At 50.6% G+C, this 57,671-nt stretch carries 49 protein-coding genes and 1 pseudogene; 19 read left to right on the plus strand and 31 right to left on the minus strand.

Annotated features, from left to right (window positions below; translation table 11 throughout):
• The 5 genes from GC101_RS12935 to ilvB form a co-directional block, all read right to left on the minus strand.
• Positions 1-5,504 (minus strand): SpaA isopeptide-forming pilin-related protein (locus GC101_RS12935; protein WP_281365857.1); only part of this gene is annotated, 5,504 nt, incomplete at its 3' end.
• A 357-nt stretch (positions 5,505-5,861) separates the two neighbouring features.
• Positions 5,862-7,403 (minus strand): 2-isopropylmalate synthase, encoded by a 1,542-nt coding sequence (locus GC101_RS12940; RefSeq protein WP_039301498.1) that lies wholly within the window; start codon positions 7,401-7,403, stop codon positions 5,862-5,864.
• A gap of 105 nt (positions 7,404-7,508) precedes the next feature.
• Positions 7,509-8,501 carry a ketol-acid reductoisomerase gene (gene ilvC / locus GC101_RS12945; RefSeq protein ID WP_039301500.1) on the minus strand — a complete coding sequence of 331 codons (993 nt, stop codon included), beginning with the start codon at positions 8,499-8,501 and terminating at the stop codon, positions 7,509-7,511.
• 182 nt (positions 8,502-8,683) lie between these two features.
• A complete protein-coding gene (ilvN, locus tag GC101_RS12950) occupies positions 8,684-9,163 on the minus strand; it encodes an acetolactate synthase small subunit (RefSeq protein WP_039301592.1) in 480 nt (159 codons plus the stop codon).
• 5 nt (positions 9,164-9,168) lie between these two features.
• Positions 9,169-10,920 carry a biosynthetic-type acetolactate synthase large subunit gene (gene ilvB / locus GC101_RS12955; RefSeq protein WP_039301503.1) on the minus strand — a complete coding sequence of 584 codons (1,752 nt, stop codon included), beginning with the start codon at positions 10,918-10,920 and terminating at the stop codon, positions 9,169-9,171.
• A gap of 621 nt (positions 10,921-11,541) precedes the next feature.
• Here ilvB and GC101_RS12960 point away from each other — a divergent pair.
• Complete coding sequence (locus GC101_RS12960; RefSeq protein WP_039301506.1) at positions 11,542-11,988, plus strand: GNAT family N-acetyltransferase; 447 nt, start codon at positions 11,542-11,544, stop codon at positions 11,986-11,988.
• A 22-nt stretch (positions 11,989-12,010) separates the two neighbouring features.
• Here GC101_RS12960 and GC101_RS12965 read toward each other — a convergent pair whose 3' ends face one another.
• From GC101_RS12965 to GC101_RS12985, 5 genes are all read right to left on the minus strand, one after another.
• On the minus strand, positions 12,011-12,364 hold the full coding sequence (locus tag GC101_RS12965) for a hypothetical protein (RefSeq protein WP_171717611.1): 354 nt from the start codon (positions 12,362-12,364) through the stop codon (positions 12,011-12,013).
• A 175-nt stretch (positions 12,365-12,539) separates the two neighbouring features.
• On the minus strand, positions 12,540-13,490 hold the full coding sequence (locus GC101_RS12970; protein WP_171717612.1) for an ABC transporter permease: 951 nt from the start codon (positions 13,488-13,490) through the stop codon (positions 12,540-12,542).
• Positions 13,491-14,567: an ABC transporter permease gene (locus GC101_RS12975; RefSeq protein ID WP_039301514.1), complete on the minus strand. Its 1,077-nt coding sequence runs from the start codon at positions 14,565-14,567 to the stop codon at positions 13,491-13,493.
• A complete protein-coding gene (locus GC101_RS12980) occupies positions 14,560-16,098 on the minus strand; it encodes an ABC transporter ATP-binding protein (RefSeq protein WP_171717613.1) in 1,539 nt (512 codons plus the stop codon). Before GC101_RS12980 ends, GC101_RS12975 begins: the two co-directional genes overlap by 8 nt.
• Before the next feature lie 178 nt (positions 16,099-16,276).
• Positions 16,277-17,356: a BMP family lipoprotein gene (locus GC101_RS12985; protein ID WP_171717614.1), complete on the minus strand. Its 1,080-nt coding sequence runs from the start codon at positions 17,354-17,356 to the stop codon at positions 16,277-16,279.
• Positions 17,357-17,661: 305 nt separating this feature from the next.
• On the opposite strand from GC101_RS12985, the gene GC101_RS12990 reads away from it, so the two are divergent.
• The gene (locus GC101_RS12990) at positions 17,662-18,204 is read left to right on the plus strand and encodes an acyl-CoA thioesterase (RefSeq protein WP_171717615.1); all 543 of its coding nucleotides are present in this window, start codon (positions 17,662-17,664) and stop codon (positions 18,202-18,204) included.
• A 118-nt stretch (positions 18,205-18,322) separates the two neighbouring features.
• On the opposite strand, the gene rplT is transcribed toward GC101_RS12990, so the two are convergent.
• From rplT to GC101_RS13010, 4 genes are all read right to left on the minus strand, one after another.
• Complete coding sequence (rplT, locus tag GC101_RS12995) at positions 18,323-18,682, minus strand: 50S ribosomal protein L20 (RefSeq protein ID WP_036649386.1); 360 nt, start codon at positions 18,680-18,682, stop codon at positions 18,323-18,325.
• Between the two features lie 31 nt (positions 18,683-18,713).
• Positions 18,714-18,914: a 50S ribosomal protein L35 gene (gene rpmI, locus GC101_RS13000; RefSeq protein ID WP_036696104.1), complete on the minus strand. Its 201-nt coding sequence runs from the start codon at positions 18,912-18,914 to the stop codon at positions 18,714-18,716.
• Between the two features lie 57 nt (positions 18,915-18,971).
• The gene (gene infC, locus GC101_RS13005; protein WP_039301536.1) at positions 18,972-19,469 is read right to left on the minus strand and encodes a translation initiation factor IF-3; all 498 of its coding nucleotides are present in this window, start codon (positions 19,467-19,469) and stop codon (positions 18,972-18,974) included.
• Positions 19,470-19,756: 287 nt separating this feature from the next.
• Positions 19,757-20,995: a glycosyltransferase family 2 protein gene (locus GC101_RS13010; RefSeq protein WP_042134481.1), complete on the minus strand. Its 1,239-nt coding sequence runs from the start codon at positions 20,993-20,995 to the stop codon at positions 19,757-19,759.
• 409 nt (positions 20,996-21,404) lie between these two features.
• On the opposite strand from GC101_RS13010, the gene GC101_RS13015 reads away from it, so the two are divergent.
• The gene (locus tag GC101_RS13015; RefSeq protein WP_171717616.1) at positions 21,405-21,932 is read left to right on the plus strand and encodes a phosphatase PAP2 family protein; all 528 of its coding nucleotides are present in this window, start codon (positions 21,405-21,407) and stop codon (positions 21,930-21,932) included.
• A 55-nt stretch (positions 21,933-21,987) separates the two neighbouring features.
• On the plus strand, positions 21,988-23,103 hold the full coding sequence (locus tag GC101_RS13020) for an MGDG synthase family glycosyltransferase (protein WP_171717617.1): 1,116 nt from the start codon (positions 21,988-21,990) through the stop codon (positions 23,101-23,103).
• 133 nt (positions 23,104-23,236) lie between these two features.
• On the opposite strand, the gene trmB is transcribed toward GC101_RS13020, so the two are convergent.
• Entirely contained in the window at positions 23,237-23,953 is a 717-nt protein-coding gene (gene trmB / locus GC101_RS13025) for a tRNA (guanosine(46)-N7)-methyltransferase TrmB (protein ID WP_042134479.1), read from the minus strand.
• A 230-nt stretch (positions 23,954-24,183) separates the two neighbouring features.
• The gene (locus GC101_RS13030) at positions 24,184-24,366 is read right to left on the minus strand and encodes a hypothetical protein (protein ID WP_039301551.1); all 183 of its coding nucleotides are present in this window, start codon (positions 24,364-24,366) and stop codon (positions 24,184-24,186) included.
• 244 nt (positions 24,367-24,610) lie between these two features.
• On the opposite strand from GC101_RS13030, the gene mnmL reads away from it, so the two are divergent.
• The 5 genes from mnmL to GC101_RS13055 all read left to right on the plus strand — a co-directional run bounded on the left by mnmL (position 24,611) and on the right by GC101_RS13055 (position 28,930).
• On the plus strand, positions 24,611-25,567 hold the full coding sequence (gene mnmL, locus GC101_RS13035; RefSeq protein WP_171717618.1) for a tRNA modification radical SAM protein MnmL/YtqA: 957 nt from the start codon (positions 24,611-24,613) through the stop codon (positions 25,565-25,567).
• On the plus strand, positions 25,567-26,172 hold the full coding sequence (gene mnmM, locus GC101_RS13040) for a tRNA 5-(aminomethyl)-2-thiouridylate-methyltransferase MnmM (RefSeq protein WP_171717619.1): 606 nt from the start codon (positions 25,567-25,569) through the stop codon (positions 26,170-26,172). Before mnmL ends, mnmM begins: the two co-directional genes overlap by 1 nt.
• On the plus strand, positions 26,173-26,598 hold the full coding sequence (locus tag GC101_RS13045; protein ID WP_042134477.1) for a VOC family protein: 426 nt from the start codon (positions 26,173-26,175) through the stop codon (positions 26,596-26,598).
• Positions 26,599-26,910: 312 nt separating this feature from the next.
• Positions 26,911-27,879 carry a type I phosphomannose isomerase catalytic subunit gene (locus tag GC101_RS13050; RefSeq protein WP_171717620.1) on the plus strand — a complete coding sequence of 323 codons (969 nt, stop codon included), beginning with the start codon at positions 26,911-26,913 and terminating at the stop codon, positions 27,877-27,879.
• An 88-nt stretch (positions 27,880-27,967) separates the two neighbouring features.
• Positions 27,968-28,930: an alpha/beta fold hydrolase gene (locus GC101_RS13055; protein WP_171717621.1), complete on the plus strand. Its 963-nt coding sequence runs from the start codon at positions 27,968-27,970 to the stop codon at positions 28,928-28,930.
• A 667-nt stretch (positions 28,931-29,597) separates the two neighbouring features.
• On the opposite strand, the gene GC101_RS13060 is transcribed toward GC101_RS13055, so the two are convergent.
• From GC101_RS13060 to recQ, 6 genes are all read right to left on the minus strand, one after another.
• Complete coding sequence (locus tag GC101_RS13060; protein ID WP_171717622.1) at positions 29,598-30,461, minus strand: P-loop NTPase family protein; 864 nt, start codon at positions 30,459-30,461, stop codon at positions 29,598-29,600.
• Positions 30,462-30,783: 322 nt separating this feature from the next.
• Entirely contained in the window at positions 30,784-31,125 is a 342-nt protein-coding gene (locus GC101_RS13065) for a histidine phosphatase family protein (RefSeq protein WP_171717623.1), read from the minus strand.
• A 155-nt stretch (positions 31,126-31,280) separates the two neighbouring features.
• Positions 31,281-31,757 carry a nucleotidyltransferase family protein gene (locus tag GC101_RS13070; protein ID WP_343049688.1) on the minus strand — a complete coding sequence of 159 codons (477 nt, stop codon included), beginning with the start codon at positions 31,755-31,757 and terminating at the stop codon, positions 31,281-31,283.
• A 103-nt stretch (positions 31,758-31,860) separates the two neighbouring features.
• Positions 31,861-32,394 carry a GNAT family N-acetyltransferase gene (locus tag GC101_RS13075; RefSeq protein ID WP_171717625.1) on the minus strand — a complete coding sequence of 178 codons (534 nt, stop codon included), beginning with the start codon at positions 32,392-32,394 and terminating at the stop codon, positions 31,861-31,863.
• Positions 32,395-32,838: 444 nt separating this feature from the next.
• Positions 32,839-34,857, minus strand: coding sequence for a B12-binding domain-containing radical SAM protein (locus GC101_RS13080; RefSeq protein WP_171717626.1), 2,019 nt, complete (start codon positions 34,855-34,857; stop codon positions 32,839-32,841).
• A gap of 15 nt (positions 34,858-34,872) precedes the next feature.
• A complete protein-coding gene (gene recQ, locus GC101_RS13085) occupies positions 34,873-36,699 on the minus strand; it encodes a DNA helicase RecQ (protein ID WP_171717627.1) in 1,827 nt (608 codons plus the stop codon).
• Between the two features lie 187 nt (positions 36,700-36,886).
• Between recQ and GC101_RS13090 the strand changes: the two genes are divergently transcribed.
• The 5 genes from GC101_RS13090 (at position 36,887) to GC101_RS13110 (ending at position 42,171) form a co-directional block, all read left to right on the plus strand.
• The gene (locus GC101_RS13090; protein WP_246354318.1) at positions 36,887-38,536 is read left to right on the plus strand and encodes a spore germination protein; all 1,650 of its coding nucleotides are present in this window, start codon (positions 36,887-36,889) and stop codon (positions 38,534-38,536) included.
• Positions 38,484-39,581: an endospore germination permease gene (locus GC101_RS13095; protein ID WP_171717628.1), complete on the plus strand. Its 1,098-nt coding sequence runs from the start codon at positions 38,484-38,486 to the stop codon at positions 39,579-39,581. Before GC101_RS13090 ends, GC101_RS13095 begins: the two co-directional genes overlap by 53 nt.
• On the plus strand, positions 39,578-40,804 hold the full coding sequence (locus GC101_RS13100; RefSeq protein WP_171717629.1) for a Ger(x)C family spore germination protein: 1,227 nt from the start codon (positions 39,578-39,580) through the stop codon (positions 40,802-40,804). The genes GC101_RS13095 and GC101_RS13100 overlap by 4 nt, the downstream gene beginning before the upstream one ends.
• 46 nt (positions 40,805-40,850) lie before the next feature.
• Entirely contained in the window at positions 40,851-41,036 is a 186-nt protein-coding gene (locus GC101_RS13105; RefSeq protein WP_171717630.1) for a CLC_0170 family protein, read from the plus strand.
• A gap of 82 nt (positions 41,037-41,118) precedes the next feature.
• Positions 41,119-42,171, plus strand: coding sequence for an RluA family pseudouridine synthase (locus tag GC101_RS13110; RefSeq protein WP_171717631.1), 1,053 nt, complete (start codon positions 41,119-41,121; stop codon positions 42,169-42,171).
• Positions 42,172-42,631: 460 nt separating this feature from the next.
• Here the strand turns inward: GC101_RS13110 and GC101_RS13115 are convergent, their stop codons facing one another.
• The 5 genes from GC101_RS13115 to GC101_RS13135 all read right to left on the minus strand — a co-directional run bounded on the left by GC101_RS13115 (position 42,632) and on the right by GC101_RS13135 (position 47,032).
• Positions 42,632-43,837, minus strand: coding sequence for a threonine synthase (locus GC101_RS13115; RefSeq protein ID WP_171717632.1), 1,206 nt, complete (start codon positions 43,835-43,837; stop codon positions 42,632-42,634).
• A 191-nt stretch (positions 43,838-44,028) separates the two neighbouring features.
• The gene (locus GC101_RS13120; RefSeq protein WP_171717633.1) at positions 44,029-44,910 is read right to left on the minus strand and encodes a transporter substrate-binding domain-containing protein; all 882 of its coding nucleotides are present in this window, start codon (positions 44,908-44,910) and stop codon (positions 44,029-44,031) included.
• A 29-nt stretch (positions 44,911-44,939) separates the two neighbouring features.
• Positions 44,940-45,686 (minus strand): amino acid ABC transporter ATP-binding protein, encoded by a 747-nt coding sequence (locus GC101_RS13125; RefSeq protein ID WP_281365858.1) that lies wholly within the window; start codon positions 45,684-45,686, stop codon positions 44,940-44,942.
• Between the two features lie 22 nt (positions 45,687-45,708).
• Positions 45,709-46,386 carry an amino acid ABC transporter permease gene (locus tag GC101_RS13130; protein ID WP_171717634.1) on the minus strand — a complete coding sequence of 226 codons (678 nt, stop codon included), beginning with the start codon at positions 46,384-46,386 and terminating at the stop codon, positions 45,709-45,711.
• On the minus strand, positions 46,367-47,032 hold the full coding sequence (locus tag GC101_RS13135; protein ID WP_042219065.1) for an amino acid ABC transporter permease: 666 nt from the start codon (positions 47,030-47,032) through the stop codon (positions 46,367-46,369). Before GC101_RS13135 ends, GC101_RS13130 begins: the two co-directional genes overlap by 20 nt.
• Before the next feature lie 284 nt (positions 47,033-47,316).
• Between GC101_RS13135 and GC101_RS13140 the strand changes: the two genes are divergently transcribed.
• The 4 genes and pseudogenes from GC101_RS13140 to GC101_RS13155 form a co-directional block, all read left to right on the plus strand.
• Positions 47,317-47,841, plus strand: coding sequence for a hypothetical protein (locus GC101_RS13140; RefSeq protein WP_340988647.1), 525 nt, complete (start codon positions 47,317-47,319; stop codon positions 47,839-47,841).
• A gap of 24 nt (positions 47,842-47,865) precedes the next feature.
• Complete coding sequence (locus tag GC101_RS13145; RefSeq protein WP_171717636.1) at positions 47,866-48,261, plus strand: hypothetical protein; 396 nt, start codon at positions 47,866-47,868, stop codon at positions 48,259-48,261.
• 60 nt (positions 48,262-48,321) lie between these two features.
• On the plus strand, positions 48,322-48,891 hold the full coding sequence (locus tag GC101_RS13150; protein ID WP_042140838.1) for a TetR-like C-terminal domain-containing protein: 570 nt from the start codon (positions 48,322-48,324) through the stop codon (positions 48,889-48,891).
• A gap of 182 nt (positions 48,892-49,073) precedes the next feature.
• Positions 49,074-50,663 (plus strand): annotated as a pseudogene (locus tag GC101_RS13155) (oleate hydratase); the annotation flags it as partial.
• A gap of 97 nt (positions 50,664-50,760) precedes the next feature.
• Here GC101_RS13155 and GC101_RS13160 read toward each other — a convergent pair.
• Together GC101_RS13160 and GC101_RS13165 are read right to left on the minus strand one after the other, a co-directional pair.
• Positions 50,761-51,483, minus strand: a complete 723-nt coding sequence (locus GC101_RS13160) for a DsbA family oxidoreductase (RefSeq protein WP_171717638.1) — start codon at positions 51,481-51,483, stop codon at positions 50,761-50,763.
• Between the two features lie 517 nt (positions 51,484-52,000).
• Positions 52,001-53,284, minus strand: a complete 1,284-nt coding sequence (locus GC101_RS13165; protein ID WP_171717639.1) for a glycosyltransferase family 4 protein — start codon at positions 53,282-53,284, stop codon at positions 52,001-52,003.
• Positions 53,285-53,554: 270 nt separating this feature from the next.
• Here GC101_RS13165 and GC101_RS13170 point away from each other — a divergent pair, with 270 nt between their 5' ends.
• Complete coding sequence (locus GC101_RS13170; protein WP_171717640.1) at positions 53,555-54,487, plus strand: glycosyltransferase family 2 protein; 933 nt, start codon at positions 53,555-53,557, stop codon at positions 54,485-54,487.
• A 532-nt stretch (positions 54,488-55,019) separates the two neighbouring features.
• On the opposite strand, the gene GC101_RS13175 is transcribed toward GC101_RS13170, so the two are convergent.
• Entirely contained in the window at positions 55,020-56,735 is a 1,716-nt protein-coding gene (locus GC101_RS13175) for an SGNH/GDSL hydrolase family protein (protein WP_171717662.1), read from the minus strand.
• A gap of 163 nt (positions 56,736-56,898) precedes the next feature.
• A complete protein-coding gene (locus tag GC101_RS13180) occupies positions 56,899-57,471 on the minus strand; it encodes a TetR/AcrR family transcriptional regulator (protein WP_039299874.1) in 573 nt (190 codons plus the stop codon).
• Between the last annotated feature and the right edge of the window lie 200 nt (positions 57,472-57,671).

Below are 57,671 nucleotides of genomic sequence, written 5' to 3' on the forward strand. Positions count from 1 at the left end.
CCGTCTACCTTAACTAGCTTGAGCGAACCTAAGGTTTCCTGGTTTGTAATTGGAGCCAGTACCTGCTGGGCTTTCACAGTGATTGTGACATCCTTCGGCGTTGAATCCAATTCATACCCGGCTGGTGCCTTTGTTTCCTCCAACGTGTACGTACCCAGCTTCAAATCATCGAATACAATTTCACCGTTCGCATTGGTAGTTTTCGTTGCTACAACAGTCTTGCTGGAATTCGTGAGCTTGAACTCTGCTCCGGCAAGCTTTTTCGTGGCGTCAGCAGCGTCTACCTTGATGAGCTTTAGCGAACCCAGGGTTTCCACATTCTTAATCGGAGCCAGCACCTGCTGGGCCTTCCCGCTGATTGTGATGTTACGCACTGTCCCATCCAGATCATATCCCGCTGGAGCCTTTGTTTCCTCCAGAGTATACGTTCCAAGCTTCAAATCATCGAATACAATTTCACCATTCGCATTGGTAGTCTTCGTTGCTACCACAATCTTGCTGGAATTCGTGAGCTTGAACTCTGCTCCGGCAAGCTTTTTCGTGTCATCAGCGCCGTCCACCTTGACTAGCTTGAGCGAACCCAGGGTCTCCTGGTTCTTAATCGGGTCCAGTACCTTCTGTACATTGGAATCAATCGTAATATTCTGTGGTGTTCCATCCAAGTCATATCCGGCTGGAGCCGTCGTCTCCTCCAGGGTATAGACTCCGACCTTCAAATTATCGAATACAATTTCACCGCTGGCATTGGTAGTCTTTGTTCCTACCACAACCTTGCTGGAATTCGTGAGCTTGAATACAGCTCCTTCAAGCTTCTTCGTCCCGTCAGTTGCATCGACCTTAACGAACTTAATTGAGCCGATGGTTTCTATATTCGCAATCGGGGTCAGAACAAGCTGATCCTTCGAAGTAATCTTGACATTGCGTACCCTTGCATCCAAATCATATCCGTAGGGGGCCTTGGTTTCCACCAGGGTATAGTCCCCAAGATTCAGATCTGTGAATTCAATTTCACCATCGTTATTCGTAACACGCGTTACCGCCACATTTGTGCTGGTATTCGTGAGTCTGAACTCTGCTCCGGCAAGCTTCTTATTCACATTATTATAATCTACCTTACTTATCTTGAGTGAGCCCAAGGTTTTGGTGTTCTTAATTGGGTCCAGCACCAGCTGATCCTTTAAATCAATCTTGATAGTACGCACTGTTCCATCTAAATCATATCCATCCGGAGCCTTGACTTCCTCCAGTGTGTACGTTGCAAGCTTCAAATCATCGAATACAATTTCACCATTGGCATTGGTAGTCCCTGCCGCAACCACAGTATTGCTGGAATTGTATAATTCGAACTTTGCTCCTGCAAGCTTCTTCGTTCCGTCCGCTGCATCCACCTTTATAAGCTTGAGTGAGCCTGTGGTTGCTTTATTGGGGATCGACGGCAGAATCTGCTGTACTTTCGAATCAATCTTGACATTACGCACCGTTCCATCCAATTCATACCCGGTTGGAGCTTCGGTCTCCTTCAGTGTATAATCTCCGAGCTTCAAATTATTGAATACTATTTCACCATTAGCACTGGTAGTCGCCGTTGCCACCATAGCATCGCTGGAATCGTACAGCTCGAACTTCGCTCCGGCAAGCTTCTTCGTTCCGTCCGCCGCATCTACCTTAACAAGCTTGAGCGAACCCAAGGTTTCTTTATTCGTAATTGGAGCCAGCACCTGCTGTACTTTCGAACTAATCGTGATGTTGCGCACCGTGGAATCCAAATCATATCCGGCCGGAGCCTTGGTTTCCTCCAGTGTATATGCTCCAACCTTCAGATTATCGAATATAATTTCACCACTGGCGTTAGTAGTTGCCGCTGCCACCATGGCATTGCTGGAATTGTACAACTCGAACTTCGCTCCGGCAAGCTTCTTCGTACTGTCAGCTGCATCTACCTTAACGAGCTTGAGCGAGCCCAGAGTTGCTGTGTTCTTGATCGGTTCCAGAACCTTCTGCACATCCGAGTCGATCGTAACGCTCTGCTTTGTTGAATCCAGTTCATATCCGGCCGGAGCAGCAGTTTCCTGATAGGAGTAGGTTCCGAACTTCAAATTACTGAATACAATTTCCCCGCTGGCATTGGTAGTAGATGTTGCCACTAGAGTATTGCTGGAATTGTATAACTCAAACTTTGCTCCTGCAAGCTTCTTCGTTTCATCATCTTTATCTACCTTTATTAGTTTAAGCGAACCTTGAAGTGCTTCATTAGTAACCGTCACAGCATTTTGTTGAGCCGGATCAATAGTTACGGGAACACTATTACCATTAAGCTTATATCCAGCCGGTGCTTTAGTTTCTTTGTATGTGTAGCTTCCTCCCATTAATTTCGTAAAAATCACTACGCCGTTTGCATCGGCAGTTCCCGTTTCGACCAATTTATTTGCTGCATCATACAGTTCAAACTCTGCACCTGCAAGTTTTTTGGACGAATCATCCTGGGCAACCTTAGTCAGCTTGAGCGAGCCGTTATAATCATTCGTAACGGTCAGCAGAACAGGTGTAGAAGAATTAATGGTTACCGTCCGTGCTGTAGTAGTATCCAGTGCATATCCGGTAGGTGCCTTTGTTTCCTTTAGAACATATTTACCGGCCCGCAAATTAGTGAACTCCAGATTACCAGCTGAATCACTGGTTGCTTTTACTGTATCCTTCAGTTCTGTACCTACAATGCGACCCAGGGAGAACTCAGCACCCTGAAGATTTTTAGTTTGGTCTGCATTTGTTTTCAGCACCTTAAGCGAGCCTTTCACACCGCTGCCCGTACCTCCGGTATCAACGATGGTGAAGCTTTGGGTGAATGAAGAAGGTTTATTTACCAGTTGGGACCCCAATCCACTGAACGACACAGCATTGGTTACAGGTACGGTCCCTACTGCCGTAATGACTGACTTATAGGTGAGAATGTATGGTTTATTAATGGTGTTCGTAAATGCCAGCTTGAATGTATCCTTGCCGGTACTGTCCGTGATGAAATCCAGCGTATAATCCTTGTCACGCTCAAGCTTGTTAGCCGTTACATTTACAGTCCCGTTTGCAGGGTTAACAGTGGTCTCAACAAGCTGGAAGCTTTCAGGCAGCAGTACCTGATTACTACTCGGAGTATCCACGACTTGAACATTGCTCACGTTTGACTGGTTTGCATTAATCGTTACTGTCCAGTTAATGATAGTTTGATCAGAACTATCCCGGGATCCGGTTTTTGTTACATATTGTCCGCCATTCGTTACACTTGCACTGCCGGATAATACTTCCGAGACTGGCTTATCGCCCGAGTTATTCAAAATGGCGTTATTAGTAACGCTAGACAGGTTAATATCACCGTCTTTGAACTCCGTTTTAAAAACTACATAGAAAGCATAATCCAGGCTGTCTTTGAATTTAACCTTGAGCAATTTATCTGTTACAGTAACTGTGTAGTCTGTACCCTCAACCAAAGCAGGATTTACAGAGTAATGTGCTCCATCAGCACCATAATTCATCTTATTAACGATCACAGTACCCGCAACTACCTGCTGACCCGCCGGAAGCGTATCAACCAGCTCCGCACCTGCAGCGAGCACTCTTTTATTATAGTTCGCTCCAACTGTCCAGGTGATTTTCTTACTGGCTATATCATACTTTCCTGTCTTAAATCCATTCTTTATAACTTTACCGTCTGGAGTGAATGTTGAACTTGATGTCTGAGCACTGCTTGATGTTTTTTCATTCCACACAATGGATGCAGTATTAATGAAATATTTTGAAGCAGTGATCAACGAGTAATAATCAAATTTAGTACTGTACGTAATCGTGTAAGCCTTAGTAATTGGCTTTAAAAATTTAATCTCAAAACCCTCATTCACCTTAAATTCACCAGAGCCTAAATTGGTGATCTCATAATCTGTACCTTCAACAAGCGCAGGCGAAATATCCGGTTTCCCGATCAGTTGCAATCCTGCGTTAGTAAATTTATCGGTAAGTACCAGGTTTGTCATAGTTCTGCTGTCTTCATTAACCTTAATAGTCCATTTCACGGTCTTGTTCAAGTAGTCTACATCCGTACCGTTATTTACAGCCTGCTTGTTCAAAATACGTTGGGTAGTCGAAGTACTCGTTTGAACAGTTTGCCCGTTATATGTCGCCTTATTTACGATACTCTCACCAGAGTATACCCGCTCAGCTACCTTTGTCTTATAGACAATCCGGTAGGCAGATTGAATATCATGGTTGAACTGAAGCTTAAATCCGGCTGTATCTGATACGTCAGGTAGTTGTGTCAGCGTATAATCTGTATCTGCGATCAACGTTCCGTCATCTGTTCCAGATCCATTTTGATCCAGCTTGACCTTATAGATAATCATTGAACCATCAACATAGTCTTGGGTTATGTTGAAATAATCAGTCAGCACAGCATTATTCGACGTTATGGATTTTTCATTATAATTGAACCTAATCTCCCAAGTAATGGTCTCATCCGATGAATTATAACCGCTTGTAAACTTTTCCAGCGTTTTGCCCAAGTTAATATTAACCTCTGCAGAGGCAGTTTGAGGTGAGCCATTAGCAGTCAGTGTAGCTGTATTATTAAACTTTGTTTGCTCTGTAGTACTTATGTTCTTGGTAGTAAACTTTATCCGGTAGGCTTCATTTATTGAATTATTGAATTTGAGATCCAATTTGGTCAGATCACTTGCGGTCGTGTCATAGAGTGCAGAACTGACCTGCCCGCCAAGGGTTAAGTTTCCTTTAACATCCACCGTCAAGGCATATACAGCAATAGAAGCCGGGTCCAGCTCCAAGCCTGTCTGCATGGGGTCAGTAATTACAGCATTATCAAGTTTGTTCAAAAGCGTATTTACATCAACCGTCCAGTCAATACTGCTGGCATTATATTTTTGCGGCATGGGTGTTCCGGTTTTGGTGATAGCTTTGCCGTTACTGGGTTGAACCTGAAGTGTAATTGAGTTATCGGCATTTCCCGCTATCGGAAAATGGAGTACCTGCGTTGTGCTGCCGGTAACTGTAGTTAAGCTTAGGGTGGATTCAACCCAAAAAGTGCCTTTTATATCCAATAGCCCTTCAATATTTTCATTAAAAACAAATACGACTTTATTATCTGCACCTACAGTATAAGTACCAATTCCATTAGCGAATTCACTATTAACCAGCGTACCGGAGTACGTTTGATTAATTTTTAATTGGGAAGGAAGGGTATACGTGTATGTAGCGCCTTTGTCATACTTTGCATCCGGAAGCTCATAAGTCAAATTCAGCCTAACCATAGAATCCAGCTTGTACACACTATCCGTAACCTGCATCCCATTTTCGTAAACCGAGAGTGTTACAGTTTTAACAATATCTTCGGTAATTTCTGTGTTCACTGCATCCGCATTTACATTGGTGAAGAAACCCATTGCATTAGCGAATGATGTTATAAACAATATTATTCCGAGCCCCAGTGCCCATTTTTTCTTTTTCATTAATCTCAAGACCTCTCCCTCTTTCATATGTATAATTTGTTCTTACTTCAGTCGCGGAATGATCAGATAAGACATTAGAGCAGTGACATGAACAATTTCTGAACAGCTAAGTAATTTCCCCATTTCTCACTCCAATTTCCTAAAAACCGCTTAGTATTGACAAAGAAAGTGCCAAAAGGCGTGATTATGACAAGATAAATTGTAACTAAAGTCACTGATAAATCACTGACAAACCGCTGATAAACTCACAAATCCCCCTAAGAAAAACAAAAAAGCCATTGGGCCAGCAGAATGTTCTGCTGGCCCAATGGCCTAAACTCAGGTTTTAATTTAGTGGAAAGCTTCTATATATACCGTTTACAGGCTGGCTTGGTCGGCCGGGAGCAGCGTCTTACGCTTCTCAATAAGCTTGTTCAGTGCATCCAGATAGGCTCTGGCACTCGCTTCCAGGATATCGGTACTGAGTCCGCGGCCCTGCGCTGCGATCTCGCCTTGGGACAGCACAACATGAACCTCACCCTGTGCGTCTTTACCTCTGCTGACTGCCTTAATCGAATAGTCGCCCAAGGTGACTTCCTCACCAGTAGCCTGATCAATGGCGTTATAGATCGCGTCTACGGAACCATTACCCTCGGCAACTGCCACAATCGGCTGCGGCTCCTGCCCGTTAATAATAACTTTGGCCGTTGGCGTAGCTTCATTACCATAAGTCACATATATTGTCTGCAGGCTGAAGGTCTCCGGTGTATCGATCAGCTTCTCTTCCAGAAGAGCCAGAATATCCTCATCCGAGACTTCCTTCTTCTTGTCCGCCAGATCCTTGAACTTGGCAAAAGCGGCATTCAGCTCTTCCTCCGGGACGTCATAGCCCAGATCACTGAGCTTGTCGCGGAAGGCATGGCGTCCGGAGTGCTTGCCGAGCACCAGCTTGCTCTCTTTGAGTCCGATCGTTTCAGGCGTCATGATCTCGTAGGTGGTCTTCTCCTTCAGCATGCCATCCTGATGAATACCGGATTCATGCGCGAAGGCGTTGGCCCCGACGATGGCTTTATTCCCGGGCACTACCATCCCGGTCAGCTTGCTGACCAAGCGGCTGGTACGGGATATTTCCGACAGGACCAGTGAAGTTTTGGCGTCAAAAAATTCGCTGCGGGTCTCCAGCGCCAGCGCTACCTCTTCAATAGCTGTATTTCCTGCCCGTTCGCCAATGCCGTTAATGGTGCCTTCGATCTGATCCGCACCATTCTGAATGGCAGCAAGCGTATTGGCGGTAGCCATCCCCAGATCATTATGACAATGTGCACTGAGCTGTACCCGTTCGATATCCGGCACCGTATCCTTCAGGAATTTGAAAATCGCTCCGTATTCCGAAGGATTCAAATAGCCCACAGTATCAGGGATGTTCACCACATTGGCTCCTTCACGGATCGCCATCGACACCATTTCAGCCATGAAGTCACGTTCTGTCCGGCCGGCATCTTCCAAAGAGAACTCCAGCTTAGGGAAATATTTCTTGGCATAACGGATAGCCGACTGCGCAGTTTCCAGTACCTGTGCTTTATCCATACGGAGCTTGTGCTGGCGGTGAATCGGTGATGTAGCAAGGAAAATATGAATACAAGGATCCTGTGCTCCCTGCAGCGCTTCCTTAACCGCATCGATATCACTCTCTCTGGAACGGGAGAGGCCAATCAAAGTGACGTTCTTCACGGCTCTGGCCACTGCGTTAACCGCAGCCAGATCTCCGGGCGATGCCGCAGGGAATCCGGCTTCCATCCGGTCAATTCCCAGCTTCTCCAGCTGATAGGCGATTTCCACCTTCTCGCGCGTGTTGAGGTTCACACCCGGTGACTGCTCTCCGTCACGCAGCGTCGTGTCGAACACATATATTTTCCGCATGCTGAGCACCTCCTGCAAATTGTCCATAAATCCCCAAATGCGGCTCGCAAAATTACGGCCGCATCTGAGAATCACCTATGGTTCATGTAGTCTTAAGTATATGTCCTATTTCTTAATCCAGTGCATCATTTCACGCAGCTGGCTTCCTACCACTTCTACCGGATGAGCGGCTTCGTTGCGGCGGGTAGCTGTCAGGAAGGCACGGCCGGATTGGTTCTCAAGGATAAAGTCGCGGGCGAATTTACCTTGTTGAATATCGGACAGCACTTCTTTCATTGCTTTTTTGGTTTCATCCGTGATGATCCGTGGTCCGGTTACATAATCACCGTATTCAGCTGTGTTACTGATGGAATCGCGCATAGTGGCAAGTCCGCCTTCATACACCAGGTCCACGATCAATTTCATTTCATGCAGACACTCGAAGTAAGCCATCTCAGGAGCATAACCGGCTTCTGTCAGTGTTTCGAATCCGGCTTTGATCAGTGCAGATACACCGCCGCAGAGTACAGCTTGTTCACCGAACAAATCTGTTTCTGTTTCTTCGCGGAAGGAAGTTTCGATAACTCCTGCACGGGTACAGCCGATACCTTTGGCATATGCAAGTCCGATCGCCTTGGCATTACCGGTTGCGTCCTGTTCAATGGCGATCAGGCCGGGAACTCCGAAGCCTTCAACATAAGTACGGCGAACCATGTGGCCCGGGGACTTAGGTGCTACCAGCAGCACGTCTGCATCCTTAGGAGCAACGATTTGACCAAAATGTACGTTAAAGCCGTGGGAGAACATCAGAGCCGCGCCGTTCTTCAGGTTCGGTTCAATTTCATTCTTATATACGGATGCCTGTGTTTCGTCCGGCATGAGAATCTGCACTACATCTGCACGGGATACTGCTTCTGCTACAGACAATACTTCAAAACCGTCATTCTTGGCAGTTTCAAAAGATTTGCCTTCACGCAGGCCGATGACAACCTGAAGTCCACTGTCACGCAAGTTCTGTGCCTGAGCATGCCCTTGGCTTCCGTACCCGATTACTGCAATTGTCTTTCCTTTTAATACGCTAAGTTCTGCATCCTGTTCATAGTACGTTGTAACTGCCATTGTCAATATCCTCCTTTAATTTGGACCCATCGTAAAGAGCGGGTGCTTCAAGAGCGCGGTGCTTCCTTAACTATGCATTGGCGTGCTCCTCAAGCCCCCGCTCTTTCGCGGGAAAGCCTAACCATATCTTAATAAATTAATGCAAGCAAGCAGTAATTCGTTAAAGCTGTAAATTGTGACGATCACGCATTACCGCGGATCATCGCCGTTACACCTGTTCGTGACAGTTCCTTAATGCCATAAGGCTTCAGCAGCTCAATCATAGCATCAATTTTCTGGGTCTCTCCAACTACCTGTACTAGTAAGCTTGTTGTTCCGATATCCACTACCGAGGCCCGGAAGGTTTCGACAACACCCATAATCTCAGGCCGTTCAGCCGGATCAGCCTTGACCTTAATCAACGCCAGCTCACGGGCAACCATGGGCTTGGAGCCAAGATCAATAACCTTGATGACATCGATCAGCTTGTAGAGCTGCTTCTCAATCTGCTCAAGCGTATGCTGGTCTCCAAGAGTAACGATAACCATCCGGGACAGCCCAATCTCTTCAGACTGGCCTACAGTTATACTCTCAATATTGAACCCCCGGCGGCCGAATAGTCCGGATACCCGCTGCAGCACACCTGGCTGGTCATTTACAAGCACGGAAATCGTATGTCTCATCACCGCTATTCATCCCCCATCAGCATTTGATCAATGGTTGACCCTTGGGTTACCATCGGGTAGACATTCTCGTCTTTAGGGACAACGAATTCTACCAGGACGGGTCCAGGTGTTTCCAGGGCTTCTTTCCACGCAGCTCCGGCTTCCTCTTTATTCGTAGCCCGCAGACCCTTAACTCCGTAAGCTTCAGCCAATTTCACAAAATCCGGACTGCCGGCAAGATCGGTATAGCTGTAACGCTTCTCATAGATGAGATTCTGCCATTGCCGGACCATTCCCAGTACCTGATTGTTGATTACAACGATTTTGACCGGAATCTTATTAATCGCACAAATTGCAAGTTCCTGTGAACACATCTGCATGCCGCCGTCACCATTAATGGAGACTACCAGCCGCTCCGGATGTGCCATTTGCGCTCCGATTGCCGCAGGGAAGCCGAAGCCCATTGTACCAAGACCACCCGAAGTAATCCATGCGCGCGGGTGATTGAATTTGTAATATTGTGCAGCCCACATCTGGTGCTGTCCTACGTCAGTAGTAACAATTGCCTCGCCTTTAGTGGTGTCATTAATCATTTGAATTACCCATTGCGGTTTCAGCTCTGACTCTGAATCTTTATAACGCAGCGGCTGATCCAGCTTCCACTGGGCGATTTGCGTTCTCCAGGCATCCGCATTCGCGGCCCGCTTAACATCAGGAATCAGCATTTCCAGCACGGTTTTGACATCGCCAACGATTGGAATATCAGGCGATACATTCTTGCCGATCTCCGCCGGATCGATGTCGATATGAACAATCTTGGCTTTGGGAGCGAAACCATCCAGCTTACCGGTTACACGGTCATCAAACCGGGCACCAATATTAATCAGCAGATCGCATTGTTGAATCGCATTGTTCGCTGTATAGGTACCGTGCATGCCCGGCATTCCCATCCACAGATCCTCCGCACTCGGATAACAGCCCAGACCCAGCAGTGTTGTAGTAATAGGAATTTCTGTACGCTTCACGAATTCATACATCGCTTCATGCGCTCCGGAGTAAATGACCCCGCCGCCTGCAATAATGATCGGACGCTCTGCAGCAGCAATGGCCTTCACCAGCTTATCAAGCTGAAGCTTGTTAGGCACAGTGCGCGGGTTGTAGCCGCGAAGGTTAACGCCTTGCTGCTGAACCGGCGTGAACAATGTCTTAGCAGCAGATACATCCTTCGGAATATCAATCAGTACCGGACCCTTGCGTCCCGTATTCGCGATATGGAAGGCCTCATGAATAATTCGCGGCAGGTCTTCAACATCCCGTACCAGATAGCTGTGCTTCGTAATCGGCATCGTTATACCGGTAATATCCGCTTCCTGAAAAGCATCTGTGCCGATCAGGCTGGAGAATACGTTCCCGGTGATTACCACCAGCGGAACAGAGTCCATGAATGCAGTAGCAATTCCTGTTACCAGATTAGTTGCCCCCGGGCCTGAAGTGGCGATACATACGCCTGCTTTGCCGCTCGCTCTGGCATATCCGTCAGCTGCATGAATCGCTCCCTGCTCATGGCGTGTCAGAATATGTTTGAAATCATCGAATCCATAAAGAGCATCATAGATATAGAGTACAGCCCCGCCCGGATATCCGAATACAGTATCCACACCTTCCAGTACTAGACTGCGCAGCAGGACTTCGGAACCTGTAATCACCTCAGGATTTTTCCATTTCTCACGTAACTGCTCTATAGACCGCACTTCTTCCGGTAATTGCGCGCTCATCAGTATTCCTCCCTTCGATTGTTCACATTCATTATTCAAATGACAGGACGTCTTTTATACAACATTTAATATTGACGAACAGGCTGTAAATCCTCCCTATTCAACAAAAAAACCTCTCGCCTCCCACGCGCAGAATAAGCGCGTGAGGGACGAAAGGTTTAGCTTCCGTGGTACCACCCATGTTTGCATTACATCTCACGATGAAATGCCTTATCAGGATACAAAAATCCATCGATGTAGGCAGGGCCCAAATCTCTGTAACCTGAAGTCCCTAACGCGGACTAAACGATTCCCCCTAATAATTCCACCGCTCTTGCTGATGGACCTTTCAGGGAAACAGCTCCGAGGTGAGCTCGTATATAAGGGATTTTGGTGGAGGTTGCAGCAATTCCTCTCACTCTCTGAACAAAAGAGCCCTTAAAACTTCGTCCTCTTCATCGCCGATACATGTATGTTCGTTAAAATGTTTAGACACATTATATGATTTCCTCACACGGTAAGTCAATACCCATCTTGCGGATATATATTAAATTCTTCACAAAATGTTGTTCTACCCTTACCGGAACGCCCACACCAAGCAGGGCATATGATGTACGACAATGCGTGGAAAGGGGGCATTATATGATTCGTTACCGCAGACCCAAGCAGGATGACACCGTCATTTTTGACTTGATTGAAAAGCAGCTTGTCCCGCTATCCCATCTTCCACAGACGATTATCAATCAGGTCAGAAAAGATCTGCCCCGCCGCCTGGGGCAAGGCGTTACTCTCGTGGCTTGTCCTGACTATGAGAGTGATCCGCTGGGGTTCGTACACTTTATGCTGCATGGAGATTTGTTATATATCGATATGCTCGCCATTGCGCCTAATGCAAGGCGTAGGCGTTACGGGAATATGCTGATGGATAGAGCGGAGCGGTTTGCACTATCACGCGCATGCCGGCGGGCCAAGGTCTCTGTGGATACCGGGAATACAGCCGGCCTTGCCTTTTATGAAAAACTGGGCTACAGCGTAGCCCGTTATCAACCGCAAAACTACTGTTATGAGCTTGAAAAACAGTTCATCTGATGAACTCAGGCCGCTCTAAAGCTTAAAAGAATCCAATAGGTGGAACACCATAACCGGGACCTGGACCATAACCGCCGTAAGGACCGGGAACAGGCCCTGGGCCATAGCCATAACCGCCTCCATAAGGGGCACCGCCATAGCCATAGCCTCCACCGCCATAGCCATATGGAGCCGTACCTATAGCCAGCAAATCAAACAATACAAGTGGAATCAATGCTTTGGTTTGTACTTTTTTACCACTGATACGCTGTAGAACAAGACGGTTGCCCGAAACACGGATTAACTTGCCCATCACCTTGGAGCCGTCTTTTTTTACTGCAACGATATTTTTACCCACCAGCTTCATGACTTGTTTTTTCGTAACCGGCTGTGCCATAATATCCCTCCTAATGAGTTTCTTAAGCAGTCTATTCGCCTCGGCTGGTATTTGCCTGTACATCTGTCCTGTCCGAATCATGAAGGAGCAGCATCACCGCTAATAAAAAAACGCATTTCCGGATAACCGGAAATGCGCTCTGCAACGAAAAAGAATTAAACAGGAGATACCGACCCTAGCGTTTGCCCGGATCGTATGGTTCCCCCAAAGCCTTAGGGGCCGAAGAACGTCCGACTGCACTGACCAGTACGATGATGGTTAGTACATAAGGAATCATGAAAATGAATTCCTGCGGAATACTCTTGGACCATTCAAACAATTGCACATAGTTACGGATGGCCTGGGACAGACCGAAGAACACGGCTGCTCCGAAAGCACCCAGCGGATTCCATTTCCCGAAGATCATCGCCGCAATGGCAATGAAGCCTTGTCCGGAGATGGTATTGTGAGCAAACGTACCGGTAGTCGTCAAAGTAATTGTAGCTCCGCCGATACCAGCCAGCAGGCCGCTCAGCATTACGCCAATATATCTCATCTTGTTTACATTTACACCCAATGTGTCAGCTGCACTCGGATGTTCACCGACTGCACGCAGACGGAGTCCAAACGGAGTTTTGAACAGGACGAAATAAATAACAACTACTAATATAATCGCTAAGTAGGTCGTTGGATAGGAATTAAAAATCCCTTCTCCGATCACTGGTATCTTGGAAAGTCCGGGAATGGATACTTTGCTAAAACCGTCGATCAGCGGAGTTTCACCGGATCCGTCGAAGATTAGCTTAACCATGTACAATGTACTGCCTGCGGCAAGGAAGTTGATGACCGTACCACTTATCGTCTGGTCGGCCTTGAAGGTTATCGAAGCCACCGCATGAATCAATGAACCAATCACACCCACAGCCATGGCACTAAGCACACCAACCCATGGCGCCCATTCACCCATTCCTGCTTCCTGAGCGTAGTACCCACCCACTGCTGCAGCAAATGCACCAAACATCATCAAGCCTTCAAGTCCGATGTTGACGACACCGGATCGTTCAGAGAAGATGCCGCCAAGGGCGGCAAATATAAGCGCCGTGGAAAAAACAAGCGTTGTATTGAGCAGTTGGCCTAAGACTTCCATCTATAACACCTTCTCTTTCTTGCGCTTGAAGTAAAACGGTTTGAGCACCCAGCGTACAATGCCTTGCGCAGCAATGAAGAAAATAATTGAACCGATGACAATACGGATCAGCTCCGGAGGTACATCTGCACCAAAGCTCATCCCTGCAGAACCGTACGTAAGCGTACCGTATAGAATAGCAGCGAGAATGACGCCGAGCGGATGAGTCAGCCCGAGCAGAGCCACAGCGATACCGTCGAATCCATAACCAGGTGATGCCGCGAATACCGATTGATAATGGAAGACACCCAGTACCTCACCAGCTCCCGCCAATCCGGCGAACACACCACTGATGAACATCGCTTTGATCACATTGCGTCCTACATTCATACCTGCATATTCTGCAGCATGCGGGTTCAAACCTACCGCACGCATTTCGTAACCTTGCTTGGTTTTCCATAAATAGACGTAGAAGAATGTAGCTGCTGCAAGAGCAATAACCGTTCCCCAATGCAGACGGGCATTGTCGAATGTGGAGAACAGGAAGGTCATCGACAGCGATGCCGGATTATCTTCCGAACGGTTCTGTCCCTGTAAGAGCAGGAAGGTCCGGACAATATAGTTCGACAGGAAGAGCGCAATCCAGTTCAACATGATCGTAGTAATAACTTCGTTGATTCCGCGTTTGGCCTTCAGGTAACCGGCAATCCCCGCCCAAAGTCCGCCGCATACACCCGCTGCAATCACGGCAAGAGGTACAAGCAGGAATGCAGGCAATACGCCGCCAAGCTTGATGCCGACTACTGAAGCAGCCGTCATACCGATCATTACCTGGCCATCGGCGCCAATGTTAAACATCCCCGAACGGAAAGCAAAGGCTACCGCGAGACCTGTGAACATTAGCGGAGTCATCTCGCGCACAGCTTCACCGAAATCGTATGGACTGCCGAATACGCGTTTGAATAACGCCGAGTAGGCTGCAACCGGATCGTATCCGCCAATCAGCATAACGATAGCGCCGACCAGGAAACCCAACAGAATCGCAATAAGCGGAATAATGTAGGTGTCTGTAGCGAATATTTTTTTGATTCTAGACATCCGCGTGGCCTCCCCGCTTCAAGCTGCCCGCCATCATCAGACCCAGTTCCTGGTCATTCGTATCCTGCGGGAATACTTCTCCGACAATCTGCCCTTCGTAAATAACGGCAATTCTGTCGGATACATTCATAATTTCGTCCAGTTCAAAAGAGATCAGCAATACGGCTTTGCCCTGGTCACGCTGGGCAATCAGCTGCTTCTGAACAAATTCAATGGCTCCGACATCAAGGCCACGTGTAGGCTGTGCTGCAATCAGGAGCGTCGGATTTTTGTCTATTTCCCGCGCAATAATCGCTTTCTGTTGATTACCGCCGGATAATGACCGGGCTTTGTTCTCAATTGAAGGCGTACGCACATCGAATTGCTTCACCAGATCCTCTGCATGCTGGTTGATAACATCCTTATTCAAGAATCCGTTCTGATTGTACGGGCTCTTATAATACGTTTCCAGCACCATATTCTCACTTACAGTGAAATCAAGTACAAGTCCATGCTTGTGCCGGTCTTCCGGGATATGGGAGACATTCATTTCAGACACTTTACGCGGAGAGAGGTTGGCAATCTCCTTGCCCGAAACGGTAATTGAACCGGAATCGATCTTGCGCAAACCGGTAATCGCCTGAATAAGCTCGCTTTGTCCGTTGCCGTCGACTCCTGCAATCCCCAGAATCTCGCCCGCTTTCACTTCAAAGCTGAGGCCGTTCAGCACAGGGACCCCATCCTTGCTTTTACTTCTGACATCAGACAGCTTCAGGATGCCTTCACCAATATGTGCAGGCTGCTTGTCTACTTTAAAGGTAACACCGCGTCCGACCATTTTTTCGGCCAGCTCATTCGGATTCGTTCCGGAGGTCTTAACGGTATCAATTACCTTACCCCGCCGGATAATGGTTACACGGTCGGAAATCTGCATAATTTCTTTCAGCTTATGGGTAATAAGTATGATGGACTTGCCTTCGGCAACGAGCCGCTTCATAATCGCCATCAGTTCAGTAATTTCCTGGGGCGTAAGTACAGCGGTAGGCTCGTCGAATATAAGTATATCCGCTCCGCGGTACAGGGTTTTCATAATTTCTACCCGTTGCTGCATGCCTACCGAAATGTCATGAATTTTGGCATTTGGATTGACTTGAAGACCGTACTGCTCCGATAGCTTACGAACCTGCTCCGCAGCGGATTTATAGTCGATTTTAAGACCTTTTTTCGGTTCCATGCCAAGAACAATGTTCTCGGTTACCGTAAAAGGCTCTACTAGCTTGAAATGTTGGTGAACCATACCAATGCCAAGCTCAATAGCCTTATTGGGGTTATCGATAATAACCGGTTTCCCGTCGATTTCGATGCTGCCTTCATCGGGCTGGTACAGTCCGAATACGATATTCATCAAGGTTGATTTGCCTGCCCCATTCTCACCAAGCAGTGCATGTATCTCGCCTTTTTCCAGCGTCAGACTGATAGCGTCATTCGCGACAATACCGGGAAAGCGTTTTGTGATTTGCTTCAACTCTACGACAGGAGCCGCAGCACTCATGGTATCACCCTCATCACAGAATATATAATACTGCCTTATAGACACGGCTGTACCGCCCTATGCAGGACGGTACCGCTGTGTATACCTATAACAAATGTTGTAACAGAGAACAAGGCCAGCTCAAGTAACCGGCCTTGTTTCTTGATATGGTTAAATCCAGTAAAGGTGAGGCAAAGAATTACTCGGCAGGAACAGTGATTGTTCCATCGATGATTTGTTTGCTGTACTCGTCAACTTTAGCCAGGATTTCTGCAGAAACGTTAGCTTTGGATGTTTCAGGAAGGCCTACGCCGTTGTCTTTCAGACTAAGAACAGTTGTAGTTCCGCCTTTGAATGTTCCGTCAACCACTTGCTGGGAAACCTTCTTAACCGCTTCGTCAACACGTTTGATCATGGAAGTCAAAGTTACATCGTCGCCAAATTCCAGGGATTGGTCTTTGTCTACGCCGATAACCCATACTTTAGTACCGCCAGCTTTGTTGCGGGACTTAGCTTCATTGAATACGCCGTTACCTGTAGCGCCGGCAGCCGGGAAGATGATGTCATTGCCTGCATCATACAGGGTAGCAGCCAGGGATTTACCAGTATCAGGCTTGTCATAAGCACCTGCATAAGTAATCGTTACATTCGCAGTAGGGTTAACTGCCAATACGCCGGCTTTGAAGCCAACTTCGAAACGTTTGATAACCGGGCTTTCCATACCGCCGATGAAGCCTACTTTGTTAGTTTTGGTTGTCAGACCTGCAACAACACCTACCAGGAAGGATCCTTCGTTCTCAGCAAATGTCACAGATTCAACGTTAGGAGCTTCTACTACGCTGTCGATGATTGCCAGGTTAGCAGTCGGGTTCTCATTAGCAACCTTCAACACTGCATCGCCAAGGTCAAAACCGATACCCCAAGTCAGATCATAGCCGCCTTTAACGAATTGGTTAAGGTTTGGCTCATAGTCTGCATTGGATTTACTTTGCAGGTATTTGATTTCAGCGCCAGATTCTGTTTCCAGAGCCTGCAGGGCTTCCCAAGCGGATTGGTTAAAGGATTTGTCATTAACGCCGCCCACGTCAGTTACGAGACCGAGTTTGACAGCCTTAGGAGCCTCAGTTGCTGCTGGTGCTTCTGTTGCTGCTGCATCTGTGGTTGGTGCAGTAGTTGCTGCTCCAGCATTGGTGTTTGCGTTGTTATTGTTTCCGCATCCTGCCAAAATAACAGTGAATGCCATAACCATAACTAAAGATAGTTGGTAAAACTTCTTCATCGAATGTGATCCCCCTTAGAAAATTGGATGTCTTCTGTGTTCTGCTTGGACATACCATTAGAACAAATTATACCTGCAAAAAAAGCTAAAATCCAGTCTATTAATGACCTCAGGTCAATAATAATTTGCATTTATCAACAAGAAACCGCTTACCATGACATGGCATGTAACCGCTATGTATGGTAGGTGTCAGGAAACCTCGAAATTCATCTTGTGATACCCGCGCATTAACGTTATTATTGCACAGTGATGGCTTTTCTATTATCATGAATGTTTACATATTGTTCGCAAAGGGAGTTACTGAAATGGATCAAGAAAACAAACCTCAAGTTGTTCCGGTCTCTAAATACTGCCACGAATCCCGCGTATTCAAAACCGGCCGCGTCTTTCCGAATGATGTTAACAACCACAAAACATTGTTCGGCGGCAAACTGATGAGCACAATTGATGAAGTCGCCTCCATCTCGGCCATGCGCCACTGCCGTACGAATGTGGTAACCGCCTCCGCTGACTCTGTAGACTTCCTTCTGCCGATCAGGCCAACTGATTCCGTCTGCTTCGAATCCTTCGTCTCCTGGACGGGACGCACCAGCATCGAGGTATTCGTCAAAATCATCTCGGAGAACCTCTATACAGGTGAACGCGCAGTTGCAGCTACATCGTTCCTTACCTTTGTTGCAGTCCATGAAGATGGCACTCCATCCCCTGTTCCGGCCATCATTGCCGAGACTGAGGAAGAGAAGCTGATCTGCCAATCGGCCAACGAGCGTTCGGAGCTGCGCAAGATCAGACGGGCCAGCAGCAAGAAGCTGGCTTCACAGCTTAGCACAACAAAGTACTGGGAATAGCACTCTCCGGAATTCTGTTCCTTCAATATAGCAGGGAGCAGCAGCTCAGCCTTACGGCACAAAAAAGCACCGTCACGCGGGACATCCCGCAGGCGGTGCTTTTCGGTTTATATCATTCTTACGCGTTGATCTTCTCTTTGGCAACTACAGCCAGGGAGTTGAATGCGTTCAGATCGTTCACTGCCAGATCAGCCAGCATCTTACGGTTCACTTCTACGCCAGCCAATTTCAGGCCGTATACAAGCTTGCTATAGGAAAGACCGTTCAAACGCGCTGCTGCGTTGATACGAACGATCCACAGTCTGCGGAAGTTACGTTTAGTCTGACGACGGTCACGGTAAGCGTAAACCATCGATTTCATTACTTGCTCTTTAGCTGTTTTGAAAATGCGGTGCTTGGAACCGAAGTAACCTTTTGCCAGTTTCAATACTTTTTTATGTCTACGACGAACTACAAATCCGCCTTTAACTCTTGCCATATTAATAAACCTCCCAAAAATGTGTAATTAACTATTTCAAGTTAGCAAGTCCTTGTTTCAAACGTCTTACATCCCCAGGGGCCATTACTGGATTGCCGTTCAATACGCGTTTTGCGCGTTTCGATTTGTGGGACAGCAAGTGGTTCTTGTGAGCTTTGTAACGCAATACTTTACCAGTTCCAGTGATCTTAAAGCGGCCTTTCAGGCTGCTATGTGTTTTCATTTTAGGCATGGTGTTTCCTCCTTGAATATTATGCGGCGCCAAATTGCTGTGCAAGTGACTCCAGGATTATTGGGCTTTAGGAGCCAAAATCATAATCATGCTGCGGCCTTCCAGCTTAGGCTGGCGCTCAACAACAGAAATATCTTCCACTTCGTTCTTCACACGCTCCAGGATCTTCTGGCCGATACTCGCATGGGTAATCTCACGTCCGCGGAAACGAACGGAGCACTTCACTTTATCGCCTTCGCCCAGGAACTTGATAACATTGCGGAACTTGGTCTGATAATCATGTTCTTCAATGTTAGCACGGAACCAGACTTCCTTGATGTCCACGATCTTCTGGTTCTTGCGCGCTTCCTTCTCTTTCTTCTGCGTTTCATAACGGAACTTGCCGTAATCCATGATGCGGCATACCGGCGGTTTCGCCTGCGGTGCTACATTGACTAAATCAAGATTAAGATCGATCGCCATCTGCAACGCCTCGCGGATCGGTTTGATCCCGATTTGTTCACCTTCTGCTCCAACCAGCCGGACCTCTTTGGCCCGAATTTCATCATTGATCATATGTTCCTTACTGATAATACTCCACCTCCGGATCTTCTTGTAATGCGGTTCTCCATAAAAAAGGGATGCCGGTAACTCCCCGACACCCCGTTTGATCAACGTTCATGAATTATAACCATTCATAAAGCATTGAGATCAAAACCAGCCGGCAATTTAGCCGTTCAGGTGAGAAGCCGGTGCTTCTGCTTGCAATCCCTATGTTTTGCATACTTGAATACTATACAACACTGAGCGAACAGTGTCAATATCTTCCCCAAAAAATACTTAGATAACAATCAGGCATTATACTACACTTGCTTGCTCTGCACTTCTTCAAGCCGCACCACACGCGTGTGCTTGGTATGGCTCCATTGCTTGTTGTTCTGCGTGAAGAACGCGTAGAACGTAATGGGGTACCACGAGAGCAGATAAACCGGGAAGGCCAGGAGGTACAGATATACCTTCTTGAACTTCACCTTCTCCAGCGCCATGGCCAGCAGGAAGGTCAGAATATTGGCACCAATGGCAAAGTAGCTCAGCCAGAGCGGCAAATGACCGTAAATATTAGCAATATGCGGACCATCGAACATGGAGTTGTCGATCCACATTACCGCCGTCATCAGGAACGTCAGCAGCACAATGTAGACGTTCGCTCCATAGAGCGCCAAGTCAAACTTCGTCAGGCTGCGTTCTTTGATGCTCTGCCACAGCAAAGGGAAGAAATAACGGCGGGCGACTGTGAAATGCCCCTGCATCCACCGCAGACGCTGTCTGGAGGAAGCCTTGAACGTAAGCGGCTTCTCATCGAAGACCTTGGCATCATAGTTGAATCTTGGATACACACCCTTAGAAGCGCTGCGCATGGTGAATTCCAAATCCTCCACCAGACTTGTGGCCCCCCAGCCCATCTCTTTGAGCAGGTTCGTCTCGAAGCACATGCCTGTTCCGCCGAGGAAGTTGGCCATATTCAGATTATGGCGCGACAGCTGCCAGAGCCGGTTGATGTACCAGTAGGATACGCCATAAGCAGCGGTAATCCATGAATCCTCCGGATTCTTGGTATCGATATAACCTTGAATTACACGGCCGCCTGAGCATAGATCATTATTCATTTCGGTCAGGAATTCGGTATGCGCGAGGTTGTCGGCATCAAACATCACGACAGCATCATACTGGCGGGGCAGCGCCCACAGCTCCTTGAGCATCCACTCGATGGCATAACCTTTTCCGCGAAGATTCGTGTTGGTACGTACACAGGCATTCATACCGTGCTCCCGTACGATGGCTGCTGTATTATCCGTACAGTTATCGCAGATGACAAATACATCGTACAGTTCCTGGGGATAATTAAGCTGCTTCAGATTTTCCATTAACGCGCCGACTACTTCTTCCTCGTTGTGCGCGGCAACCAGTACGGCAAATGACTTTTGCGGCGCATACTTAACCTTGTTCTTTTTCTTGTGCAGTCCAAACAGTGAGAATGCAAACTGATAAACTGCAATTGCCGCCAAGATCACTTGGAGCGTAACAAACAATGCGTCTGTCATGATCTTTTGATGCCCCCTTTTTCCAAGTCTAGATGTTCTCTTTCTCTCTCAGGCTTGTTAACGTTCTTTCTGACCCTTTTGTTGCATCCCTTACACAGACAAGAATTATCCCTTTTTCTCGGGCAGGCTTCCGAATTGTTTATTAGCCCCGTTCCTAAGATATGAACATGGTATCCGGATCATGGCCGAATCCTTATTTCTCTGTTACCTTATAAACGGGATCTTCCTGCTTGAATCATTGTAGACGCATTGGGGTACACAAGTCAAAACTGGCATTTTTCGAGTGATTCCGAGCTTTTTCTTGAAATGGACTGCCTTAAAAAAGTATGATAAAGACAGCTTCAGCTCTTGGAACCTGCTGCTTAAGCTGCGCCAAATATCTTTAGCCGGACTAACGGAGGGACAAGATATGAGACCTTTTTTCAAGAAACTGCATCTCTTGGAGCGGCTTCTCTTTCAATGGATTAACGGACGGCTGCACAACCGTTTTCTGAACTTCTGGCTCTGGTACCTCACTCATCTCGGAGGAGCTACAAGCGCCATCGGTATCAATGTTCTGATCTGGGCACTGTGTCCACAGCCATGGAGAACTACAGGACTGCAGGCACTGACCGCACTGGCTGTAAGCCATCTGCCCGTTGCCGTTGCCAAAAAGCTCTATCCGCGCATGCGGCCTTATCTGGCGCTGCCGGGCACCAATACGTTTCATAATCCGCTTAAGGATCATTCTTTTCCTTCAGGCCATACTACAGCTATCTTCGCCTCTACGGTTCCTTATATGATGGCTTACCCTGCCCTGACCTATATCTTGCTTCCGCTCGCCTGCACGGTCGGCTTCTCCCGGATCTATCTCGGGCTGCATTATCCGTCTGATGTCATCGCTGGTGCGGTAATCGGCTCCGGTGTTGCTGCAGGCACGCTTGCGCTATGGGTCTGACGCCCTCCCGGCCGCCGGACCCCTGAATACGACTAAAGAACAGGTGAACTATACATTGCGCAAAAAAAGAGTATTATTGCTGTCGGAAGGTTTCGGCGCAGGGCATACCCAGGCAGCCTACGCGCTGTCGAGCAGCCTGCGCAAATTGTCGCCTGATGTGCAGACGAAGGTACTGGAGCTCGGAAGCTTCCTTAATCCCAAGATGGCGCCGATCATTGTCTCTGCCTACCGCAAGACGGTGATCTCCCAGCCCCGGCTGATGGGCTATGTGTACCGGCACCAAAAATCATTCAATCGTCTTACCACACTTGCCCTGCACCGCATATTTTATACGCATACCCAAAATATTGTGAAGCAGCTGAAGCCCGACATCATCGTCTGCACTCATTTCATTCCAGGCGCTGTGGTTTCCCGGCTGAAACGGCTGGACCCGTCGCTCAAAGCGCCGCTGATCACAGTCATTACCGATTACGATGCCCATGCCAGCTGGATCAGTCCTGAAGTGGACCGTTATCTGGTCTCTACACCGGAGGTCAAGGCCAAGCTCCGCCGCCGCAGTGTTGCTGCCGCCAAGATCCGGGTAACCGGTATGCCGGTACATCCCGATTTCTGGGAGCATCCCGGCCGGGAAGAGATCCAGAAGCAATTCAGCCTCATGAACATGCCTACGGTCATGGTCATGGGCGGCGGCTGGGGCATGATGAACGATGAGGTGGTGAACGAGGCCCTCGCCGGCTGGCGGGAGAAAGTGCAGCTTGTGTTCTGCCTCGGACAGAACGACAAGCTGCTGCGCGGAATGCAGGAAGACCCGCGCTACTGCCACCCCAACATCAAGCTGCTGGGCTTCACCCGTGAAGTTGATAAGCTCATGGAGGTCTCGGACCTGCTGGTCACCAAGCCCGGCGGAATGACCTGCAGCGAAGGATTGGCCAAGGGCATCCCCATGCTCTTCCATTCACCGCTGCCGGGGCAGGAAGAAGAAAACTGCCGTTATTTCACGGCAGCCGGCTTCGGGGAACCGATAAGCTCCCTCGATGTGGTCGACCGTTGGATGGAACGGCTGCTGGGCGACTACGGGGATGTGCGGGCCAAACGCAAAGCCCATCTGGAGGAGATTTCCCGGTTCAACCCGCTGCAAAGCGCCCAGAGCATCATTGACATGCTGGAATAGCCCCTGGATTCTTATAGAACAATGGGACCTAAGGCATACACCTTCTTATATTGGATGAGAAACGGCAAATGGCAGCCCAGGGAGGATTACCCGGACTGCCATTTGCACTATACAGCTAATAATGTGGAAAGGACTACAGGCGGTATTTGTCCAGCCGGGAGGCCTGATACTGCTTCAGCGCCTCTTCCCCGACAATGGCTTCGCAGCGCTGAATGTTCACACCGCGTCCGTAAAATTTGGTTTCATATTCCGTCATGACATGCTCCTCATTGATCACGCCGCCTTCATGCAGATCAAGGGAGATGTTCTTCATCTGCAGACCATAGTCGGCAAAAGCATTCAGGGAGAATTCAAACAGGCTGCGGGAATCCGTCTTCAGGTGGATTTCGCCAAGCGGACTAAGCAGCCCGCGGTATTTGTCGAGAAAACGCGGATGCGTCAGACGCCGGCGGGCATGCTTGCTCTTCGGCCACGGATCGCTGAAATTCAGGTAGATCCGCTCCAGTTCACCCGGAGCAAATACTTCCTCCGCATAATCGATATTGGCCAGTGCCACTCTGACGTTCGGCGGCGTCTCTTCCCCTGCCGGCTCCCACACATTTCTGGCCTTCTCGGCTGCACGCCGGACCAGTTCATCGTACATATCAACGCCGATAAAATTGATACCGGGATATTTGAAGCTCATCTGGCTGATAAACTGCCCCTTGCCCATTCCGAACTCCACATGAATCGGATGATCATTGCCGAACAGCTCCGACCAACGGCCCTTCAGGCTGCGTGGATCAAGGATGACCAGGTCAGTCTGCTCCTCAAGGCTTTCACGTATTCCTTTTCTTCCGCGTAAACGCATTAGGTATTCCTCCGCTTATCTCTTATTGCATTATCTGTGAATAGGATAACTGCCACTTGCAATATTGTGCCGAACTTGCCGTCAAAAGTAAAGGGATTTAAGCAGGAAGCTGAAAATATCCCTGCAAAAATTCAAAAAAAAGGATTCCCCGTCCAGCCTGAAAAAGGCCGGTTGGAAAATCCCTTTTTGTTGTATTTGGAATTGGGGTCCACTTTTCAACAGTACATAGTCTACCTTGCCGGAGCGTTAAAATCAAATGTCTTCTCGAAGGCACTGCGGATCTTGCGCTGCGCTTCGGTCTTAATCTTGTGGTTGCCGTTAAATTCCACGCCTGTCAGGGCAAGGGCCTCATCGGGAGTCAGCTGCACATCAATCGAACCTTTATTATCGGGAAACACCGTTGGAGAATTCATCGTTATCACCTCTATGGTTTATTATGGACCGGACGACACGAAATTATGAATTCAAAAATGTGATTGTGGTTGCTGCAGCGGCTTTTTTACACTTTAAATATAACATAATGTGTAAGCATTTACAAGCGAAATCCCGGCTGTTTCCTGCCTATTTCTAGCCTTTTTCCGCCGGATTTCCGGGAGTAATTGTTACGCTCTTCTTTGATTTTTGATACAATGGGAAGGTTAATGAAAGGAGCTGCACATGTCTAATCTTCTACAGACCTCCTCTCCGCTTCTGTGGGGGGATAAACGGTTCCATACCTGGAACTATGAAATGCGTGATCAGATGGGTACCAAGGTGTTCAAGGTCATGCTCGATGCCGGCTTCACCTGTCCAAACCGTGACGGTTCCATCGCCAAAGGAGGCTGCACTTTCTGCAGCGCCAGAGGGTCTGGTGATTTCGCCGGAAGCCGCCGCGATGATCTGGTTACCCAGTTCAACAATGTACGTGACCGCCAGCACTTGAAATGGCCAAACGCCAAATATATCGGCTATTTCCAGGCCTACACTAATACGTACGCTCCCGTTGAGGAGCTAAGGGAATATTATGAGGTTATCCTGCAGCAGCCGGGTGTGGTCGGCCTCGCCATTGCTACCCGGCCGGACTGCCTGCCCGATGATGTGGTCGAATACCTTGCCGATCTGAACAAGCGCACCTATCTGTGGGTAGAGATGGGGCTTCAGACCATCCACCAGTCCACCTCCGATCTGATTAACCGGGCGCATGATACAGCCTGTTATACCGAAGCCGTTGCGAAGCTCCGACGTCACGGTATCCGGGTCTGCACCCATATCATTCACGGGCTTCCGCAGGAAACGCATGAGATGATGCTGGAGACTGTATCTGCTGTTGCCAACATGGGCGTGCAGGGGATCAAAATCCACCTGCTTCACCTCATGCGCAAAACGCCGATGGTGAAGCAGTACGAAGCCGGCCTGCTGCGCTTCCTGGAGCAGGATGAGTATGTGAAGCTGATTGCCGACTCCCTGGAGATTCTGCCGCCGGACATGATTGTCCACCGCCTGACCGGCGATGCTCCGCGTGATTCCCTGGTCGGCCCGATGTGGAGCCTGAAGAAGTGGGAAGTTCTGAATGCCATTGACCACGAGCTGATTGCCCGTGATACCTGGCAGGGTAAGTACTGGAGGAAGGGCTAATGGGCTTCATGTCCGTCCTTAGCTTTGCTCATAAATTAACCGCCGAGCGGCTCTCCCCCGGCGGACGGGCCATTGACGCCACCGTGGGCACAGGTAGCGACACCCTGTTCCTCGCCAAGGCGGCGGGGCCGCGCGGCGGGGTCTACGGCTTCGACATCCAGCACGCGGCGCTGGCTCTTGCCGGAGAGCGCCTGCGGCTGGCCCGGGAGGAAGCGCCTGCTGCGCTGGCTCCCGTAACCCTGCTGCAGCGGAGCCATGCAGCAATGGCTGAAGCCGTTCCGCAGGATTGGCGCGGAACGGTCTCGGCGGTGATGTTCAACCTCGGCTATCTGCCCGCGGGCGATGCCGACAAGACCATCATCACCGAGCCGGAGAGCACGCTGGCCGCGCTGGAGGCGGCGCTGCTGCTGCTGCGCCCGGGCGGGATCATCACGGCCGTGCTGTATCCCGGCCACGAAGGCGGCGGCCGTGAAGCTGCCGCCGTGGAAGCCTGGGCCGCCGGACTGGCCCAGCCGGACGCGCAATCCATCGTGTACCGCCAGCTGCAGCGCGATTCCGCCCCGTATGTTGTAGCTGTAGAGAAGAAAAAAGGAGCTGATCACTAAATGGCAGTAACCAAAATGGAGCATGTCGGCATTAAAGTGGACATTCTTGAGCGTTCACTGCAATTTTACCAGGAGGTCATCGGCTTGACGCTTCAGGGTATTCTGGGCCAGCCTGGAGATGAAGTGCGTCTCGCCTTTCTCAGCTTCCCCGGACAAGCCAGTGTTGAGATTGAACTGATTGAACGGGCATTCGAGGGTCTGCCGCAGGAAGGACGGGTAAGCCATACCGCCTTCACAGTCGATGACATTGAGGAAGAGCACAGAAGACTTGCCGGACTCGGCATCCCGGCACTGACCGGTATTTCAGAGCTCGCGAACGGCAGCCGCTATTTCTTCTTCGAGGGACCGGACAGCGAGAAGCTGGAGTTCTTCCAGCCGGCGCACAGTCCTACAAATCCTGCACGAAATACAACATTTACTTCATAAATAGCGATTCCCATCCAAACTGTTGTGCAAAAGGCAGCATTTCTCCTCCTGCAAGTATTTTAGCGGCAAAATTCCTGTATTTTGTACAACAATGCTGCCAATCACCCTGGTATCGCTCAATCAATGTTGTAATAAGTACAACATAACCATGATGCTGCCAATAATGTGTGAGCTTAAGCGTGTCACATATGATCCGGCTTGGCTGACCAGCGTCTGACCCGCGTTTGACCGGTTACTTATTGGGTTATAGTCCGATGTACCGTTTAAATATTAAGTCTTAAACATTCTATAATCAGGAAGGAAGATGTTGTAATGACAAAACCATATCCTCTGAAATTTCAGCCGGAGTTCAAAGAACGTGTCTGGGGAGGCCGTGCGCTGGAGAAATTCGGCCTGGCGCTGCCGGAAGGCCATATCGGCGAAGGCTGGATGATCGCTGACCACCCGAACGGAACCTCTTCTGTAGTGAACGGCGAGCTCGCCGGACTAGGTCTGGATGCCATCCGTGCGCAGTTCGGACATGAATGGTTCGGCAGCAAGGGCATTACCGAAGACGGCGGAAGATTCCCGCTGCTGATCAAGCTGCTCGATTGCAATGACAATCTTTCCGTGCAGGTACACCCTACTGATGATTACGCCGGATTACCCAAGGGCGAACTGGGCAAAACAGAAATGTGGTACGTGCTGGATGCCAAGCCGGGCGCCAAAATCATCTACGGTCTGAAAGAAGGCGTAACCCGCGAAGTTCTGCAGGATGCACTTGAGAACGGGACCGTTATGGACAGCCTGCAGGAAGTGACTGTAGCGGCAGGAGATTCTTTCTATATTCCCGCAGGCACCGTTCACGCCTTGTGTGCAGGTGTCGTTGTAGCCGAAATCCAGCAGAACTCCGACACTACATACCGGATTTACGATTACGACCGTCCAGGCCTGGACGGCAAGCCGCGCGAGCTGCATATTGAGGATTCCCTGAATGTTACTGCCTATGAAGGTGCAGGCGCGACCTCGATGAAGACAGACGGTGCAGTGGCCGGTGAATGGCTGCAAATCGCCTCCTCCCCTTATTTCATTGTTGAAAAAGGTGTGGTTTCCGGTGAATGGCAGCTTACCACCACGGACGACAGCTTCACTATTCTGGTGATCTGTGAAGGCAGCGGCCACCTGATCTGGGAAGACGGCTCCCAGCCTTATGCAGCAGGCGAATGCTACCTGCTCCCGTCCAGCCTCGGCGCCTACAGCATCGAAGGCATGTCCACGGTTCTCCGCTCTTATCTGCCGTAAGCAACCATAACTGGTATACCGGGCAGATTTATTTTAACGAAGTACTCTTACGCTAGGATTGCTGAATTTAACTTTCAGGAGGACGGCGATGACAGAGAACACCTTTACGATGACCGATCCACTAGGTGTCAAAATCCATGTCTATGAATGGCTGCCGGAAGCTGGAACTGACGTCAGAGGGATCGTGCAGGTCTCTCACGGCATGTGTGAAACGGCTGCGCGTTATGCCCGGTTTGCGTCCGCGCTCACCGCAGCCGGTTATGCGGTGTATGCCAATGACCACCGGGGCCACGGCCTCACCGCCGGCCAAGTCAATCTGCTAGGCGATACCGGGGAGAACGGTTTCTACTGGATGCGCCGCAATCTGCTGCAGCTTGCGGGAATCGCCTGCTCCAGGCATCAGCATGTGCCGATTTACCTGTTCGCCCATAGCATGGGCTCCTTCCTGGCCCAGAAGCTGATGTGCGAAGAAGGTAACGAAATCTACAGCGGCTTCATTCTCAGCGGTACCAACGGTCCGCGGAGCATGCTGCGGCTGGCAGAATCGCTGTCGGCAATGCAGCTAAGGCTGCAGGGAGACCACCATCGCAGCGTATTGTTGAACGGCATTGTCTTTGGCGCTTATAACCGTGCCTTCTCTCCTGTCAGGACCGCCTTTGACTGGCTTAGCAGAGACCCGGTGGAGGTGGACCACTTCATCTCCGACCCGTTCTGCGGGGCGATCTGCACTACCCGCTTCTTCCGGGATTTCTTCCATATGCTGCGGGAGCTTCATACCAGGGCCACCCTGCGGACCTTGTGCAGAGATAAACCTGTCTATCTGTTCGCCGGGGAGAAAGACCCCGTGGGGATGAACGGTCAAGGGGTGAAGCGTCTGGCCGAACTGTACCGCGGGCAGGGAATACAGGATGTAGAGTGCAAGCTGTACCCTGAAGGCAGGCATGAGATGCTGAACGAGGTCAACCGGGATGAGGTCACCGCCGATGTGCTGGACTGGCTTGCCCGCCACCTCCCTGCCGGCTCCATGCGGCTTCAGCCTACGGCGAATTAGCTTCAATGGAGCTTTGACTCTGGTGCCCTGGCTGACCATTCGTGTAACCTGCAGGGAAAATGCTGAGAAATGTCAGTAGCTTAAATCGGTATGTATCCAAATAAAACGAGGCACCCCGCACCTGACGGAGTGCCTCGTTTTCGGTTATGCTGCCAAAGTTCTGCTGCTGCCCAGGGTGTTTCCACCTGATTGACATTGCAGCAGCAACTATTGCTGTATTTTCTGCAGGATCCCCGCGGGATTGCGCATCCCGGTATGAGATGCCCGCTCAAGCTTTAACTGTAAAATGTACAACTAAAACGATCTTTTTCTGCGCAGAAGGAGTTTTAATTGCACTCTATACACTTATAAAATGCTCCTATGCCATAAAAGCGCACTATTCTCTAATTTAATTGTACAGAATACAGTTATCCCTGCTCATCCGGCTTTTCGCCGTATTTTAACTGCACGAAATACAATTATCTGCAATAGATTTTGCATTAGCGTACGATAAAATCAGTTCTGTTGTATTTTATACAATTGATCTCCAGATATCTGCTCAAAATTACCCATTCTACAGAATTCTACTGTACAAAGTGCAATAGACATAGTTTCAGGTCAGACCCCAACCTATGATTTTCAAGGTCTTCACGAGTCTGATGACTAATATTCTTAAGTTAAGCCTGTACTAAACAGATTCTTTTTCCGGGCCGAAATGTTCTGATAATATCTTCACTAAAACCTCTCTGTAAGCATCTAAATCATATGATGAGTTGTTCACTTTTGTCTTAGCCATATTTACGCCGTTAAAGATCCATTCTTCCAGTCCCCTTCTTGCCTTAAGCACCTTCAGAGTTCCTTCCAAACCGATGTAACCCTGTTTTTTGCCAAACCCTTGTTTGGTGTAATAGTCAATAAACCCGTCTGACCATTCCCGGGGTCTTTCTTCAACAGCCTTGCCGAAGGAGTAATCAAGATCGTTCTGGTCAACGTATATCAGAAGCGGATTCAGCGTTTCTACAATGGCTGCCAGTTCAATAACATAACTTGTGACGTCTTCCTTGGCGGCATCAAGTTTGATCATTCCCATGGTTACAGGATTCTGTATGAAGCAACAATCGAAAATATAAAGGTCAGCGCCATTTAAGGCACTCTCCGCAAACTGCTTCCATTTTGCCGTAATCAGTTCCCTGTTTCGGTCTAGCGGCAATTCATACACATCATGCTTCACCAAAGTATCCAGCATTTCATTTGGAATACTTGAACCGTGTTCATTGATTAGTTTCCGGTATTCCACGAAATAACTATTTCCTTGATTCCATGTATATGGGCTTAATAAATCCCTAAACTCCTCATAGGCGCTCAATAGATCATCGTATTCAACTTCATCTAGACAAGCGACTCCGTCATAATCAGCAGGATGATCCAAATTTCCTTCAAGGAATAGACTGGCCTTAAGATTTCTCTCCGTAAGAATTTCATGTACCAGCTGAGCCGTGGTTGATTTCCCGGAGCCCGGTAAGCCCTCGATTAAGATCAATTTAGTTTGCATATAGTAGTTCCTCCATTCATTTTTAGGAGGATAGGCAGGTAAGCATCAAGGGAGATGCGTTTTTCCCGTAAAAAAAAGCGGATACCCAGGTATCCGCAGAAGTGGCTTTATGACACACCTTATCCTGCATACCCTGTAAGATTAAAAAAAGACATGCCTAATACAATAGTACGTTCACTATTACAGGCATTCTTTAGACTTGTTAATCTTTACAGAGTCATCCACATGATACGGTTTATGCTCCTTTATAGGCATCTCATTCCTGATATTAACACCGGATACCACCAATTACAATTGCGTAGTTTCTATTACAGCCTGCGTTTTATCCATGATTAGCATCATAATCGTTCCCCAGCTCTGCAAGCCGCTCCAGGGAATCATATTCGAAGGTTAAGTCAGGCTGCCATTCCCTTAAATCCAATTCAACCTTTATGTCTAAACCGAGTTCCTTGGATAAAATAGCGGCCGTTTGAAGGGCTCTCGTGTATGGAGAAGAAATAATGACTTCCGCTTCTTTCAGCCGCTCATCCTTTGCTGTCCGATATACCTGGTTCACTCCCGCTTCCGTAAGAGGCACCAGATCCCGGCCATGGCCCTTTAATTTGTACTGCTCATTGATGTTCCACTCGGGTTCGCCATGGCGAATGAGATAAAACTGTGTCATAGAAATCCCCCTGCCTCTTTTTGGTACTAAATCTATTCGCTCCTCCTACTACACAATCCTACCCAGTCGAATTTCGTAATGGAAGCCTGCCACGCTCTTCATATCGCATCTGCTGAAGTAGTAGATCGTCATGAACACAGCAAAAAGCCGAAGCTTCACTGCCCCCATGGGACAACCGTAAGCTCCGGCCATTTCGACTTCCATTTCCGTGTCTTATTCAAGTAGACGTCCTCGCTGATTAACGCCTTGTTTGGCCTCAGGATTAAATGAAACAGATCGTGCAGACCGAACGGTGCGTATACCTGCCACTCCCCCTCGCTGCTGAGTCTCGCCCCCAGCGAAGTAACCGTTGTCGGCCAGCTGTTAATTGCATCTTCCAGGGAAGCGTAGGGTGCCAGCTCTACACCGAACTTATCACGGTACCACAGATGAACCCGGGCCTGGTTCTTGAGATCAACCGGAATAGAAATACCTGCAAACAGCTCACGTCCGTTGGCGATCATCCGGTCCTCCGCAGCATAGCTCAAATGATGCCCATCGTAGTAGATTATATCAATATCACCAATTCCGTAATCCGGTTCCCGCCCGGTAAGCTCGTTCCACACCGACTGAACCAGACACCCTGCTCCAATATATTAAGGAAAAGGCGCCAGCCCTTGAGCACGCTTGAAAATATCCATCAGCAGCGCACTGCGGGAGAACAGCTCCGTCAGACGATTGTGAAGGATCTCCCCCTCATCCATGGGCAGCCGGAGCCACGGGCTCAGTAGCCAGCACATATTGTAAAATCAGCTGCGTTCCCTTGCTCCCGCTGCGCCGCAGCCCGTAATCCTGAAACCCTGCGCGGGCGTACAGCTGTCCGGCAGGAATGTTGCGCTCATTAACGGCCAGCACAATCTGCTCTGCTTCCGGGTAATGGCGGCGGACGAAATCAGGCAGCAGGGCCATCGCTGCTTTGGCGAAGCCTTGTCCCTGGCAGGCATAATCCATCAGAAAGGCGCGCAGAAGCACTGCGCCGGAGTAGTCTTGGAAGAAGTCTGCGATATCTTCGCCTGTATGAAGAACGAAGAAGCCTACCGCCCGGTCTCCCTGGGCAATGACGACTCCCATTTTGCCGGCATCCGTGCAGGCATCCTGCAGCGTCTGCTCCGGCAGTCCGGTAAATTCCGCCTGCTCCGGAGGAAGCTGAAAGCTCAGCAACTGGTCCTTGAATGTCTCCTCATGCTTCTCTTCATACCTGAACAATGTAATGCGCTGACCCAGCCTCATCCTTACATCCCTCCCCCAAACAGCATCTTTCCCATGAGCCAAACTTAAGCTGTTTACTATTACTTTTCTTGAAATGCTGCCCAAAATACAACATTTCCCTGATAATACTGGCCTCAACCCAGAATTGTTGTATAGAATGCAGCATTTCTCCTCTTCCAGAGCACTTACGGGGAAAATTCTTGTATTTCATACAACAATCCGCCTGAACACCCTGGTATTTAGCATTCCGAGTTGCAAAACGTACAACATTTATGCCGATACAAGCGCGAACTTAAAAAGTTTAATTCTGCCAGCAACCAATCTGGGAATCAGTATGAGGAGTCGGGCAATTCCGGCTTGTCCCATAGCCGAAGCGATTGATCAGTTACTTGTTTGATTGGGTTGTAGTCCCCAGTGCGGGTTATATAGCCGCAAGTCCATGCTGATTCAGCAGCTGGATTCCGGCTATATAGGCAGCGTGTAATACTGCGCCCGCTGGCTCTCGTCCTGCTGATAGAGCACGATCAGCAGCGTACTGCCATCGCTTGAACCGGGATGCGCATCAGCCACAGCCGGGGCTGCCCCCTCGGCCACAGCTACCGCCGCATTCTCTGCCGCTTCTGCTACGGCCGTACTGCCCGCCCCTTTATCCGCATGGCTGCCTGCTATGTCCGTTGCAGCTCCCGCCCGTTTATCCGCGAGGCCACCTGCTGTTTCGGTTGCAGCTCCCGCTCCCGGCTTGCTATCCGCGCTGTCCGCTGAACTCTCAAGCGTGCCAGCGTTCTCGCCTTCAGCACCAGCCACACCATCAAAACGCAGCCCGCTGATCGAATCCAGCACCGGCTCCAGCCGGAACGGAAGCACATCCAGCACGATGTACTTCTGCAGCTCACGCTCACTTAAGCCCGCTTCTGCCAGCTTGGCCGAAATCAGCTCCGGCTGCCCGGCAATCTGCTTCAGGTATTTCGCCCACTCTGACTTATCCAGAACATCCTCCCACCAGATTTTGCGCGGCTTGTACTTGTGGCCGAGGAAATAATCCAGCTTCATCAGTCCGGTGATGATGTCCATGGACGCAGTCCCCCGGTCCGTGAGGAAATTATGCAGCCGGGTGAACAGATCCTCGAGCTGATGTCCGATCTTCTGCCAGCCCCGCGCTTCCCAGTAGTCGCCGAATTCCTGGAAGAAATCGAATGGTGACGGGAAGACATGGCGGATCAGATACTTGACCGAATGAGCCAGGCGCTGGCTATTCCAGTACTTCTCCAGCACATCCTCCAGCCGCTTCAGCCGGATAATGTCCGAGAACGGCATGACATGGCTGCTGAGAATTTCGTACGGCGCATGCTCCATGTACGTATAGTCGTATTTGGCTGCCTGGGCGCGCAGTCCGGTGCCGCGGAGCATTTTGAGGAAACCCAGCTGCAGCTCCTCCGGCTCCATGGCGAATACATCATTGAAGGTCTTGCGGAAGGTCGAATAATCCTCCATCGGCAGTCCGGCAATCAAATCGAGATGCTGGTCGATATTGCCGCTGGCCTTGATCTTCATTACCGTGCGGGACAGCTTCGTGAAGTTCTGGCGGCGTTTGACCAATTCATTGGTCTCGTCATTGGTCGACTGCACACCGATCTCGAAGCGGAAAACTCCGGGCGGCGCATTCTGGGCGAGGAAATCCAGCACCTCCGGACGCATAATATCCGCTGTAATCTCGAATTGGAACACACAGCCCTGGTGATTGTCGATCAGGAACTGGAACATCTCCATCGCGTAATTGCGGTTGATATTAAAGGTGCGGTCGAGGAATTTGATCACCTTGGCCCCGCCTTCAATCAGATAGAGCAGATCGGATTTCACCCGTTCAATATCGTAGTAACGCACGCCTACCTCGATGCTGGACAGGCAGAACTGGCAGTTGAAGGGACAACCCCGGCTCGTCTCAAAATACACAATACGCTTACTGAGCTCCGGCAGATCATCCGCGAACCGGTGTGGCGTCGGCAGGGTATTAAGGTCGCTTTTGGGACGCGGCGGGTTGACAATCAGTTCCTCCCCCTTGCGGTAGGCAGCGCCGTATACGAAATGATACTTGTGCTCATCCCGGATCTCCTGCAGCAGATGATGGAAGGTCTCCTCCCCGTCCCCGTTGACTACGAAGTCGATTCCGGCTTCCCGTTTCATCCAGTACAGCGGCTCATAAGACACCTCCGGCCCGCCAAGTACGATCTTCACCTCCGGCATCACCTGCTTGAGGATCGCGACCAGCTTGACCGTTTCTTCGATGTTCCAGATATAACAGGAGAAGCCGATCACATCCGGCTGCTTCTGGAAAAGGTCCGACACGATATTCATCAAGGGATCTTTGATGGTGTATTCCGCCAAAAGGATATCTTCGAATTCATGCTCGCTGTACGCCTTCAGAAGCCGGATCGCCAGTGACGTATGAATATATTTGGCATTTAATGTGGCCAGGATGATTCTCATGCCTTATAACCTTCTTTACATTTCATTTTGAAAAAACTCCAGGAATGCCTTGCCGTATTTGCGGTACTTCACTTCGCCGACACCCTTCACCCTCAGCATCTCCGCTTCCGTCTGCGGGCAAACCACGCTCATCTCGCGCAGCGTCGCATCATTGAAGATGATGTAGGATGGCACATGCTCGCGCCCCGCCAGCTCGCGGCGGATCAGGCGCAGCTGCTCGAAGACCGTCTCGTTGACGGCCGACGGCGAATGGTCGCGCGTACGGCTGCGGTCCCGCGTGCCGGAGGTGACAAGCGTGCGGGCCACGCGCTGGTGAACCTCACGCTGGCCGCGCAGCACCTCGGCAGCCAGCGGCTGCAGGCGCACGACCGGATACTGGCCTTCGGACAAGGCCAGATAACCCTCCGAGATCAGCACATTGATGCTCTCGGTAATCTCCTTCTCGCTGCGCCCGGACATCGCCCCGTGGGTCGGCAGCTTCTCGAAGCCGTACTGCAGCACCTTCTGGTTGCGTGAGCCCTTCAGCACTGAGGATACCAGCGCCACACCGTAGCGTTCACGCATGCGGTGGATGCAGGAGAAGATCTTCTGCGCATCCACCGTCATGTCTACCAGCTGCCGTTCATCGGTGCAGGAGCTGCAGATGCCGCACGGATCGTCGTCATGATTCTCGCCGAAATAATCCAGCTGTGCACTGCGCAGACAGCGGGTGGTGTAGCAGTAATCAATCATCTGCTGCAGCTTGCGGTATTCGTTGGCTTTGCGCTCTGTGTCCTGCGGATTCTGCTCAATCAGGAACTTCTGCGTCATGATATCCTGCGCGCTGAAGAGCAGAATACAGTCACTCGGCTCCCCGTCGCGGCCGGCACGTCCGGCCTCCTGGACATACGCCTCCATATTCTTCGGCATATTATAGTGGATGACATAACGGACATTGGACTTGTCGATCCCCATCCCAAAAGCATTCGTGGCAACCATGACGCGGATATCGTCATACAGGAACCCTTCCTGGTTCTCGGCCCGATCCTGGTCGCTCATCCCGGCATGATAGCGGCCCGCGGCGACTCCCGCCGCCTGCAGCCGCTGATAGAGATCATCCACCTCTTTGCGGGTGGCGGCATAGACGATACCCGGCTGATGCGAATGCTGCGCCGTGTAGTCCAGTACGAATTCACGCTTATTCTCTCCGCGCAGCACTTGCATGGCCAGATTATCACGGCCAAGTCCGGTCATGAAGACGCCCGGATCGCGCAGACGCAGCAGCCGGACCATATCCTCCATAACCTCAGGTGTAGCGGTAGCGGTAAAAGCGGCCAGAATCGGCCGCTGCGGCAGCTCCTCTACAAACGGCGACACCGCCAGATAGCTGGTACGGAAATCATGGCCCCACTGCGATACGCAGTGCGCCTCATCGACAGCCACGCAGGAGATGGACAGCCCTGCCATCTCCAGGCGGAACCAGTCCAGCTCCAGACGTTCCGGCGCCACATAGAGCAGCTTCAGCTCGCCCCGGCGGGCAGCGCGGATCCTGTCATTCACTTCCTTGCCGCTTAAGGTGCTGTTGATATAGGCAGCCGGAATCCCGGCGGTAGTAAGGGCGTCCACCTGATCCTTCATCAGCGAGATCAGCGGGGATACAACAAGTGTAAGTCCCGGCAGCAGCAGTGCCGGAACCTGATAGCAGATCGATTTACCGCCTCCGGTAGGCAGGATGCCCAGCGTATCGCGGCCTTCGAGCAGATTGTTCACAATTTTCTTCTGGCCTTCCCGGAAATCCGGATACCCGTAATATTTTTGCAGTTCAGCCTGCGCTTGCTCCATTAGTGATCCTTGCATCTTCATATCTCTTCTGACTCCTTAAGACTTTCTACCTTTAGTTTACCGGGCAACAGGGTACTTAGGCAACCGCTTGAAGCAGATATCCTAGCACTCCTTTTGGGCCTGTTACATAAAATTTACATAAAAATCACGCGATCAAGCAACACTTTATAGAAATACATTCGAATTGTACTGCTGAGGAGGCCGCCATTTGCAAGCCTGGAAAGATAAATATACCGCTTATGTGCATAAGCAGCAGCAAGCTTCTCCTCCGGAGCCTGACAAAAGTCCGCTTACAGGAAATCTGCAGGCTGATTTACAAGCGCTTCAGGCACGGCTCGGCGACAACGGCGACCTCGTAGTCCGCGACTTCCAGCTCTTCGGAGCCCACCAGGCCGTAATGCTCTTCTTTTCTTCACTGGTTAATACAGAGCAGGTGCGCGAGCATGTCCTTAAACCTTTAATGGCCGGGCCCACCGGGCATAAGGAAATTCCGGAGCATATGGCCGGTATGATCCATTATATCTGGAGCACAGCCGTCCAGGTAACTCAGGGAACAACCACTACAGACATTTCCGTGCTGCCGGACGCTGCCGTGAAGGGTGAGCTGATTCTGTTGATAGAGGGAGTGCCCGAAGCCCTTGTGCTCGATATGCGCCAGATTGATATGCGCGGCGTGGAGCAGCCGCAGACCGAGCAGGTCATCCGCGGACCCCGTGAAGGGTACGTAGAGAAGCTGGAGAACAACCTGTCCCTGCTGCGCTACCGGCTTCAGAGCACAGATTTCCGGATTGAAATCAGCCCGATCGGAACCCGTACCCAGTCGAGGGTGGCTTTATGCTATATCGAGAGCATTGCCGACAGCGGGCTCGTTGCTGAAGCGATGCGCAGAATCTCAATGATTGATACCGACGGCATTCTTGATGCCGGATACATTGAGCAGTTCATTGAAGACCAGCCGCTGTCTCCGTTCCCGCAGGTACAATGCACAGAGCGGCCCGACAAGACGGTTGCCGCTCTGCTGGAAGGGCGGGTTGCCATGCTTGTCGACGGTTCCCCCTTTGCTGTAATCGTCCCTGCTCTGTTCAACCAGTTCTTTCAGACGGTAGATGATTACACAGAGCGTTTCATTATGGGCAGCCTGATCCGCATAATCCGTCTCATCGCGCTGTCTTTCTCACTTTTTTTCCCGGCGTTATATGTTTCTGTGATCTCGTTTAATCCCGAATTAATGCCAACGGAATTCGCTGTGGCTATCTCGGGCGGAAGAGCAGGTGTGCCGTTTCCTGCCGTTCTGGAGGTACTGATCATGGAGGTCTCCATGGAGGTGCTGCGTGAAGCTACTATCCGTCTGCCGCAGATGATCGGCGGCGCCTTATCCATCGTGGGCGTTCTCGTGATTGGACAGGCAGCAGTAGGTGCCGGACTCGCCAGTCCGATTACCGTGGTGATTGTGGCGCTGACGACCATCGGTTCTTTTGCCACTCCAGCCTATAATGCTGCTATTGCCTTGCGGATGCTAAGATTTCCGCTGATTATACTGGCCGGAATGTTCGGTCTCTACGGTGTGATGATCGGTACGATTCTCATTCTGAACCATCTGCTGTTCCTGGAATCCTTCGGCGTCCCGTATATGTCCCCTTTCATACCCGGCAAATGGCGTGACCTGAAGGATACGCTGGTACGTGTGCCGCTGTGGTGGATGCGCCGCCGTCCGAGCTTCCTGCATGCCCAGAATAATGACAGGCTGTCCCGCAATGTTCCCGCAGTACATGTAGATCAGATCCTCAGGCAGGAAGGTGAACCCAGTGAACAATCTCCGGCAGATCACAACGCTGCGCGCAGCCGCCGTCATCAGTAGCACCATTATCGGTGTCGGGATTCTCAGTTTCCCCCGTTACATGGCATTAGCCGGGAACAGCAGCGCGCCCTTCATCGCATTCAGCGGCGTCGTCCTGTCTTTCCTCAGCTATTGGCTGCTCGCCTCCCTGTGCCAGCGTTTCCCCAAAGAGTCCCTCTTTGTGTTCAGCCGCAGGCTGATCGGACGTCCGCTAGCCACCGTCTTCACCGCGGTAATTCTGATATTGTTTATTACGCTGACAGGGATCACTACACGCCAGTTCGGAGATGTCGCCACAACCGTGCTGTATAAAAAAACACCAATTGAAGCCACCATTTTTCTGATGCTGCTCGTTAGCCTGCTCTCCTCCAGACGCAATGTTGTGAAGTTCTCGTATATCCATTTTTTCTACCTGCCGCTGATTGTCGGCTCTATCGTACTCACGATCCTCATCTCGCTGAAAAGCGTGGATCTCCTTAATCTGCAGCCCATTCTAATGTCACCTACCCTCGAATTCTGGAATGGTGCACGGGAGGCAAGCTATCTGTTCCAGAGCTCCTTCGTAATTACACTGCTGATTCCTTTCATGGAAAAGCCTAAGCACGCATTCCGCGCTGGCGCTCTGGCCATAATCATGTCGGGTGCCATCTATGTGCTGATCGTGATCGCCTCTGTGGGAATGTTTGGTGCGGAGGAGACCAAGCTGCTGATCTATCCCACGCTGGAAATGGCGCGTTCCGCAGCATTTGGTGAGGGTTTTCTTGAACGGCTGGATGCCATCTTCATCATTATCTGGGTCATTTCGGTCTATACAACGGTGTACACTACGTATTACATATCCGCCTACCTGATGCAGAACCTGTTCGCTCTCCGTGATCAGAGTATGGCCGCAAGTATGCTGCTGCCGCTGATCTTTGCTCTGGCGATGCTGCCCCCCAATGTCTTCGAGGCCTATAAATGGATCCTTCACCTGGGCAATGCCGGAATGGCACTGATGGTTGGATATCCGCTGCTGCTATGGATAGCCTACTTCATCCGGCGCGCCGGGAAGGAGGCCTCCTCATGACCAGAAGGCTTCCGCGCTCCCTCGCCCTAATCCTAATGCTGGCTATGGCTGCCCCTGTTCTAAGCGGTTGCTGGGATCAGGTGGAAATTGAAGACCGGGCGCTTGTACTCGGGTTGTCCATTGATAAGGTATCAGCCAAAGAGGCAGAGAAAGGAGACGAAGTCACCCACATTCACGATGATCATCTGCCGGCAGAAATGATCAGTGTGACCGCGCAGATTGCCGTTCCCGGCAGAGTGCCCCTTGGCCCCGGAAGCGGAGGGGGAAACCCGGGTGACGACAAGACGAGCCCGGTCTGGGTGGTTAGTGTACGCGGCATTTCACTCGACGATGCCATGAACAATCTGCAGCAGCAGATCGCCGACCCGCGTTATCTGGTTCATCTGCGGATCATTATCATTAGCGAGGATATCGCCCGGGGCAATCTCGAGGAGCTCAATGACTATCTCCGGCGCAATCCGGAAATCCGGCGCAGAACCTGGCTGCTGGTCTCCGAAGGCAAAGCTTCTGATTTCATGGATGTGAATCCGCCGCTTCAGCGTGTGCCCACACTTTATATTTTGTCCATGATGGAGAAGTCGGTGTCCTCCGGGAAGTTCCCCCGGGATTATATCGGCACATTCTGGTCGGCGGATACCAAGTGGGGCCAGAGCGCTTACTTGCCTTATGTCGCATTGCGCAATAGAGATAATATCCTGATCAAAGGATTGGCTTATTTCAGCGGCGGAAGAATGGTCAACAAGACCGATCCGATTGAAATCGGCGGCTTCATGGCACTCAAGGGAATCGACCCGGGAGGTTATTCTACCCTCTTTCATACCAATAAGATGGGTATCGTCATGACCAAAATCAATGAGCGGTTCACCCGGACGCGGAGCTACATCAAGGACGGCAAACCTTTTCTGTCGTATCAGGTCTTCCTGGAGGCCGATCTCGATGAGCATTATGGCAGCAATATCCCTGTCGACTCATCCGCCAAGCTGCAGGAAATTGAACGGGATTTCGAAGAACAGGTCCGAAGCATACTGACCGGACTGGTTAAGCAGACCCAGAAGGATCACTCCGATATTTTTGGCATGGGCGAAATGATCCGGAGTCACCATCCTGCCTACTGGAAAGAGCATATTCATGACAAAGATGACTGGGAAAGCCTGTATAGCAGCACTGAGGTAGACATTCAAATGAAGCTTCATATCCGGAGAGTGGGACTGAAAGACCAATAACCAGTCATTAAGTTCATGTATCTATATTTAGAAGGGAGCGATCCGCATGGTCCGCCTGTTCGGAAGTCTGGTTATCATATTGTTCGTCTCCACACTGATGCTGCTGGCGGTAGATGCCCGGATTTACAACAGCAAAGGCTGGCTCCGGGAGAAAAAATACGCAATGGTTCTGGGATGGGCCTACGGCGCCATCTCCCTGGCTATCCTTATCGGGCTGATCATTTATGTCTAGCTGTCCCGGCACCCTCCGTAGTATTTCTTCACGGCCCATGGTATATTGAGGAGTACAATATTACAGGACGGAGAATGCAGGCATGAATACAAGAAGAAATCCCAAAGAGGGTTCCAAGCGGGGCGTGAAGCCCGCAGCAGCCTCCAAGGCCCAGCCTAAATCAGGAACCAGAAATCAGGGGAACAAGACCTCTAACCATAAACCGGGGGCAAGACCGGGAGCACCTGCCACAACAACAACCAAAACACCTGCCCAGATAAAATCCTATACGGTGTCCGAGCCCGCAGAGCTGCTGCCTTACCTGCTTAAGACGATTACGAATAAGGGACGGAATGCGGTCAAGTCGATGCTGTCCCGGGGACAGATATCGGTAAACGGCAAGCCGGTAACCCAGCATAACCATCAGCTCCATCCCGGTCAGACTGTGACGATTGATCAGGAGAAGCATGCAGAAGCCAAAGAAATGCTCGGCCTGACCATCGTCCATGAGGATGATGATATCATCGTCATTCAGAAGGATGCCGGACTGCTGTCGATTGCTACCGGAGAAGACAATGAACTGACAGCTTACCGCCAACTGATGGAGCATGTGCGCCTGACGAATCCGAAGAACCGCGTCTTTGTGGTACACCGGCTGGACCGTGATACCTCAGGAGTCATGATGTTTGCCAAAAGCGAGGCGATTCAGCAGTCCCTGCAGAACAGCTGGAAAGAGACCGTCAAGGAACGCTCCTACGTGGCGCTGGTGGAAGGCGCAGTCAAGAAATCCGAAGGCACCATCAGCTCCTGGCTGAAGGAGACGTCTACGCTGAAGATGTACTCCAGTCCGCATGAAGGGGACGGGCTGCATGCCGTAACCCGTTATAAGCTGATCCAGGCCAACCGCCATTTCTCCCTGCTGGAAGTCCACCTGGAGACCGGACGGAAGAACCAGATCCGTGTCCACATGTCAGACATCGGGCATCCAATCGCCGGCGACAAGAAATACGGTGCAGAGACCAAAGCCGTCGGCCGTCTCGGTCTGCATGCCCGCGTGCTCTCGTTCGTTCATCCGACTACCGGAGATGTCCTCACCTTTGAGAGTCCGATTCCAAAGACATTCCTGAAGTATACTGCACCTGCGCCGACGAACTGATTAAGCCCGGCTAATTTCTTAGTCAGTTACTAGAGTGTGATTCCACTCCAGACACATTTATTCGCGTAACTAAAGGAAAATGAGAGGCATTTATGCCTCTCATTTGTCGCTTTCGGGAATTCTCCCCGATTCGATTCATCCGCTTGCTGTGGCAGAGATCGGGCATCGTTCTATGAAATCCTGCACATAATACAACATTCCCCTCCTCCTATCGGCCCAAAAACCACTATTGTTGTACAAACTGCAACATTTCACCTTGTTCAAGCGGCTCAGCAGAATTATTCTTGTATTTCATACAACAATACGCCCGATCACCCGGCTATCCATCAATCAAAGTTGCAAAACGTACAACATTTATATTTACAGTGTCTATAGTGCTTCCCAAGAAGCCTCCACTCCGCCGCTAAAGAATCCAGTGTACAGGTATTGACGTATTCCGCCAGTCCCGCAATCATCCGGCTTAGATAAACTCCCCGATCTCCAGCAACGGCGGATCGGTCTGCACGGAGTCGGGATATTTAATGCCCGCGCCTGTGTTCAGCACGACCACCCGGTCCTCCGGCCGAATCCAGCCCGACTGCGCCAGCTTGCGCGCAGCGGCGAAGGCGGCGGCACCTTCCGGACAGATGAACGAGCCCTCCAGCCGGGCAATCTTCTCCTGCTCGATGCTCATCTCCGCATCAGAGACAGCGATTGCCACGCCGTCCGTCTCATAGACGGCCTTCAGCACCAGGAAGTCGCCCAGCGCCTTCGGTACATTGATGCCGAAGGCGGCGGTGGCGGAATCCGGCCAGAACTGCGAACGCTCGGCCTTCTCTTCCCACGCCTTCACGATCGGCGCACAGCCTTCGGCCTGCACGGCAACCAGCCGCGGCAGCGGGCCTTGCACCCAGCCAAGCTCCTGCAGCTCCTGCAGCGCTTTGTAAATGCCGATTAATCCGACTCCGCCTCCGGTGGGATAGAGAATTACATCCGGCATTTCCCAGCCAAGCTGCTCGGCAATCTCCAGCCCCATCGTCTTCTTGCCTTCGATGCGGTAAGGCTCCTTCAGGGTGGAGGCGTCATACAGTCCCTTATCCGCCACCTCCCGGGCCACGATCGCACCGGCATCGCTGATCAGGCCGTTGACCAGATACAGCTTCGCTCCGGCAAGCGCCACTTCGCTGCGCGTAATCTTCGGCGCATCCTGCGGCATCACAATCGTTGCCTCAATGCCCGCCCTTGCCGAATAAAGCGCCCATGCTGCTCCGGCATTGCCGTTCGTCGGCATGGCCAGCCCTGTTACGCCAAGCTCCTTCGCTTTCGAGACACCAACCGCTGCCCCGCGTGCCTTGAAGCTGCCGCTCGGCACCAGACTCTCATCCTTCATTAACAATGAAGAGATACCATAGTCTTCTCCGAGACGCGGCAGTGCAAGCAGCGGCGTCATTCCTTCCCCGAGTGTGACCACATGGCCCTCCTCCACTACCGGAAGCAGTTCATGGTACCGCCATAAATCAGGATTCCTGCTGCTCAAATCCTCTTTCGACCATTCCCTCTTCAATCGTTCCAGATCATACCGCACCAGCAGCGGCGATCCGCATGTACAGAGCTGGCGCACAGCATCAGCACTATAGTGTTCTCCACATTGCGGACATTCCAAATGTGATATATAGCTGTAACTCATCCGGCACTCCCCCTTCTTATTATGGCTGTCATTCCATTTTAAACTTAGTATATAGGATTAGTCTGCTTAACTCTATTACCATCCTGTGAAATCCTCTTTCACCTAAAAAAGACACCCGCAAGGGTGCCTTTTCATGCTCACTATCTGATCTCGTACCAGTTCCTCAGACCTAACGCCATAGCGCGGCCGAATTACTCTACCTTACCGCCTTCAACTACCAGCTCGTCAGTATAGCCTTCTCCATAGACTTCATTTAATGTATCGTTATAGGCCTGATGAATGAATTGCTCTTTACCGATGGTTTCAAGCTCTGTATTGATCCAGTTCAGCAGCTCCGTGTTGCCTTTGGCTACTGCCGGGGCAATCGTATCCTGTCCGCCAAACGCCGGGATGCTTACCGTGAAGCCGGGATTGGACTTCGCCCAGGCGATCAGCTCGGTGTTATCGTTGGCAATCGCTGCACCGCGTCCGTCTTTGAGTGCTGCAAAGATCTCTGTGTACTGGTCAAATTTCAGCAGCTCAATGTCCGGGTACTCTTTAGTGAAGTAAGTTTCTGCTGTGGTTCCTTTGGCAACGATAAGCTTCTGGCCTTTCTCCTTCAGCTGGTCAATCGAAGTAACCGGTGCACTGTCAGGGGATACGATCCCGAAGGACAGCTTCATATACGGATTGGCAAAATCCACTTTTTCTTTTCTTTCATCCGTTACGGTGAAGTTAGCCATAATGATATCTACTTTATTGGATTCCAGGTAAGCGACGCGGCTGGCCGCATCGACCAGAACGAATTCCGCCTTGGATTCATCCCCGAGCAGGTCCTTGGCGAATCTTTTGGCGATATAGACGTCGAAGCCCTGATTCTTGCCGTCGGCATCCACATATCCAAATGGCGGTTTATCCGCAAAAACACCAATCCGGACCTTGCCGTCCTTCTTCAGCTGTTCAATAGAAGCAAACTTGGATGAGGCCGACCCTGCACTATTATCCTTGTTATCCGAATTACCACAAGCGGTTAAGCCCGCCAGCAATAAACCCGCTGCCATAAATGATACTGCCCATTTCATCCCTTTTCTCATTCCTCTTCATCCCCTGTTTTCTATGATTTTTAATACTGAAATATATCCAGAAAGTGCTGTGCACGCTCTGTCGCTGGTTGGGTGAAAAATTGCTGCGGCTCCGCGATCTCACAAATGCTGCCCTGATCCATAAATACGATCCGGTCACCTACAGACTTGGCAAAGCCCATTTCATGGGTCACGATAATCATCGTCATGCCCTGTTCGGCAAGCCCCAGAATAACATCCAGCACTTCGCGCACCATTTCAGGATCAAGCGAAGCCGTTACTTCATCGAATAACATGATCTCGGGGTTCATACATAACGCGCGTACAATCGCGATCCGCTGCTTCTGTCCTCCGGACAGCTGCCGGGGATAAGCATCCTTGCGGTCCAGCAGCCCGACCCGGCCCAGCAGCTGCTCTGCCTGCTGCCGCGCTTCTTTCGGTTCTCTCTTTTGCACCTTGAGAGGTCCGAGCAGAATGTTGTCCAGCACCGTCATATGCGAGAACAGCTCATAATTCTGAAACACCATCCCGATGCGCTGCCTGACTTCACGCCAATTCACCTGCGGCCCGGCCAGATCCTGGCCATGGTAGCTGATTCTTCCGCCCTGCACGGGCTCCAGCCCGTTAAGACATCGCAGGAGCGTGCTTTTTCCGCAGCCGGACGGGCCGAGAATAACTGTTACTTCCCCTTTAACTACCTGCAGATCAATGCCGCTTAGAACCAGCCGTTCTCCGAAGCTTTTCTGCAATCCTTCTACCTCCAGCAACAGTTCGCCGGTATTTATCATGATTATCGTTCCTTCCTAACGGCTAATTCTGCCATCTGCGTTCCACTCTCCGGGAAATACGGGATAACGGGAAACATACGGCAAAGTACAGGATAAAGATGAAGCCATACACCCAAAACGAAGCGGTTGGCGCTTTGATGACCCCAAGCTCAATGATCTGCTGCCCGATCTTCACAACCTCTATGACTCCAATCAGCACAACGAGCGAGGTGGTCTTGATCATCCGTGTCGCCAGGTTAATTGCGCCAGGCACCATTCTGCGGATAGCCTGGGGGATAAGAATATACCGGTACAGCTGCCCCCGGCTGAGTCCCAGCGCTGCACCCGATTCCTCCTGATGCTTCGGCATGGACTGCAGCGCCCCCCGCACAATGTCGCCAATCTCGGCCGCTCCCCACAGGCTGAACACCAGAATGGAAGTCGTCTCACCGCTAATGTCGATATTTAATAGAGGTGTGAAGCTGAAATGCACAACGTAGAGCCAGACCAGAATCGGTATGATCCGGAAGGCCTCCAGATACAACCGTAGCAATGCCTGCAACGGCTTCACGTTCAGCGTCCGGAGCAGCCCCATCACTATGCCCAGCACCGTCCCGATCACAATGGAAACAAACGAAATTTCAATGGTGACCAGCAGACCGCCGAGCAGACGCTCGAAGTTCGAGCCTTCAAACAGTACCTCAATCCCCGAATTCTGCATATCTTACCTTCCTTTCCAGCCAGCTCAGCACAACCGACAGAGGAAGCACCAGAATGAGATAAGCGGCCACCAGCAGCAGCAGGGATTCCGCTGTTTTGTAATGCATGCCGATCAGATCCTTCGCCACATTCATCAGATCCATTAAGGCGATTGCTCCGACAATGGAGGTCTCCTTGAGCAGAAAAATCACATTCGCTCCCAGTGAAGGAATGCTGATGGCAAAAGCCTGCGGAAGAATAACATATCTGGCGAGCTGGGTCCGGGATAATCCGATACTAAGTCCCGACTCCACCTGTGTCCTGCTTACAGCTTCCATTCCGCCGCGGAAAGCCTCGGTCATATAACTGCCTCCCAGGAAGGTCAGCCCGACAATGGCACAGGTGACCTCGCTCATCCGAAGGCCGACCTTAGGCAAGCCATAGTATAGGAAGAACAGCTGTACCAGCAGCGGGGTATTCCTCGACAGCTCGATATAAGCTTGAATAATGAAGCTGATGCCCTTCACTTTGTAATACAGGATAACGCTGAATATCAGTCCCAGCACCAGCGAGAACAGAATGGCCCAGAAGGCCAGCTTCAAGGTTAGCCACATCGCGTCACCATACAGCGGCAGGCTCTCGGCGATAAACTCCCAATCCAAATTCATAACCATTCACAACCCTTTGTCTGTAAATAAAATCCCCCATGAATGCAGAAAACTAACTATTCAAATGTGAAAACCCAACTTTATAGGCGGCTTAAGACGCCTTTGGATTTTTGTGAGCAACGATGATTGCCCTATGTACAATTCTGCCAAACTATTTAAAATTCTTACAAAAACCTCACATACTGTGGTAATCATCTTATTCACATAATGCCTACTTGTCAACTATGTTTTCTTAATTTTCACTCTTTTCCGCGTCATGGTACAATACAGAGAAACGTTAGAAGGTGCCGCTCTTGTTCCATCCTACTGTATTTGACAATATTAAAATCGCTTTTGAGAACCAGATCTACGACTATGATAATCTGGATGGAATCCTTGTCGTGACGGACCGGTCGGATTTGCTGAACCTCGCGCTGATGTCACGGGAGTTCAGTCTCTCCTTCAAATTGACTGAAGGCAATAATGTAACCTCCGAAATTATGCTGCAATCTTCGGTGAAGGATCTGGGCGACGAAATTATGGAAACACCGGGGAGTGATCCCGGTTGCACTCTTCTATTACGCTTTTATATGGAGATTGACGATGTGAATGTGCAGTGTCCAGCGGCGGAGAAGATTCTGTCTACGATCTGGGGGCCGGATTTCCAGCCTGTCCAGTCCCTCAGCTTCCGCTACGGCCAGGAAGGCGATACGTACAATAACTGCATAGAACTGCAGTTCAAGCGACAAATCACTGAAGAACAGATGGAAGATATTCCGAACCTTCTGAAGTTCCTGCTGCAAAGCGCCGGGGAACTGGAGGAGGTATAATTCTTAAGGCGGGGTGAACTGCATATGAATTTTCTGCCTCCTGCAAGGACGGGCCGCTGGCTCTGGTGGTATGTCAGTTATGCGCTGATTGTGTGGCTGCTGCTGATTCTGCACCGGTTCGTGCTGCTCGGCGAGAGTTTCGATCTTCTGATCTTACTTCGCTGGGCTGCTCTTTCTATCGTGCTCTCCGGTATTATTAACAGCTTCGGCTGGTATGGCGCCCGGCTGGTGTGGATATTCTCGACCGCAGGCGTTGTGCTCGGGATCAGCCTGATGTTCATTTACACTTCCCGCGATATGTCAGGCTGGGAGGATCTTGCGGGCTTTCTGTCTTTTCTCCTGTTCACGGCGGGTGGTTTCGTCCTTGGTTTGCTTGTGGAAGGCAGCCGGCTGCTTGTTCAATATTTGCGCAGACGCTGATGCCTTCTGCTGGCCGGACTCTACCCTTATACAGGATTACAAGAGGAGCTGATGACCCTGATGTCCAATTCCTTGCTGACCAAAAATGCGCTCGCCCGCTCCCTGAAAGAGCTGATGGCACATATTCCGCTGAACAAAATCTCCGTCAGGCATCTGGTGGACGACTGCGGAGTGAACCGGCAGACCTTTTATTATCATTTTCAGGATATCTTTGACCTCCTGGGCTGGATCTACAAGACTGAGGCGGTCGAGAGTATTGCCCAGTACCGCAGCTACAGCACGTGGACGGACGGATTTCACCGGATTTTCTGCTATATCGAGAGCAATAAAGCCTTCTGCTGCAACACGCTGGACTCACTGGGACGGACACATCTCGATGCCTACTTGTATGAAGTAACTAATGATCTGATCATGGGAGTCATTAACGAGCTGGCCGCCGGGATGGATATCAGGCTGGAGGATAAGCAATTTATCGCTAACTTCTACACGCTGGCCTTCACCGGGCTTGTGATTCAGTGGATGCGCGACGGTATGAAGGATCAGCCGAAGCATATGATTGAGAAGCTCAGCGTGCTGATCGAAGGAAATTTCCTCAAAGCGCTGCATAAATATGAACAGGCGATGCCGTAACCCTCCGGGTTGCGGCTTTTTTAATGAAATAATATGTTTTGGGGTTATTTCCCTGTCCAAAAACTATACACTTTGCTCCATATGACCAAATTTCATACACTCGCGGACTTTTGATGATACCTTCCACAGCGGCGCTATATTACACTCGGTTCAGGTACAGCAATCAAGCAAACCTATGGAGGCGACAATCAGTGAAAAAAGAGTACGGTAACGAGCAGGTGTATTTTGTCGGAGGCGGAATTGCATCACTTGCGGGTGCGGCATACCTCGTCAGAGACTGTGGTTTTCCCGGACAGAACATTCACATTATTGAAGAGATGAAGATCCTCGGCGGCAGCAATGACGGCTCAGGCAATGAGGAGCACGGCTATGTAATCCGCGGCGGCCGGATGCTGAACGACGAAACCTATGAGAACCTATGGGAACTTCTAAATACGATTCCATCGATTGACCAGCCGGGGCTGACGCTGCGGGAAGAAATCACACAATTCGATGATGCCAATCCAACCCGCTCCAAGGCGCGCCTGGTGGATAGCAAGGGTGAGATTCAGGATGTCAATTCGATGGGCTTCGATATGGCTGACCGCCTGGCCCTGGGCAAACTGATCATTACTCCGGAGGCCAAAATGGGCAAAGCGCGGATTAACGACTGGTTCGGACCGCATTTCTTCACCACCAACTTCTGGTATATGTGGGCGACTACCTTCGCCTTCCAGCCTTGGCATAGTGCGGTTGAGCTGAAACGCTATATGATCCGCTTCATTCATGAATTCCCGAGAATTCAGACGCTCGAAGGCGTAACCCGCACCCCTTACAATCAATATGATTCGATTATTCTGCCGCTGCACCAGTATCTGGAGCCGTTTGGCGTAGATTTCACGTTAAAATGTACGGTAACCGATCTGGAATTCAAAGAAGGCGACGGCATTACCGTTACGAAAATGAAGGTCTCCCGTCAAGGCGTGGAAGACGTGATTGAGATTAATGAAGGCGACCGTGTGATTATCACCAACGGCTCGATGACCGAAGGCTCCAGCCTCGGATCGATGACCTCCGCACCGCGTCTGAACGGCAAGGGCAGCTCCTGGAAGCTGTGGGAGAATATCGCCGCCAAGAAGCCGGGTCTCGGCAATCCTTCGTCCTTCGACGATCATGTGGACGAGTCCAAATGGGAATCCTTCACGGTTACCTTCCAGGACTCGAAGTTCTTCGACCTGATGGAAGACTTCACCCGCAACCGGGCCGGCACCGGAGCACTCGTGACCTTCAAGGATTCCAGCTGGCTGATGTCCGTTGTATTGGCCTTCCAGCCGCATTTCCGCAACCAGCCGGAGCATGTCAAGGTATTCTGGGGTTACGGACTGTATCCGGACAAGGTCGGCGATTATGTCCACAAGAAAATGTGCGACTGTACCGGCGAAGAGATCATGAAGGAGCTGATTGGCCATCTGCATTTCGAGGCGCATAAGGAAGAGATCATGGCTACTGCCAATTGCATTCCTTGCATGATGCCGTACATCACATCCCAGTTCATGCCAAGACTGAACAGCGACCGGCCGCAGGTTGTGCCTGAAGGCTCCAGCAACCTGGCCTTTGTCGGCCAATACTGCGAAATCCCGGATGATGTGGTCTTCACGGAAGAATATTCCGTCCGTGCAGCCCGAATTGCCGTCTACACCCTGTTCGGCATTAACCGTCCGGTGGAGCCGATCAAGGAATACCAGCATGATGTGCGCACGCTGTTATCGAGCCTTGTAACTTCGTTCAGATAGTACGGTTATATGGCCCGGAATAGGTAAACGAAATACCCCGCTGCATGGAGAGAATCCATACAGCGGGGTATTTGTGTGCGAGTCTGCCTAAGCGGAATCAGATGCTGCAGGAGCCATCATCACAGCCGTCAGCATCTTCTGCCTTGGACTGCGGCTTGCCGACTACCTGGAGCACAGGGGTATTCTGCTCTTCGGCCCATACGGTGTCCAGGACTTCGGTGAATACCGGACCCGGCTGCGCGCCGGACACCGCATATTTGTTGTTGAAGACGAAGAACGGCACGCCGGTGATATTCAGCAGCCGGGCTGCATCAATATCTGCATTTACCTGATCAGCATAAGCGTCGCTCTCCAGCACCGCAGCCGTTTCAGCCTGATCGAGTCCGACCTCTGCGGCCAGCTCAGCCAGTACCTTGCGGTCACCGAGATTCAGCGAGTCGGTGAAATACGCGCGCAGCAGCCGTTCGGTCATTTGCGGGGCTTTACCCTTTGTAGCCGCGTAATGGCTTAAGCGGTGACCGTCGAACGTATTGGTCGACTGGACCGTATCAAAGTTGAACTCAAGACCCACACCCTGCGCCTGTTCGGCGAGCTGTGCGTTCGTAGCTTTAGCTTTGTCACGGGTCATGCCGTATTTGGCAGCCAGAATATCGTGAATATCTCTCGTTTCGTCGGTGCGCGCATTCGGATCCAGCTGGAAGCTGCGGAATACGACCTCCACCTTGTCACGGTCCGGGAACTGGCTCAGGGCGTGCTCCAGCCGTCTTTTGCCGATATAGCAGAACGGGCAGGCATAATCGGACCATATATCTATTCTCATGGGAATTCCTCCTGAAATGTATTGGATGTAATGCTGTACTACAATTGACGAGTCTTACATGTCACTTACTATTATATAGTTAAAAACCGAAAATTACAAACAAACTTTCTGCCGGAATGCAGATAGTATTGTACAGGTGCTTCATGGATCATTCCATTGACTAATCGGTGATTAGACGGCAGGTGAATTCCATATCAAGTCCGCAGATGTATTTAGGGAGGCGTTCCATTGTTCAGAGAGGATTCCGGGGTGATCATACGCAGATTGGATGCTTGCTTACGTCGGGTCTGTTTATGTATGCGGCAGGAATTCCAAAATAATCCCCCCGTTCCGCAACAAGCTGCTGTATGCCTGTATAGCCGCCATCGGCTTCTATGCAGGTATACAGCAGCTATAGGCTTCTATGTAGTCGCAGAGCATCGGATCTGCAACGGGTTCGCCAATTAGAGGAGTGACCATCCGCCGTATTCCGGCAGCCGCGGCCTCAGTCACAACGGCACAACAATAAGACAGCGGTCTACAAGGGAGACGTTAACTCCGGAGCATACCCGTCACCGAAGAGCGGTGCGGACGGATCAAGCCCTAAGCTCTCCTGAAGCAGATTGTAGAGTCTGGCTCCGATAATCTCTTCCGAATAATCAGAGCGGACGATCTGCAGCGCTGCTGCCCCCATCTCCCGGCACCTATCAGGATTGCCGAGCAGCTGATCCAGGGATGCAGCTAGTTGAGCCGGGTCAAGCCCCTCAGCGAGCAGTCCGCTCTCCCCGTGGCGTACCAGACCTCTGACCCCCATCACATTAAAAGCAACGGTGGGAAGACCGCAGGCCCCGGCTTCCAGGATAACCAGCGGCAATCCTTCATAACGCGAAGGCAGCACAAACAGCTCTGAGACGCTGTAATAGCTGGCCAGCATATCCTTGTTGCGGATTGTACCGAGCATGATGAAGCGGTCCTCCAGCCCCTTGGCCCGGATCAGATCCTTCAGACTCTGTTCATCCGGACCGCCGCCGGCAACCAATATTCTAAGGTCAGGGTGCTGCTTCAGCTGCTCCATGGCCTGCACCAGCAGCGAATGGCCCTTCTGATGCTCAAACAGCCGTCCAACGGTAATGATATATCTGCAGCCGGGGTCCAGCCCCAGCGCGGCTATCGCCTCATCCTTATCCCGCCGGTAAAAGATCGCCGAATTCACGAAATTCGGCAGCAGCCGGATCCGCCCCTCCAGATGCGGAAAGTGGCGCACCATGCTGTTCTGCTCATCTTCGTTAAGCGTAGTCATGAATGCTGCCTTATGAAGCGTATGCTTCTTGATCGGCAGAATCCACTTATGGATGCTGCCCCCGTGGTAAGCGGCAATGATCGGGATGCTCAGCTTCTTCGCAGCGGCAGCCAGCCGCTCAAAGCGTCCGGAAGCATATTCCTGGGCATAGATCAGGCTGATTCCGTCTCCCCGCAGAATATCACACAGGTCTCTCTGAATCGTAGATATATATTGTGATACGAATTTGCCGATCGGTGTCCGGTGGGACAAGGGAATGACGGAATACCATTTATACAGCATGCCCACCGGGATAAACTTAATTGTACAATCCACAATTCCGTGCTGATAGGTGCGGACCTCACTCCCAATCCTGGTGAAATTATAGATGGTCGTGCGGATCCCCTTGGTTTGCAGAAGACGCGCATAGTCGAAAGAAAAATCGTTATGATACGAATGTACATATTCCTCTTCACTGAGACCCAGACCCTTTACGAAGAAATCTTCAAAGTAATTGGTATGCATAAAGATTCCGACATGCATAACGTCCCCTCCTAAAAGTTTTGTTAGCTTTGCTTCTTCAGATGCTAATTCGTACAAAACCTGCTTCGGAAGCATCCGCTTAGGTTTTGTAAGCATATACATTCTGAAATTAATTCTATTATAAGCGCAACTGTACTAAATAAAAGTAAACCAAAGTGGTATATACGGCCTACAAAAGGGGGAGTAAAATTAGATCAACACGTACTTTCGGTGCATTGTAATCTAAAATTAAAGCGGACAGTCTAGGACGTCCCGGGAGGAGTCAGCGGTATGCATGATCTGTCTATAGTAATTCCTACACGCAACCGGATCAGCGATCTGACCCTGTGCATTGAATCCATCGGCAGGCAGACAGAGCTGGAGGATGTTTCAGTTGAACTGCTGATTGTGGATGACGGCGAGATTGAGGAGAAAGTGCTGGAGTATTTCCGCAAGGTACTGGGGCGTATGCCTCAAGCCGAGCTGCGCTATTACCGCAAAACCAAACCCGGCGTCTGGCTCTCCCGCTATGAAGCCCTGGGGCTTATCGACGGTGAGATTCTGCTCAGCTTCGATGACGATGCCGAGCTGGATGATCCGCTCTACATCCGCCGGATGCTGGACACCTATGCTTCGGACCCGTCCATTGCCGGAGTAGGCGGCATCGCCAAGGGCCTCTCCAGCAGCAGGTCCGGCAAACTGCTCGGCAGGCTGACCTGCCAGATGTCGGCTTCACCCGGCAGGCTGTCGGCAAGCACACTGGCAGGCTCCCTGCTGCTGTGGGGGGAGACCGAGAATATTTTCGAGACGGATTTCTTCCATGGCTGCAATATGTCCTTCCGGACGTCGGCGCTGCAGGATATGAAGCCTTACCCCTGGATGACCAGCTACGCGGTGGCTGACGATATCTATATGTGCCATCTGGCCAGCAGATACGGCAAGCTTGTGATCAATCCGGAGATGAAGATTATGCATCATGAATCGCCCAGCTCCCGCGACAAGGCAGGCCGGGTGGCCCGGGCTACTGCAGTGAATCATTATTATTTGCTTAATCTGCGCAAGGCACCGGTGAAGAATTATGCCGCATTGCTGTGGACACTGACCTATTTAACCGGCAAAGCTACCCTCAAGCGGAATTTCAATGCCGTCTCGGGCTATGCCAGCGGAATTCTCTTCGTACTGAACCCCCGTAAGGATAAATACAGGGAATTTATGCTGGACTAGCAGCGCCAGATTTAACCTATATAGATTGAACTTGTATTTTTTCTATTATGGGATTGCCGTGACTCCAGAGGATGTTTGGCCCTCCGGCCGCTGCCCGTCTGCAGATTTCTTGAATTTAACCCGCTGTTCGCGGTGGAAATCCGCAGACAAAGGCGGACGCTGTCGCTCCTACAGTTCCAAAATTCTCCTCCGCCACTACTGAAGGTTTGCGGTGACCGGATTAGAGTGATCGGATTACGGTATCCGGCATGCTTAATTGCACTTTATACAACTAAATCGTCTGATTACCAACCAATTATCCGTTTAGTTGTATTTCGTGCAATTAAAATGCCGGTTGTAGAGGGTTCTGTCCGTTTCGGCGGATTTAGTTGTACAGACTGCAGTTATAAGACGGAAGCAACCCTTTTCGCAGGTTTTAATTGTACATAATACAACTATCCTGATTTTCCACTTGGACTGAATACACAAGTTGCTGCATTGTTTGAATGAACTCACTTCTTCAGTCCTGTTGTATGTGCCAGTTCTTAAAGCATCACACAGTATAACCGAAGCCCAGTATCGTAAAGCATTTATCCTTATCTTCCTTCGCCATGCGGATCTCAATGACATGCTGCTGACTCTGCTCATTCTGGTACAGAATGACCGGATTGCAGTGCGTCCAGCTGTTCACATGCGGGTCAGCAGTCAGCACAAGGCTGCCATCGACGAAGATCTCTGCCCGGCCAAAATCAGGGCTGCCCGAATCCTTGTATACGAGGATCAGATTGCTGCTGGTGAGGGTCAGCCTGAAGCTCTCCTCACCGGATGCTGCCGTATGCAGCCAGTTATGCGGAAATTCCGGGGTGCCGAAGGGATCGGCATCCAGCTCTACCCGCTGCAAATCCGTGTCGGTTGCCCCGAAGCCTCCAGCTTCCACCCCGATATCGCTGAGACCTGTCAGGCTCTTGCGGTCAAGCAGCCGTATATTCGCGTAATCATTTCCGAGGACCGGCCTTTTAGCGGTTGTAATATCCTCTTCGTCCCGGAGCGACCGGCAGGTCTCGGAGAATAAATAACCCAGACAGTCCGCCATTACCCGGTGTCCGTCATTAGCAGGATGATAAATATCGTAGAAAAATTGCCGTTTCGATATGATGTTCCCCTCAGTCTTGCTCAGACGGAACTGTCCGGTTACCGCATCTTTGATGCTGACCATCGGGAGGTTATAGTGCCTGCCCACAGGAGCGAGCCGTTCCTGAAGGTTCCAGTCGTTCACAAACACACTGAACAGCAGAATCACGGCGGGCCGGGCCGGGTCAGACAGGATTTTTAGACAAAGGCTCTCGAAGCAATTGCCCTTCGTTTCATCACCCTCGTCATTCACTGCAAATTCCACCACCACGATGTCCGGCGTTACCGCACCCTCCCGCAGAATATCTCTTTCATAACGGATCACTCCAAGCTCAGAAGACGTCCCGCCTACTCCGGCTTTCACATAATGGATATTCTCACCACCGTCCTTACCGAACTGCTCCTTGAACTGCAAATATGACTGGTAAGCATAACATCCGGTGTGGATCGGCTTAGCCCCTGCACCCTGGGTGATGGACCCTCCAATATAAGCAATGGTGACATCCTCCCCCTTGATTGCCTTGTCTATAGCTGTTCTGAGCCGGTAATTATTGCCCGAATGCAGCAGAGACTTAGCAATCATTGCGCGGTATTCCAGCGAACCGAAGGCAACCGGAGCTTCCATTGTAGCTTCTGGCGCAGTATAGCCGTCATTCAAATAGAAAATAATACTCGCCGTTGCCAGCTCTCCTTCACGGCCAAATTCAAAAGCGAATTTACCGGGACTTATATCGTCCCCGGACCACATGGCCTCCTCCAGCTTCAGCAATATCTCCGTCCCGTCCCCCGGACAGGGGACACGAAGCTGCGTCCCTGTCTCATACTTGCTGCTTCTGCCCCAGTTCTGCATAAGAAAGGAGACCTCTCCCCCTTCACTGCCGGTACCGGTCTTCACGGACACCCCGATACTATGCACCAGCTCACGGAACCCGGCCCAGGTTGTCAGAAGCGCCAGCATCCCCTCATCCGTAATCCCGCCTATGTATCTTGCCTTATCCGTCAGATAATTGCCTTCCAGATACACTTCCTGGGATGGACTGCCCTCCGCTCTGGCTGTCGCCTCGATCGCTGTTTCGAACATGACGAAGAAGCCGCCTCTTCTCTCCTCCGGATCTTTGGGGGCCGCCGGACCTTCCATTCTGCCGCCGGTAAAATCATTGTTATTGCCCTTCAATTGGATCAGCTCGCTTTCCGGTATATATGAAGACGCTCTCATTATAGACGGGAGGCGGACTACGCTCAACCGGGAAAGGCGGACTTTGTTAATTTATTACAATAATTGTCTAGTTTGTCTACCTACACTATAGTAGAATCCCCGTTGAAATGAACAGGATCATATGCTCTTTAATCCGGTTTTTGTCCAGCGGTTCATGGGATTTGTTCCATTCCGTTGTGAGCGCCAGGTACATTCGCAGAATCATAAATGCCGCAACACTGGAATCACAGGGCTTCACTTCACCGCTGCCGATGGCTTCCTCAATCTGCTGTCTCAAGAAATCCAGCGCGTATGCCTCCATCCGCTTAACACCTTCCAGCGCCTGGGCTGTTCCGATGTCCCGCACCTCCTGGGCGAGCTTCACAAATAGCTCATGATCAGACCGGAATTCCAGAATAGAATCCAGCAGATTAAGCAAATTATGCACAAAGGTCGTTTGTTCTGCCGCTACACGGTTCATCACCGACATTAATTCCTGCGAAGCCTTGTCCAGAATTTCCTCAAACAGCTCTTCTTTGGTTTTGAAAAAAGTATAGATCGTGCCTTTGCCCACATTGGCGATTCTGGATACCTGATCCATAGTCGTAGCTTTATAGCCAAATTGTACAAAGGACAGGGTCGCTGCCTGCAGGATCAACGCCTTGCGGTCAATGGACATAGGTAAAACTCCTTTCTTTCTGTACGACCATAAATTGACTAAATTTAATTTTTGGTCACTAAGTCACAAATCAATTTACCATGTCCCCGGGAAGAAGACAACTTTTTGATAAAATTTTCAATCCGCTTCCGTTCTGCAAGCTGCTCTTCTGCACAAAATGTCATGAAATTAGTATCCCTTGCCATTCTTTCTGGGGTATG

It is taken from the genome of Paenibacillus phytohabitans, assembly GCF_013141775.1.
GTDB lineage: Bacteria > Bacillota > Bacilli > Paenibacillales > Paenibacillaceae > Paenibacillus_AQ > Paenibacillus_AQ phytohabitans.

Excerpts from the sequence above, each read along its gene's own strand:
- GC101_RS12940 (WP_039301498.1), bottom strand. The coding sequence starts at position 7,403 with ATGCGGAAAATATATGTGTTCGACACGACGCTGCGTGACGGAGAGCAG.
- ilvC (WP_039301500.1), bottom strand. The coding sequence starts at position 8,501 with ATGGCAGTTACAACGTACTATGAACAGGATGCAGAACTTAGCGTATTA.
- ilvN (WP_039301592.1), bottom strand. The coding sequence starts at position 9,163 with ATGAGACATACGATTTCCGTGCTTGTAAATGACCAGCCAGGTGTGCTG.
- ilvB (WP_039301503.1), bottom strand. The coding sequence starts at position 10,920 with ATGAGCGCGCAATTACCGGAAGAAGTGCGGTCTATAGAGCAGTTACGT.
- GC101_RS12960 (WP_039301506.1), top strand. The coding sequence starts at position 11,542 with ATGATTCGTTACCGCAGACCCAAGCAGGATGACACCGTCATTTTTGAC.
- GC101_RS12965 (WP_171717611.1), bottom strand. The coding sequence starts at position 12,364 with ATGGCACAGCCGGTTACGAAAAAACAAGTCATGAAGCTGGTGGGTAAA.
- GC101_RS12970 (WP_171717612.1), bottom strand. The coding sequence starts at position 13,490 with ATGGAAGTCTTAGGCCAACTGCTCAATACAACGCTTGTTTTTTCCACG.
- GC101_RS12975 (WP_039301514.1), bottom strand. The coding sequence starts at position 14,567 with ATGTCTAGAATCAAAAAAATATTCGCTACAGACACCTACATTATTCCG.
- GC101_RS12980 (WP_171717613.1), bottom strand. The coding sequence starts at position 16,098 with ATGAGTGCTGCGGCTCCTGTCGTAGAGTTGAAGCAAATCACAAAACGC.
- GC101_RS12985 (WP_171717614.1), bottom strand. The coding sequence starts at position 17,356 with ATGAAGAAGTTTTACCAACTATCTTTAGTTATGGTTATGGCATTCACT.
- GC101_RS12990 (WP_171717615.1), top strand. The coding sequence starts at position 17,662 with ATGGATCAAGAAAACAAACCTCAAGTTGTTCCGGTCTCTAAATACTGC.
- rplT (WP_036649386.1), bottom strand. The coding sequence starts at position 18,682 with ATGGCAAGAGTTAAAGGCGGATTTGTAGTTCGTCGTAGACATAAAAAA.
- rpmI (WP_036696104.1), bottom strand. The coding sequence starts at position 18,914 with ATGCCTAAAATGAAAACACATAGCAGCCTGAAAGGCCGCTTTAAGATC.
- infC (WP_039301536.1), bottom strand. The coding sequence starts at position 19,469 with ATGATCAATGATGAAATTCGGGCCAAAGAGGTCCGGCTGGTTGGAGCA.
- GC101_RS13010 (WP_042134481.1), bottom strand. The coding sequence starts at position 20,995 with ATGACAGACGCATTGTTTGTTACGCTCCAAGTGATCTTGGCGGCAATT.
- GC101_RS13015 (WP_171717616.1), top strand. The coding sequence starts at position 21,405 with ATGAGACCTTTTTTCAAGAAACTGCATCTCTTGGAGCGGCTTCTCTTT.
- trmB (WP_042134479.1), bottom strand. The coding sequence starts at position 23,953 with ATGCGTTTACGCGGAAGAAAAGGAATACGTGAAAGCCTTGAGGAGCAG.
- GC101_RS13030 (WP_039301551.1), bottom strand. The coding sequence starts at position 24,366 with ATGAATTCTCCAACGGTGTTTCCCGATAATAAAGGTTCGATTGATGTG.
- mnmL (WP_171717618.1), top strand. The coding sequence starts at position 24,611 with ATGTCTAATCTTCTACAGACCTCCTCTCCGCTTCTGTGGGGGGATAAA.
- mnmM (WP_171717619.1), top strand. The coding sequence starts at position 25,567 with ATGGGCTTCATGTCCGTCCTTAGCTTTGCTCATAAATTAACCGCCGAG.
- GC101_RS13045 (WP_042134477.1), top strand. The coding sequence starts at position 26,173 with ATGGCAGTAACCAAAATGGAGCATGTCGGCATTAAAGTGGACATTCTT.
- GC101_RS13050 (WP_171717620.1), top strand. The coding sequence starts at position 26,911 with ATGACAAAACCATATCCTCTGAAATTTCAGCCGGAGTTCAAAGAACGT.
- GC101_RS13055 (WP_171717621.1), top strand. The coding sequence starts at position 27,968 with ATGACAGAGAACACCTTTACGATGACCGATCCACTAGGTGTCAAAATC.
- GC101_RS13060 (WP_171717622.1), bottom strand. The coding sequence starts at position 30,461 with ATGCAAACTAAATTGATCTTAATCGAGGGCTTACCGGGCTCCGGGAAA.
- GC101_RS13065 (WP_171717623.1), bottom strand. The coding sequence starts at position 31,125 with ATGACACAGTTTTATCTCATTCGCCATGGCGAACCCGAGTGGAACATC.
- GC101_RS13075 (WP_171717625.1), bottom strand. The coding sequence starts at position 32,394 with ATGAGGCTGGGTCAGCGCATTACATTGTTCAGGTATGAAGAGAAGCAT.
- GC101_RS13080 (WP_171717626.1), bottom strand. The coding sequence starts at position 34,857 with ATGAGAATCATCCTGGCCACATTAAATGCCAAATATATTCATACGTCA.
- recQ (WP_171717627.1), bottom strand. The coding sequence starts at position 36,699 with ATGAAGATGCAAGGATCACTAATGGAGCAAGCGCAGGCTGAACTGCAA.
- GC101_RS13100 (WP_171717629.1), top strand. The coding sequence starts at position 39,578 with ATGACCAGAAGGCTTCCGCGCTCCCTCGCCCTAATCCTAATGCTGGCT.
- GC101_RS13105 (WP_171717630.1), top strand. The coding sequence starts at position 40,851 with ATGGTCCGCCTGTTCGGAAGTCTGGTTATCATATTGTTCGTCTCCACA.
- GC101_RS13110 (WP_171717631.1), top strand. The coding sequence starts at position 41,119 with ATGAATACAAGAAGAAATCCCAAAGAGGGTTCCAAGCGGGGCGTGAAG.
- GC101_RS13115 (WP_171717632.1), bottom strand. The coding sequence starts at position 43,837 with ATGAGTTACAGCTATATATCACATTTGGAATGTCCGCAATGTGGAGAA.
- GC101_RS13120 (WP_171717633.1), bottom strand. The coding sequence starts at position 44,910 with ATGAGAAAAGGGATGAAATGGGCAGTATCATTTATGGCAGCGGGTTTA.
- GC101_RS13125 (WP_281365858.1), bottom strand. The coding sequence starts at position 45,686 with ATGATAAATACCGGCGAACTGTTGCTGGAGGTAGAAGGATTGCAGAAA.
- GC101_RS13130 (WP_171717634.1), bottom strand. The coding sequence starts at position 46,386 with ATGCAGAATTCGGGGATTGAGGTACTGTTTGAAGGCTCGAACTTCGAG.
- GC101_RS13135 (WP_042219065.1), bottom strand. The coding sequence starts at position 47,032 with ATGAATTTGGATTGGGAGTTTATCGCCGAGAGCCTGCCGCTGTATGGT.
- GC101_RS13145 (WP_171717636.1), top strand. The coding sequence starts at position 47,866 with ATGAATTTTCTGCCTCCTGCAAGGACGGGCCGCTGGCTCTGGTGGTAT.
- GC101_RS13150 (WP_042140838.1), top strand. The coding sequence starts at position 48,322 with ATGTCCAATTCCTTGCTGACCAAAAATGCGCTCGCCCGCTCCCTGAAA.
- GC101_RS13160 (WP_171717638.1), bottom strand. The coding sequence starts at position 51,483 with ATGAGAATAGATATATGGTCCGATTATGCCTGCCCGTTCTGCTATATC.
- GC101_RS13165 (WP_171717639.1), bottom strand. The coding sequence starts at position 53,284 with ATGCATGTCGGAATCTTTATGCATACCAATTACTTTGAAGATTTCTTC.
- GC101_RS13170 (WP_171717640.1), top strand. The coding sequence starts at position 53,555 with ATGCATGATCTGTCTATAGTAATTCCTACACGCAACCGGATCAGCGAT.
- GC101_RS13175 (WP_171717662.1), bottom strand. The coding sequence starts at position 56,735 with ATGGAAGGTCCGGCGGCCCCCAAAGATCCGGAGGAGAGAAGAGGCGGC.
- GC101_RS13180 (WP_039299874.1), bottom strand. The coding sequence starts at position 57,471 with ATGTCCATTGACCGCAAGGCGTTGATCCTGCAGGCAGCGACCCTGTCC.